The 57,671-nt window shown below is 44.1% G+C and carries 56 protein-coding genes and 2 tRNA genes (1 of these 58 running past the window's edge); 50 read left to right on the forward strand and 8 right to left on the reverse strand.

What is annotated here, in order from left to right:
• Positions 1-355: 355 nt before the first annotated feature.
• The 15 genes from LLF92_07245 (at position 356) to LLF92_07315 (ending at position 14,333) form a co-directional block, all read left to right on the forward strand.
• Complete coding sequence (locus LLF92_07245) at positions 356-1,759, forward strand: sigma-54 dependent transcriptional regulator (protein ID MCE5340907.1); 1,404 nt, start codon at positions 356-358, stop codon at positions 1,757-1,759.
• A gap of 182 nt (positions 1,760-1,941) precedes the next feature.
• Complete coding sequence (locus LLF92_07250; protein MCE5340908.1) at positions 1,942-4,527, forward strand: tetratricopeptide repeat protein; 2,586 nt, start codon at positions 1,942-1,944, stop codon at positions 4,525-4,527.
• On the forward strand, positions 4,518-5,309 hold the full coding sequence (locus LLF92_07255; protein MCE5340909.1) for a tetratricopeptide repeat protein: 792 nt from the start codon (positions 4,518-4,520) through the stop codon (positions 5,307-5,309). Before LLF92_07250 ends, LLF92_07255 begins: the two co-directional genes overlap by 10 nt.
• Before the next feature lie 5 nt (positions 5,310-5,314).
• Complete coding sequence (locus LLF92_07260; protein ID MCE5340910.1) at positions 5,315-6,703, forward strand: sigma-54 dependent transcriptional regulator; 1,389 nt, start codon at positions 5,315-5,317, stop codon at positions 6,701-6,703.
• A 25-nt stretch (positions 6,704-6,728) separates the two neighbouring features.
• Complete coding sequence (locus tag LLF92_07265; GenBank protein MCE5340911.1) at positions 6,729-7,418, forward strand: flagellar basal body-associated FliL family protein; 690 nt, start codon at positions 6,729-6,731, stop codon at positions 7,416-7,418.
• Complete coding sequence (locus LLF92_07270; protein ID MCE5340912.1) at positions 7,415-8,365, forward strand: FliM/FliN family flagellar motor C-terminal domain-containing protein; 951 nt, start codon at positions 7,415-7,417, stop codon at positions 8,363-8,365. The genes LLF92_07265 and LLF92_07270 overlap by 4 nt, the downstream gene beginning before the upstream one ends.
• Before the next feature lie 24 nt (positions 8,366-8,389).
• Positions 8,390-8,779, forward strand: a complete 390-nt coding sequence (locus LLF92_07275; protein ID MCE5340913.1) for a FliM/FliN family flagellar motor switch protein — start codon at positions 8,390-8,392, stop codon at positions 8,777-8,779.
• 20 nt (positions 8,780-8,799) lie between these two features.
• Complete coding sequence (gene flhA / locus LLF92_07280; protein ID MCE5340914.1) at positions 8,800-10,938, forward strand: flagellar biosynthesis protein FlhA; 2,139 nt, start codon at positions 8,800-8,802, stop codon at positions 10,936-10,938.
• A 129-nt stretch (positions 10,939-11,067) separates the two neighbouring features.
• A complete protein-coding gene (locus LLF92_07285; protein MCE5340915.1) occupies positions 11,068-11,304 on the forward strand; it encodes a hypothetical protein in 237 nt (78 codons plus the stop codon).
• On the forward strand, positions 11,301-12,101 hold the full coding sequence (locus LLF92_07290) for a FliA/WhiG family RNA polymerase sigma factor (protein ID MCE5340916.1): 801 nt from the start codon (positions 11,301-11,303) through the stop codon (positions 12,099-12,101). Before LLF92_07285 ends, LLF92_07290 begins: the two co-directional genes overlap by 4 nt.
• Positions 12,094-12,309, forward strand: a complete 216-nt coding sequence (locus tag LLF92_07295) for a hypothetical protein (protein ID MCE5340917.1) — start codon at positions 12,094-12,096, stop codon at positions 12,307-12,309. The genes LLF92_07290 and LLF92_07295 overlap by 8 nt, the downstream gene beginning before the upstream one ends.
• 87 nt (positions 12,310-12,396) lie before the next feature.
• On the forward strand, positions 12,397-12,627 hold the full coding sequence (locus LLF92_07300) for a hypothetical protein (GenBank protein ID MCE5340918.1): 231 nt from the start codon (positions 12,397-12,399) through the stop codon (positions 12,625-12,627).
• 4 nt (positions 12,628-12,631) lie between these two features.
• Positions 12,632-13,210, forward strand: coding sequence for a hypothetical protein (locus LLF92_07305; protein ID MCE5340919.1), 579 nt, complete (start codon positions 12,632-12,634; stop codon positions 13,208-13,210).
• Positions 13,197-13,826 carry a hypothetical protein gene (locus tag LLF92_07310; GenBank protein MCE5340920.1) on the forward strand — a complete coding sequence of 210 codons (630 nt, stop codon included), beginning with the start codon at positions 13,197-13,199 and terminating at the stop codon, positions 13,824-13,826. The genes LLF92_07305 and LLF92_07310 overlap by 14 nt, the downstream gene beginning before the upstream one ends.
• A 240-nt stretch (positions 13,827-14,066) precedes the next feature.
• Positions 14,067-14,333, forward strand: a complete 267-nt coding sequence (locus LLF92_07315) for a hypothetical protein (GenBank protein MCE5340921.1) — start codon at positions 14,067-14,069, stop codon at positions 14,331-14,333.
• A gap of 31 nt (positions 14,334-14,364) precedes the next feature.
• Here LLF92_07315 and LLF92_07320 read toward each other — a convergent pair whose 3' ends face one another.
• Complete coding sequence (locus tag LLF92_07320) at positions 14,365-14,598, reverse strand: hypothetical protein (GenBank protein ID MCE5340922.1); 234 nt, start codon at positions 14,596-14,598, stop codon at positions 14,365-14,367.
• A gap of 214 nt (positions 14,599-14,812) precedes the next feature.
• Complete coding sequence (locus LLF92_07325) at positions 14,813-15,079, reverse strand: hypothetical protein (protein MCE5340923.1); 267 nt, start codon at positions 15,077-15,079, stop codon at positions 14,813-14,815.
• A 248-nt stretch (positions 15,080-15,327) separates the two neighbouring features.
• Here LLF92_07325 and LLF92_07330 point away from each other — a divergent pair, with 248 nt between their 5' ends.
• Complete coding sequence (locus LLF92_07330; GenBank protein MCE5340924.1) at positions 15,328-15,528, forward strand: hypothetical protein; 201 nt, start codon at positions 15,328-15,330, stop codon at positions 15,526-15,528.
• A 3-nt stretch (positions 15,529-15,531) separates the two neighbouring features.
• Here LLF92_07330 and LLF92_07335 read toward each other — a convergent pair whose 3' ends face one another.
• Positions 15,532-16,368 (reverse strand): YkgJ family cysteine cluster protein, encoded by an 837-nt coding sequence (locus LLF92_07335; GenBank protein ID MCE5340925.1) that lies wholly within the window; start codon positions 16,366-16,368, stop codon positions 15,532-15,534.
• Between the two features lie 10 nt (positions 16,369-16,378).
• Positions 16,379-16,789: a hypothetical protein gene (locus LLF92_07340; protein MCE5340926.1), complete on the reverse strand. Its 411-nt coding sequence runs from the start codon at positions 16,787-16,789 to the stop codon at positions 16,379-16,381.
• Between the two features lie 725 nt (positions 16,790-17,514).
• On the opposite strand from LLF92_07340, the gene LLF92_07345 reads away from it, so the two are divergent.
• From LLF92_07345 to LLF92_07445, 21 genes are all read left to right on the forward strand, one after another.
• A complete protein-coding gene (locus tag LLF92_07345) occupies positions 17,515-18,732 on the forward strand; it encodes an NTP transferase domain-containing protein (protein MCE5340927.1) in 1,218 nt (405 codons plus the stop codon).
• 15 nt (positions 18,733-18,747) lie between these two features.
• Positions 18,748-19,692 carry a ribose-phosphate pyrophosphokinase gene (locus tag LLF92_07350; protein ID MCE5340928.1) on the forward strand — a complete coding sequence of 315 codons (945 nt, stop codon included), beginning with the start codon at positions 18,748-18,750 and terminating at the stop codon, positions 19,690-19,692.
• 45 nt (positions 19,693-19,737) lie between these two features.
• A complete protein-coding gene (locus LLF92_07355; GenBank protein ID MCE5340929.1) occupies positions 19,738-20,406 on the forward strand; it encodes a 50S ribosomal protein L25 in 669 nt (222 codons plus the stop codon).
• 24 nt (positions 20,407-20,430) lie between these two features.
• Positions 20,431-21,012 (forward strand): aminoacyl-tRNA hydrolase, encoded by a 582-nt coding sequence (gene pth / locus LLF92_07360; protein ID MCE5340930.1) that lies wholly within the window; start codon positions 20,431-20,433, stop codon positions 21,010-21,012.
• Between the two features lie 17 nt (positions 21,013-21,029).
• Positions 21,030-21,476 carry a 30S ribosomal protein S6 gene (gene rpsF, locus LLF92_07365; GenBank protein ID MCE5340931.1) on the forward strand — a complete coding sequence of 149 codons (447 nt, stop codon included), beginning with the start codon at positions 21,030-21,032 and terminating at the stop codon, positions 21,474-21,476.
• A 42-nt stretch (positions 21,477-21,518) separates the two neighbouring features.
• Positions 21,519-21,959: a single-stranded DNA-binding protein gene (ssb, locus tag LLF92_07370; protein ID MCE5340932.1), complete on the forward strand. Its 441-nt coding sequence runs from the start codon at positions 21,519-21,521 to the stop codon at positions 21,957-21,959.
• An 85-nt stretch (positions 21,960-22,044) separates the two neighbouring features.
• A complete protein-coding gene (gene rpsR / locus LLF92_07375; protein ID MCE5340933.1) occupies positions 22,045-22,278 on the forward strand; it encodes a 30S ribosomal protein S18 in 234 nt (77 codons plus the stop codon).
• Positions 22,279-22,340: 62 nt separating this feature from the next.
• A complete protein-coding gene (gene rplI, locus LLF92_07380) occupies positions 22,341-22,838 on the forward strand; it encodes a 50S ribosomal protein L9 (GenBank protein ID MCE5340934.1) in 498 nt (165 codons plus the stop codon).
• Positions 22,804-24,210 (forward strand): replicative DNA helicase, encoded by a 1,407-nt coding sequence (gene dnaB, locus LLF92_07385; GenBank protein ID MCE5340935.1) that lies wholly within the window; start codon positions 22,804-22,806, stop codon positions 24,208-24,210. The genes rplI and dnaB overlap by 35 nt, the downstream gene beginning before the upstream one ends.
• A 144-nt stretch (positions 24,211-24,354) precedes the next feature.
• Positions 24,355-26,754, forward strand: a complete 2,400-nt coding sequence (locus tag LLF92_07390) for a BamA/TamA family outer membrane protein (GenBank protein ID MCE5340936.1) — start codon at positions 24,355-24,357, stop codon at positions 26,752-26,754.
• A 40-nt stretch (positions 26,755-26,794) separates the two neighbouring features.
• A complete protein-coding gene (locus tag LLF92_07395) occupies positions 26,795-27,421 on the forward strand; it encodes an OmpH family outer membrane protein (protein ID MCE5340937.1) in 627 nt (208 codons plus the stop codon).
• A 2-nt stretch (positions 27,422-27,423) separates the two neighbouring features.
• Entirely contained in the window at positions 27,424-28,461 is a 1,038-nt protein-coding gene (lpxD, locus tag LLF92_07400; protein ID MCE5340938.1) for a UDP-3-O-(3-hydroxymyristoyl)glucosamine N-acyltransferase, read from the forward strand.
• Complete coding sequence (gene lpxC, locus LLF92_07405) at positions 28,424-29,743, forward strand: UDP-3-O-acyl-N-acetylglucosamine deacetylase (GenBank protein MCE5340939.1); 1,320 nt, start codon at positions 28,424-28,426, stop codon at positions 29,741-29,743. Before lpxD ends, lpxC begins: the two co-directional genes overlap by 38 nt.
• 24 nt (positions 29,744-29,767) lie before the next feature.
• Entirely contained in the window at positions 29,768-30,580 is an 813-nt protein-coding gene (lpxA, locus tag LLF92_07410; GenBank protein ID MCE5340940.1) for an acyl-ACP--UDP-N-acetylglucosamine O-acyltransferase, read from the forward strand.
• A 131-nt stretch (positions 30,581-30,711) separates the two neighbouring features.
• Positions 30,712-31,716 (forward strand): Gfo/Idh/MocA family oxidoreductase, encoded by a 1,005-nt coding sequence (locus LLF92_07415; GenBank protein MCE5340941.1) that lies wholly within the window; start codon positions 30,712-30,714, stop codon positions 31,714-31,716.
• Between the two features lie 603 nt (positions 31,717-32,319).
• Entirely contained in the window at positions 32,320-35,172 is a 2,853-nt protein-coding gene (uvrA, locus tag LLF92_07420; protein ID MCE5340942.1) for an excinuclease ABC subunit UvrA, read from the forward strand.
• Positions 35,169-36,215 (forward strand): S-methyl-5-thioribose-1-phosphate isomerase, encoded by a 1,047-nt coding sequence (gene mtnA / locus LLF92_07425; protein MCE5340943.1) that lies wholly within the window; start codon positions 35,169-35,171, stop codon positions 36,213-36,215. The genes uvrA and mtnA overlap by 4 nt, the downstream gene beginning before the upstream one ends.
• Positions 36,173-37,945: a hypothetical protein gene (locus tag LLF92_07430; protein ID MCE5340944.1), complete on the forward strand. Its 1,773-nt coding sequence runs from the start codon at positions 36,173-36,175 to the stop codon at positions 37,943-37,945. The genes mtnA and LLF92_07430 overlap by 43 nt, the downstream gene beginning before the upstream one ends.
• A gap of 191 nt (positions 37,946-38,136) precedes the next feature.
• A complete protein-coding gene (locus LLF92_07435) occupies positions 38,137-39,390 on the forward strand; it encodes an OFA family MFS transporter (protein MCE5340945.1) in 1,254 nt (417 codons plus the stop codon).
• Between the two features lie 12 nt (positions 39,391-39,402).
• Positions 39,403-40,713, forward strand: a complete 1,311-nt coding sequence (locus tag LLF92_07440) for a radical SAM protein (GenBank protein MCE5340946.1) — start codon at positions 39,403-39,405, stop codon at positions 40,711-40,713.
• A complete protein-coding gene (locus LLF92_07445) occupies positions 40,710-41,849 on the forward strand; it encodes an aldo/keto reductase (GenBank protein ID MCE5340947.1) in 1,140 nt (379 codons plus the stop codon). The genes LLF92_07440 and LLF92_07445 overlap by 4 nt, the downstream gene beginning before the upstream one ends.
• A gap of 25 nt (positions 41,850-41,874) precedes the next feature.
• On the opposite strand, the gene LLF92_07450 is transcribed toward LLF92_07445, so the two are convergent.
• Together LLF92_07450 and LLF92_07455 are read right to left on the reverse strand one after the other, a co-directional pair.
• Positions 41,875-42,498, reverse strand: a complete 624-nt coding sequence (locus LLF92_07450) for a hypothetical protein (GenBank protein MCE5340948.1) — start codon at positions 42,496-42,498, stop codon at positions 41,875-41,877.
• A 19-nt stretch (positions 42,499-42,517) separates the two neighbouring features.
• A complete protein-coding gene (locus tag LLF92_07455; GenBank protein ID MCE5340949.1) occupies positions 42,518-43,534 on the reverse strand; it encodes a Gfo/Idh/MocA family oxidoreductase in 1,017 nt (338 codons plus the stop codon).
• Between the two features lie 248 nt (positions 43,535-43,782).
• Between LLF92_07455 and LLF92_07460 the strand changes: the two genes are divergently transcribed.
• The 8 genes from LLF92_07460 to LLF92_07495 all read left to right on the forward strand — a co-directional run bounded on the left by LLF92_07460 (position 43,783) and on the right by LLF92_07495 (position 52,527).
• On the forward strand, positions 43,783-44,433 hold the full coding sequence (locus LLF92_07460; protein ID MCE5340950.1) for a redox-sensing transcriptional repressor Rex: 651 nt from the start codon (positions 43,783-43,785) through the stop codon (positions 44,431-44,433).
• Position 44,434: 1 nt separating this feature from the next.
• Positions 44,435-44,935: an NAD(P)H-dependent oxidoreductase subunit E gene (locus LLF92_07465; GenBank protein ID MCE5340951.1), complete on the forward strand. Its 501-nt coding sequence runs from the start codon at positions 44,435-44,437 to the stop codon at positions 44,933-44,935.
• The gene (locus LLF92_07470) at positions 44,932-46,776 is read left to right on the forward strand and encodes a 4Fe-4S binding protein (GenBank protein ID MCE5340952.1); all 1,845 of its coding nucleotides are present in this window, start codon (positions 44,932-44,934) and stop codon (positions 46,774-46,776) included. Before LLF92_07465 ends, LLF92_07470 begins: the two co-directional genes overlap by 4 nt.
• A 4-nt stretch (positions 46,777-46,780) precedes the next feature.
• Complete coding sequence (locus tag LLF92_07475; protein ID MCE5340953.1) at positions 46,781-48,790, forward strand: [FeFe] hydrogenase, group A; 2,010 nt, start codon at positions 46,781-46,783, stop codon at positions 48,788-48,790.
• Between the two features lie 3 nt (positions 48,791-48,793).
• Positions 48,794-50,518 carry a 4Fe-4S binding protein gene (locus LLF92_07480; protein MCE5340954.1) on the forward strand — a complete coding sequence of 575 codons (1,725 nt, stop codon included), beginning with the start codon at positions 48,794-48,796 and terminating at the stop codon, positions 50,516-50,518.
• Positions 50,519-51,664: a serine/threonine-protein phosphatase gene (locus tag LLF92_07485; protein MCE5340955.1), complete on the forward strand. Its 1,146-nt coding sequence runs from the start codon at positions 50,519-50,521 to the stop codon at positions 51,662-51,664.
• Between the two features lie 253 nt (positions 51,665-51,917).
• Complete coding sequence (locus tag LLF92_07490; GenBank protein ID MCE5340956.1) at positions 51,918-52,295, forward strand: RNA-binding protein; 378 nt, start codon at positions 51,918-51,920, stop codon at positions 52,293-52,295.
• 159 nt (positions 52,296-52,454) lie between these two features.
• Positions 52,455-52,527, forward strand: a tRNA-Asn gene (locus LLF92_07495).
• 306 nt (positions 52,528-52,833) lie between these two features.
• Here the strand turns inward: LLF92_07495 and LLF92_07500 are convergent.
• The gene (locus tag LLF92_07500; GenBank protein ID MCE5340957.1) at positions 52,834-53,049 is read right to left on the reverse strand and encodes a hypothetical protein; all 216 of its coding nucleotides are present in this window, start codon (positions 53,047-53,049) and stop codon (positions 52,834-52,836) included.
• Between the two features lie 131 nt (positions 53,050-53,180).
• On the opposite strand from LLF92_07500, the gene queA reads away from it, so the two are divergent.
• Complete coding sequence (gene queA, locus LLF92_07505) at positions 53,181-54,236, forward strand: tRNA preQ1(34) S-adenosylmethionine ribosyltransferase-isomerase QueA (GenBank protein MCE5340958.1); 1,056 nt, start codon at positions 53,181-53,183, stop codon at positions 54,234-54,236.
• Between the two features lie 85 nt (positions 54,237-54,321).
• Complete coding sequence (locus tag LLF92_07510; GenBank protein MCE5340959.1) at positions 54,322-54,780, forward strand: PTS sugar transporter subunit IIA; 459 nt, start codon at positions 54,322-54,324, stop codon at positions 54,778-54,780.
• 73 nt (positions 54,781-54,853) lie between these two features.
• Here the strand turns inward: LLF92_07510 and LLF92_07515 are convergent, their stop codons facing one another.
• A complete protein-coding gene (locus LLF92_07515) occupies positions 54,854-55,147 on the reverse strand; it encodes a flagellar biosynthesis anti-sigma factor FlgM (GenBank protein ID MCE5340960.1) in 294 nt (97 codons plus the stop codon).
• A gap of 570 nt (positions 55,148-55,717) precedes the next feature.
• Between LLF92_07515 and LLF92_07520 the strand changes: the two genes are divergently transcribed.
• The 3 genes from LLF92_07520 to LLF92_07530 all read left to right on the forward strand — a co-directional run.
• A tRNA-Asp gene (locus tag LLF92_07520) sits at positions 55,718-55,791 on the forward strand.
• A 405-nt stretch (positions 55,792-56,196) separates the two neighbouring features.
• Positions 56,197-56,892 carry a PEP-CTERM sorting domain-containing protein gene (locus tag LLF92_07525; protein ID MCE5340961.1) on the forward strand — a complete coding sequence of 232 codons (696 nt, stop codon included), beginning with the start codon at positions 56,197-56,199 and terminating at the stop codon, positions 56,890-56,892.
• Between the two features lie 415 nt (positions 56,893-57,307).
• Positions 57,308-57,671, forward strand: the 5' portion of a protein-coding gene (locus LLF92_07530; protein ID MCE5340962.1) for a PEP-CTERM sorting domain-containing protein. The gene runs 275 nt beyond the window's last position; only the first 364 of its 639 coding nucleotides appear in the window; the start codon lies at positions 57,308-57,310; its stop codon lies off the right edge, out of view.

A 57,671-nucleotide genomic window follows, 5' to 3' on the forward strand; every position in this document is an offset into this window, starting at 1 on the left:
TCGCCGTTTTTAGCTTGCAAACGCAGTTACGCAGTTATGTTCAAAAGCGATTTCAAATCGATTCCATTAAATTGTCTTTATAACATACTTTATTAAAGACACTTATAACTTTTTTTATATCTGTCAATGGGACAGTAGTGATTTTAAATATTAAATTCTAAATCTTATAATGCGTCCGATAACTCTCTTGTTCATATAAAATCGATTATTTTTAAAAATTTTTAAGGATATTATTGGCTCGTCCGATAATTTTATTAAAGTACGAGCTAAGTGTTTACCGATTAATGACATATTATCATTTTGGTGAAATTTTTTTTGGTGGGATGTAAAATTAAAAAAAACTGGATATACATCAATGATGTTAAATAATGTCATCACAGTCGGCAAAGATTCACAACTACTGCAGTTGGCTGGTCAATTTGGCCGTGAGGTTTTTTCCGCAGAAGACATTAACGAAGCACTGGACATTGTAAAAAGGGCGAATCCTGAATTAATCATTTTTAGTAGCCAGTTTGACGTTGTCGATGTGAGAAAAATTATCGGCGTTCTGAATAAGAAATCGAATTCCTGTATTGTTTACGTTGGCAATGATGTGTCCGGCAATTCTTCGCAGGCGTTTCTTGACGCTGGCGCAAATTATTATTTGCAGGGCGAAAAGGAATATCACAAGCTCAACGAGATAGTGAACAAGATTAATGGCGCATCTGTCGGCGATGTGGATGTTTTTTTTGCTGATGAACTTGCCGCATCGGTTGCGATGGTCGGCAAAAGCAAAGCGGCGCTGCATTCGCTAAAGATGATTAAGCTTGTCGCCGCAAGTCAGTGCAATCCGGTTTTGATTATTGGTCAGACCGGCACAGGCAAAGAAGTTGCCGCTCGTGCAGTGCATAATCTTCGCTGTTCGGGTCAGCCGTTCGTCGCTGTTAACTGTGCCGCTATGACGGCCAATTTGCTCGAAAGCGAGCTGTTCGGCCACGTCAAAGGTTCGTTCACAAGTGCGGACCGTGAAAAGACAGGTCTGATTGAATTAGCTGCCGGCGGTTCGATATTTCTCGATGAAATCAGCGAAATGCCTCTCGATTTACAGGCTAAACTCCTGCGGGTTATTCAGGAGAAGACTTTCCGTAAAGTCGGCGGCACAGAAGAGATACAGTGCAAAGCCACGATAATGGCATCGAGCAATCGCAACCTTTCCCTTGAAGTGCAGGCCAAACGATTTAGGGCAGACCTTTACTATCGATTGGATGTTTGCCCCATTACCCTTGCGCCGCTGTGTTCACCAAGCCGCAGAGAAGATATTGGGCTTTTGGCCGAGTATTTCCTTAAAACTTCGCAGATTTGCCTCCAAAAGGCCGGAAAAATCAAATCTATTACCAAAATTGCTATTGAATCGTTACAACAACACGATTGGGCGGGAAATATTCGTCAGCTAAAGAACGTTATTGAAAGGGCGATTTTGCTCGAAAACACCGACAAAATCGGCCTTGACAGTATAGTGCTGGACACTTCAAGATTTGAGGAGTGTTCAGACACTCTGCAGGCCGAAACCATCAGGGATTTCTCATTGGACAAAGCTGAAAAGCAATTGATTGCAAGAGCTTTGCAGGAAACGCGTTGGCAAAAGACCAAAGCCGCAGATTTGCTTGGCATAAGCAGGGCAACTTTATACGCCAAGGTCCGGCAGCACAGTATTGAAGTTGTCGGTGATGACAATGATAATGTTTCCAATCAGTTGCCGGCAGAATGTATGAAATCCTAACAGCCGTTCAATTTTCAACTCTTTTTCTTTACCAAAATCTGATTTTTAGTCAAAAAAACCGCTTTTTCCCTTTAAAAAGTCTTAATTTCCGCTTTGGCACAATTCTTGCAAGAACGTTGGATATGTGTTCTGCCAATGCGCATTGAAGCAGGACACATTGGAACTTTTTAAAAGTTATACGTATGACAGAATTAAATCAAAAAACCGACATAGGAGAATTGGGCCAGCATTGGCACGAAAGGCTCAAAGAACTCCGTCTTGCCAGGACGAATAAGGCTCAAAGACAGCCGCGTCAGGCTCCACAGGCGGATAACAGTGTCCATATCCCAGCGGACGAAGAGCTTTTTGCCGGTACTGTACACGAGGAATTGACATCGAAGGACATTTTTGCCGGCGATGATTCGACGTATGAAGAACTTGAAGCTGCGGTTCATGTTATACCTGCTGTTTCAGCGTCTGTTAAGTCATCCGCAAAGGCTAAGTCATCACGGCCGGTACCCATATCACTTACATACAGTAGTTTTTCCCCACTGGAAATATCGCTTGCTGCCGGTGTTTTAATTATCGTGGCAGTGTTGATTTTTGAGTTTTTCAGTCCTTTCGCTATTCGCAGTCCCTGGCACAAAGCGCAGCAGTCTCAAGCAGTTCAACCAACTGCCGAGACAGTCGAACCGGTTGTCGAACAAGTCGAACCACAGGTCGAAGAAGTCATTGCAGTTGAGCCGTCCCAGCCCGCAACTTTGCAATCGGCACAGCAATTATACCTGAAAGAAGAATATCCACAGGCACTGGAAGTTTATACGAAATTATATGAAAATCCTTCTGTCAGCAAAGACGACCTGATGAAAGATTTTCTGCAGTTGCAAATGGCTTTATGTGCCGAGCGAATCGGCCAATACAATCAGGCCGCCATAGATTTCAGAAGGTTATTATACAGTCGTTCGCCGGTTGTTAGAGTTATGGCAGGTTATCATTGCGGTTTGCTTGAGATGCACAGAAATGATTATCTTAGTGCCAGAACAAAGGCGTATCAGGCGATTGCCTTGATTGACGCCGTCGATTTCGACAAGGACTGGGCTTATTCATTTAGAAGGAATTGTTATTTTCTTGCCGCCCAGGCGATGACAAAAGAGGTTGTGAGACTTTGTGATACTTACGGTCAGCAGCCCGCAGAGTTATGGCCTGCTTATAGTGCCGCCGATGAAATTTTCCTTAATCTTGACGAAAGCAAAATTTATGATTTGTTGAATTCCGGCACTAACAAGCTTTTGCCTGCCGCTCTCGGCCCGCAAGTTCAGAAATTCGATAATCAGGGCGGCTTTGACTTATATAATATTGTTTGCGACGGCGCTTCGATAGAAGAGCTGGTTGGCAAATTTTCATTTTCTACACAAATCAATTCGAAATGGGATTTGAATTTAGACGATTCGGGTATTCGCAGGCAGCTTGTTTATTTATATCTGCGTTCGGCACAGACTCGTCAGTTTGCGACCGTTGCCGCAGGTTGTGCCGGTTTGCTTGCTGATACGAGTGACAACGGATTGATTAACATTTATAATCCGTCATCGTATTCGCTGCTGTCGGAGCATCTGACAAGATTGAGCAGTCAGGCGGTTTCGCAATGGCGTGAGTTCGTTTTGATGTTCCCCGAAGACGAACGTCAGGCAAGTGTGCATTTTGCATTGGGTCTGCTGTACGTACCTGCGAATCTTTATACTGAATCGATATCAGAGTATAAACTGGTAGCAAATCGTTTCGCACGTTCACCGCTGGCTCCGTACGCTCTGGTCAATCTGGCAAATATCAGATGTAATTTGAAGGATTATCATGGCGCGTATGAGGATTTACGGCAGTTGACCGAGCAGTTCCCGGATTCTCAAGTTTCTGTTGATGCGTCTTTATACTATGCCGACACGGCGTTTAAAGCCGACTTGAAAGAAGAGTCTGCCAGGATTTACAAGAAGGTTTATAATTCGGCTCTGACTCCTGATGTTCAGGTTTCCGCCGCGTTTGGTGCCGGCAAAAGTTCGTATATGGTACAGGATTATGAAGATGCCGAAAAGTGGCTGACTAAATACCTCGCCGCTGTGCCGAACACGCCGAGCAGGGATTTGTATCAGGCTTATCTTTACCTGGCCAGAACTTATTTGGCTCTCGATAAAATAGATTTTGCCTGTGAGGCGATGAATTACGCTATGCAGGGTGCGTCGCAGTATTTACAGAAAGAAGAATACATCGATGTTATTCCCTCGCTGGTTGACGCCTATATGAAGAATGGCAGTTATGTGCAGGCGCTGAATCTGCTGGGCAGTATCGATATGACTTCGCTGACGCAGGACGAATCTGTTCAGGTATTAATATTGAAAAGCAAAATGCTTCGCGCTATGGGGCTTATCGACAGGGCGCTTACGATTTTCGGCGACAGGGTCGAATATACTTATGACAAGCAGTTGAGATCGCAGATTTATTTTGAGTTGAGTCAGTCTTACCGGCAGAAGGGCGATTTAAACACCGCCGGCAAACTGTTAAGCGAAGTCGTTGTGCTGGCAAAAGCAGGGCCGCTGCTATACGACGCCTCGATTAGTCTTGCGAATATTTGTCTTGAGCTTGGCAATGGTTCACAGGCCATATCTGTTTGCCGTCAGCTTCTGGAGTTGGAGCCTGAAGCGGGAGTAAAACAAAAGGCGCTTGAGATTTTAGCCGCCGCGTATAAACAAAATAAAAATTATGACAGCGCTGCTTTGGCGCTTTTGGGACAATGGAAATAAAAAATATAAAATTTGAAATTTCGGGTTGCATAGGCATTTTGACAATATGTCTGGCATTTTTTGTTTCGGTTTCTGCCGCCGAGGAGTTTGAGCCTTTAGACGTTTTGGACGCGAACTTCCAGACCGTTGTTGATATGAATATGGTTCCGCTTGATTTTCTTAGTATAGCGCAGGCAAATCTTCTTACGAAGATGGATGGTTCTTCGGATTTGCGGAGTCAGCTCAAACAAGTAATTGACCGGATTAATTCTGTTCAATTCAAATCTAAAGAGCAGGCCGATCGCGATGCGGCCGTATCGTCCGACATAGCCGTCGCTGAAAATGCCGCCAAACAGGACAAAGAGGCCAAAGACTTTCCAAAGACAATTATTCCCGATGCTTCAGTCTCGCAGGATAGTCAAAAAAACATGAACATCACAGAGCAGACTTCGCGAATGATTGAACAGAGTATTCAGCAGCCGCAGAGCGTGAAAAATCCGCTTGAACTTGCAGACATTTTATACAATTGCGGCCGGCTCAAAGACGCCGCGGTGTTTTATCAGCAGGCACTCGAAGATTCAAACGAAATTAACGACGTTATGTACAAAGACAAGGCATGGATTTTGTTCCAGGCCGGAAACTGTCTTCAGAAAATAGAACCTCAAACAGCCGTGAAGATGTATAAACGTCTGATAGCCGAGTATTCTGATTCTACCTGGGCACAGGCCGCCGGTGCAAAAAGCAATCTTATCGAATGGTACCTTCAGCAGAAGCCGGACGCACTGTTAAAGAAGGCTAAATGAGACTTATGAACAAGAACGTATTAGTTGTTGACAGCGACAAGGACTCAACGCGGGTTGTGCTGGAGATTTTAGCTCGCAGAGGAATTCGCGCAACCGTTGCCGGCTGTGGCAAAGCAGTTGCCGATTTTCTTGTCCGCGACAGTTACGATCTTGTGTTCAATGTTGTTCGTGTTAGTCATCCGCAGGATGATTTCCGTATCATTCGAGATATTAGAACGACCTGGCCGCAAATGCCGCTGATTACGATTTGTGATTCGCAAAATCAGCCGCAAAATAACCAGCAGTTGCTCGACATAGTTGCCGCCGTAACAAACGCAGGCTGCTGTGATTGTCTGATTAAGCCTTTGGATAAATCACGCATTGAAAATCTGCTCGACAGTGTACTGCCGAACAATAAAGTCGCCATCGCAGATTATGACGACAGGGACAATCTTTCGACGATAATCGGCAGGAGTGAAAAGCTGCTGAACATTGTTAATTTGTCCAGAAAAGTTGCGCCGACATCCGCACCGGTTTTGATTGGCGGAGAGAGCGGCACAGGCAAGGAACTGATTTCGTTTCTCATTCATCGTTTCAGCAAACGGGCTGCCGGGCCTTATATTAGGGTAAATTGTGCCGCGCTGAACGATTCGCTTCTTGAAAGCGAACTTTTCGGTCATGAAAAAGGCGCGTTTACCGGGGCTTATGCGCAGCGCAAAGGCAGATTTGAAATGGCGCACGGCGGAACTTTACTGCTCGATGAAATTACCGAAACGCCGATAAATTTTCAGGCCAAACTGCTTCGCGTTCTCGAACAGCAGGATTTTGAACGTGTCGGCGGAAACGACAGCGTTAAAGTTGATGTTCGCGTTATCAGCACTTCCAACAGGGATTTGCTTTCGGAAATTGCCAACGGCAGATTTCGGCAGGATCTTTATTATCGTCTTTGCGGCGTGAAATTAGTTATTCCGCCTCTGCGGGATCGTGCTGATGATTTGCCAGACCTGGTTTGGCACTTTGTAAATCTTCACGCTCCGCAGTCGCAGCGAAAAATAACGAGCCTTGATTCTTCGATGATGAATCTTTTCGCGAAATATCATTGGCCGGGGAATATTCGTCAGTTGCGAAATGTCGTGATGACTTCGCTGATTCTCGGCTCCGGCCCGAAATTATCGTTAGCAGATGTTTCGTGGCTCTTCGAAGAAATTCAGCCTCGACAGCAGGAAGTTGCGTCGCTGTCCGAATTGACAGGTATGCCTCTTGAGCAGGTTGAAAAGCAGGCGATTTTGGAAACGCTCGACAACACCGGCGGCAACCAGACAAAGGCCGCAAAAATTTTAGGCATTAGCGACAGAACATTAAGAAGCAAAATTCGCAGTTATAGTAAAAACGATGAGTTGCAATTGGTATCATAATTTTTTTTGATTAAGGGTATTAGTAATGGCAGAAGCTGACAAAAAACCGGCTCCTAATGCAGAACAGAAGGACGCTCCAAAAGCCGAGGCTCCTAAAACTGAAAATAAGGATGTAAAAGAAGCACAGCCCAAGACTGCGGCTAAAACAGGTATGCTTACTTATGTGATTATGGTGGTTGTCGTGCTTGTGCTTGCCGGCAGCGGTTTTTTCCTCGGCCGCATATTCGCAGGCGGTGCAGACCCGAATGCCGTACAGGAAGAAGTAAATAAACCTGAAGTAAAAAAAGAAGAAAAGAAAGAAGTAAAGAAGGAAGAGAAAAAAGGCGGTCATGGCGGCCATGGTGCAAAGGAAGAAGAAAAGCCCGCAGCCCCGGTACTCTCGCCGACCGATACGTGGTATTTCAGCGGACTGGAATCTGTAGTTGTCAATCCCGATGAGCCTGGCGCCACGCGATATGTCCGCGTAGGTCTGAATCTCGAATTCGGAGGTGATTTTGCTTCCGAAGAAGCTGAAGAGCTTATTAACGCAAAAAAACCGCTGCTGATTAACTGGCTCAATCTTTATTTTAAGAGTCTTACTCTAAACCAGATGCAGAACGACAGGGATATGAAGAGGATGCTGGTGCAGATTTGCGATGCGTTCAATGAAATTCTCTTTCCAGATGAAAAACCTAAAATCAAAAAAATTCTTATCAGGGAATTTAACATACAATGATTTCCGCCGCGGATAACAATCTGACAAAAGAAAAAATTCAGCAGCTTCTTGCTGCTGTCGGCAAAAGAGCGTCCGATCCTGCCGACCTGAATCCTGACGCCAAAGATCACAACTGGCGTGCGTCGAAATATTTCAGTAATGAGCAGGTAAAAAATGTTGAGGCGTTTGCCGCAAAGGCCGCGGGCAATATTGCCGCCAGTTTTCAGAAAATTTTCTTTTACAAATTCGATGTCGCGGTTACTTCCGTCAGTCAGCACACTGCCGGCGATTTTATGCAGCCAGGCGGTAGTGTAAAATATTATCTTTCTTTCGCCGCCAAAGACCAGCCTGCCGGCCTATTCGTTATGCCTTCGCAGACCGCCAATCTTTGGGCTTCGCAGCTTCTGGGTGAAAGCAAAGCAGAACCTGCCGCAGAAAAAGAATTGTCGCAGTTGGAATTGTCGCTGTTGTTTGATGTTGCGTCCTCATCGATTAAGGCCGTTTCAGATGCGTATGCTGATACTGAAATGACGGCTGTCGGCGAAGTTTCACCAAAAATTCCTCTTGAGGTGGATAACATTCGGGACGTATGCAAAGTTGGACTGAACATAAGAAAAGTCGATGCCGAGCAGCCGGTCGAGGCGTTTTTCCTGTTTTTATCAGACAAGCTGACCGCGATTGCCGGCCAGTCGAAAGCTGAAAATATTTCTCCGCAGAATGTCACAAAAGCGTTGATAACGCATCTTCATAATATTCCCGTGTCGATGACGATTCGTTTCGCCGGCGCGAAGGTAAATCTGCAGCAGTTGATGGCTCTTGAGCCTGACGACACGATTTTGCTGGATAAAAAACTCACAGAACCGGTCGAGGTGCTTTACGATAACAAAGTTATCTTCCGCGCAAGGCCGGCAAGAGCTGATGATAATTACGCGGTAGTAATTACGGAATTATATAATAATAAAAAATAGTTTGAACATTGTAAGGATAAAAAAATGGCAGAAGCAGCCGTAGCAGAGAATGTTGAGCAGCAAAACCAGACACCGCAGGACGATTCCAAAACACAGGTACAATCTGTTGACTTTCCGCAGGCGGTCGAAGGCAAAGTTGCAGGCCCGGGTTCGAGCATTGATATTTTGCTGGATATGGAAGTGCCGGTTTCTGTCGTTCTTGGAAAAGTCGAAGTTCCGATACAGAGATTTCTTCAGCTTGGCACAGGTTCGGTTTTGAAACTCAACAAATCGATAGAAGAGCCTGCCGAGTTGTATTTGAAGGATACGAAATTCGCAATCGGCAATATTGTTGTCGTCGATGACCAGTTCGCGATTAGAATAAAGGAAGTTATCGGCACTGTCGCCGCACCGCAGCCTGCCGTTAAGAAATAAGCTCTGGAGAATAAGTTTAAATGGCTAAGATGAATAAATCTGTTTCGACACCTCTTCCGCTGGAAGACGCTTCTTCGCATTCTCGGAGCAATATTATTCTGTCCCTTGGCATTGTTGCGATTCTTGCGACTTTGCTTGTGCGGATGCCCACGCCTTTGCTGGATATGCTGCTTGCGTGCAGTTTATCGCTTTCAGTTGCCATTTTAATTATCACGATGTTTTCAAGGGAAGCGCTCGACTTATCGACGTTCCCGTCATTACTGCTTTTTGTTACGCTGTTCAGACTTTCGTTGAGTGTCGCGTCCACCAGACTGATTTTGCTGCAGGGCGATGCCGGCAGAATTATTGAAACTTTCGGTCAGTTCGTCGCCGGCGGCAGTTTTGTTGTCGGTATGGTAATTTTCCTGATTATGTTCATCATTCAGTTTGTCGTGGTTACAAAAGGTGCCGAGCGTATCAGTGAAGTGTCCGCCAGATTTACGTTGGATGCTATGCCCGGCAAGCAGATGGCCATTGACGCCGATTTGAATGCCGGCGCGATTACCGAATCGCAGGCAAATGAGCGAAGGGCCAAGATTATAAAGGAGAGCGAATTTTACGGAGCGATGGACGGTGCCAGCAAATTCATCCGCGGCGATGCCATCGCGACGATTATCATTACGGTTATTAATATCATCGGCGGTATCGCGATTGGTTATTCGCGAGGTATGCAGGTCGGAGCCGCCGTGAAAGCATATTGCATCCTGTCGATTGGTGACGGTCTTGTCTGTCAGATTCCTTCGATGATTATTTCGATTAGTTCAGGCTTTCTGGTTACGAAAATTTCATCCAGTAAAAGTGTCGGCCAGGATTTATCAAAGCAGCTTTTCAGAACTTCGCAGCCTTTAACGATAGCGGCTTTTGTTATTGCCGCGATTGGTTTTGTGCCCGGTCTGCCTGCTCTGCCGTTTTTGATTTTGGCGGCAGGTTCGGGAATTATGGGGCGAGTTATTGCAAAAAGGGAAAAAGGCGAAGGCAAAAAAGCAGAAGAGCAGCCGCAAAAAAACAAATCCGCCAAACAGCAGCAGCCGATTGAGGAAATGCTCGATGTCGACAGAATTTCAGTACAGGTCGGCGTAAGACTTATCAGTCTTGTTGACCCGCGTAAAGACAGCGCGATATTTGACCGCATCGGTGCTCTTCGCAGAAAATTTGCGCAGCAGCTCGGCATTGTAATACCGCTTGTCCGTCTTCGCGACAATATCAACATAGACTCCAACGCGTATGAAATCAGGCTTTTGGATCATACTATTGCGTCAGGCCGGCTTGAGCCGAATATGTTTTTGGCGATGGATTCCGGCGCCGCGAAAATGAAGATTGATGGCATACCGACCACAGAACCCGTGTATGGTTTGCCCGCTATATGGATTAACGAGGCTACGAAAGAAAGGGCCGAGCTTAACGGCTATACAGTTATAGACCCTGAATCGGTCTTTATAACGCATTTATCTGAAACGCTCAAAAAGCATGCTGACGAGTTATTGACTCGTGAGGATGTTCAGCAGCTTGTTGACAGATTGCGAAAGACGCAGCCTTCACTTGTCGGCGATATCGTTGGTGAGCTTATGCCGATTGGAACTCTTCAGCGTGTGCTGAAAAATCTTTTAAGAAATGGAATTCCGATTCGCGAACTGCCGCTGATACTTGAAGCGCTCGGCGAATGTGCCGCCAAAACCAAAAATCCTGAAATTCTTACGGAAATCATTCGCAAGCATTTATCACGTACGATTACCGAGCAGCATAAAGACAGGAATGGCAAGATTCAGGCCATAACTCTTGACCCTGCACTTGAGCATCAGATGGCATCGAGTTTACGTCAGGAAAACGACGCTCTTACGCTTGGCCTGCCCAGTGAAACGACGATGGCGATAAATAGTTCTGTCGCCAATGCGTGGAAGACCGTTATGGACAAGGGCGTTGAGAAGGCAATTTTGCTTTGCGATTCGAGACTGCGTATGCCGTTGGCCGCGATGTTTGCGCGTTCGCTGCCGCAGTTGCCGGTTATCGCGTATAATGAAATCGCGATTGGTACCGATATAGAACCTTTACAGACAATAACGCTTCTGCAGACCATGAAAACGAATAATACAAAACAGGAACTTGTAGGAGCGTCAGCGTAATATGATTTTATTGAATCTTTACATGTTGTTATTGCCAGAAGTCTCATTGAGCGTAAGCGAATTGGGACGACGAAGCAATCTCAAGTGTTCACTTAGATATGACATCGTTGATTTGAAAGGATTGAATTTATGCTGTTAAATGACAGGCCGATTGCCATAGGTTTTTCTGTTCTTGGTTTTTTTGGTATTGCGATTGTTGGATGGTTTAGCGGCCTTTCACAGTTGACTTGTTGTAAAAGAGCCATTGTTGCTGCTTTTTTTGTGTACGTTGCCGTATCAATTGCTATGAAGGTGGTAAATATTATTTTGACAGAGGCATTGATAGACAGCCAGATGAAACAGCAGCCTAAGGAACAGGTTAAATGACAGTAGAAACTGAAAATATCTGTACAGATCTGCCCGTTGAAGAAACGAACGAGCACCTGAAAAAGCGTGCGCGGCGGGCATACAATGGCCATAAGAAGGATGCCATTGGCAGTGATTTGATAGTTCAGTTTCTGCCGATGGTTCACAAGATTGTCCAGCGGGTAGTTACCTACATTAAGCCGCCGTTGTCGTATGACGACCTTGTCTCAGCCGGAGCCGTCGGCCTGATTAAGGCTGCGCGAGATTACGATTCTTCATTGCAGGCTGAATTTAAAACGTATGCGTATATCAGGATTAGAGGCGCGGTTCTTGACGAGTTGCGGAATTTTTCACTGCTTTCGCCGAACGCTGAAAAGCAGATAAAGGAAACCGCGCAAATGACCCTTGAGATGACCAACCAGACCGGCAAAGCGCCCTCGGATGAAGAGCTTGCCGATAAATTGAATATTACCGTGGATAAACTTTACCAGACTTACGAGAATGCACGTACCAGGAATTTTGTTTCGATAGATTCCGTTTCGGATAATTTTGCTTCGCTGGGTTCTTCTTTGATTGCTTCCGGCGAGATGTCGCCTTCTGATCAGCTTGAGCAGAGTGAGCTTGTCGAAAAATTAACCGAAGCTATCCAGCAGCTTAGTGAAAGACAACGACAGATTATCATACTTTACTACAACAAGGATTTGACAATGAAGCAGATAGCGGAGGTTTTTAATATTACAGAACCGCGTGTCAGCCAACTGCACGCAAGCGCTTTATTTAATTTGTCAATTAAGATGAGGAAATTGAGAGATGGTTGATGATAGTTTAATTAAGCCGATTGATGGTCAGAATGTTATGAGTATTAAATCTGCCAAAGACAAAGACATCAATGACAAGCGAAAACGCCAAAACAACGGCCAAACGCAGCAGCACACAGAACCGAAGATTTCTGACGATTTGGATGATTCGGAAGTTGAAAAAAGCAATCATAACAAAGGTGAGCATTGGATTGATTATTGTGCCTGATTCTGATTTGAAAAAAACAGGCGTGTTTGCTGTGTAGGGGTAGACCCAGTATCTGCCCGGCTAACGATGATTTATACAGGATTAAAGATGGAAAATTCCGCTCGAATTATAAAGGGCAATAACGTAAAATTGGAAGGTACTTTTAGTCTTGACAGTGGGATGTCCAGGCCGGGCGCAGCGCACGGCGGGACGGCACTGCCGGCCGCGGTACAGGCCAGAATTTTGGAAAATAATCCTCAATACGCAGTGATTGAGGTTATATGCAGTTGCGGCACGAAAACGCAAATCAGATGTGAATACGAATCCGCAAAAGGATAGAACAATGGAGAATATAAAAATGAAAAACGGCAAAATCATAAAAGTCTTAATTATATCTTTTGCGATGTTTCTATTTGCAGGCTGCCAGCGTAGTGAGCGGATTGCAGAAGAAGCAAAACTTAAAGCTGCCGAGCGAAACGAATCGGTATCAAAAAGATTCCAGCCTGCCTCGTCTTCTGAAGGCGGCACAACGATTGACTCGGCATTAAGGCTTGCGCAGGAGCACGCCAAACTGTCCGAAAAGTACTCCGCCTCACAGCAGCAGAATCTCGAATTAACAGAGCAGAACGGCAGGCTCAAAGAACGGCTTGCAATTCTGGAACCGGAACTAAAACAGACAAAGAAGGAATTGGAAGAGGCGAATAAACTTGTTGTTGATATGAGGATTGAGCTGAACAACTGGAAGGCAGACACGATTGGTTTTCGTGATGAAATGCGAGAGGCCGACAAAGTGCAGTTGGAAACCCTGCTAAAAATACTCGAAACACTTGGCGGCGAAGTCAACTCTCCTCCTGTGTCTTCGCAGGGTCTAAATGCCGATGCTGAAAACAATATGCAGGGTGGTTCAAATGAAAAAGAGTAAATTTCTTGTTTTATTAGTGCCGTTTTTTTTAGCCGGCTGTATCGGTTCAAAAAAGTACAATCCCGATACCGCGTATTATTTTTTGTCTCCGAATAAGGATTTGAGGGACCTCGGCAGGATTGTGCTGCTGGAGTTGGCTAATGAATCGGCGTATCCGAAAGTCTCTTCAGATGTTACTGATGCGCTTTACGGCGCGATGCAGAAGATACAGGTTTTTGGAATTACATCGATTCGGCACAGCGACCAGCGATGGCAGAATTTACAGTTGGGAAGATTTGATGATTACACGCTTGAGCAGTTGTCGGCGATGCACAAATCTTTGAAGGCTGACGCTGTGTTAAGAGGTACGGTTACAAGATATGAGCCGTTTCCGCATTTGGTTATAGGGCTTCGTCTGGAGCTTATTGATTTATCAGACGGTCAGTTGTTATGGGCACTGGAACAGATTTGGGACGCCGCCGATAAGAGTACGCAGAGCAGAGTTAGGGATTATTATAAAACTTCGCTTTTGCCCGGAACGGATTCGCTTGAAGTTGGATTGGGCACGGTAAGTTCGTTAAGATTTATCGAATTTGTAACTTACGAAGTTTCAAAAACAGTTAAGCCTAACAGGTAATAATACGATTTTAAAATTTCTTGTGCTTTCCTCTGCGGTTAAAGCGAAGCGGGCAGCGAAGTTGCAAATCTTACAACGTGCGAGTAATAATACCAGTTGGTATTTTGGGACGTCTGGTTATCGGCCTGTGATAATATTTACTTTAAAAAATTTGTTATTTTTTTAAAAAATGGTATAAAGTTTTGAAGGAATTTTGCGAAAATATGAATAACTAAAGTATTACGCAAAAGGTTTACAAAAATGATTGAAAAAATAGACAATAGTCAGGTCCCGGATGTCATGAAAGACATTTTAAAACAAAGCGGACCTTCTGCCCCAAAGGCCAATAATCTGGAAGATGCTTCACTGCAAATTACACATCAGGAAATTATCGAGCAGGCTGGTCAGCTTCCCTCGCAGGACACAAATGCTGTCGAGGAAGCCCGCAAACTGATTATGTCCGGTCAGCTTGATACGCCCGAAAACATTCGCGCAGCAGCACAAAATATTGCAAAGTTTGGTGTGTAGTGTTTAGCCGTCGCCGGTGCGGCGATGGAGTTTAAGCCAGATAATTGATGATTTGGCCTGTTGGTATCGTGTTTAGATTTTCCGCACAAATTCCAAAAGCATTACTGTTTGATACTCTGTGGGTTTGTCTGTTCCAGAAGTCCGCGGCGTGTAATTCATCGTTCCCATAAACATATTCACGGGCTTGACCTATCGACTGAATCGCCGTCTCTTGCGAGTCGATTGGCACTGAACTGATTATTTTGCATGGAATTCTTTTTTTCATTTACGCATATTAACAGATTTGAGTAAAAATTTCAATTGACTCGTGCGTATTTGTTTGTTAGTCCGGCTCTACGTGTTCTGCGAAGTGTTTTTATAGGAACTTGGCCTAAAATTTTTCTTGTTCCGGGAAAGTGATTTATGCCGAAGCGAAAATAAAAAAATATCCGCCATAAGCGGATTCCACTACTACTTTCTACTGAATACTGACTATTTAGTTATTCTTCTTCTTTTTTCTTTTCGAGCAGATTTCTCAAGTGTTTATTTTCACGTCTGGTCGCTTCGAGGTCGAAAAGTTGATATTTTATGCAGAGTCGCAGATAATCGAGGGATTCTTGGAGGCTGTCCATACTTTTGCGGAGTTTTTTGCAGTTATCGCTTGCTTGCCTTGCCAGGCTGGCAAGTTTTTGTTCTTCTGGCCCGGCGACTGCGTCGAATTCTTTCAGCAGTTCATTTAATTTGTCTTCAATTTTTGGCTCTTCCATTTCCTGTTTCCTTTTTACAGCCCCGATTAAGATGTTCTTATAATAACCAATTTTGGCGTTAAAATCAAGCAAAATTGCCCTTTTTCCCTATTTTAACGCGGTTTTGAGTGGGCAGAACCCATTTTTTAATCAAAAAACAGGCATTTTCCGCTTGTCCTTGTGATTTAAAGGTTTAAAATTAATGGATTAGATTTGTAATTTTTTGTAACACTTTAGCCGATTGCAGAAAAATAGGGATTTGATTTTCGATGCAAATTATTGCTAAATGCCCGAAATGTAAAACAGGTTGGCTCTTGGATTCGGTTGCCGCCGACAGGAGGACTACTTGCAGCAAGTGCGGTCTGCTTTTTAAGGTTCCAAAACTCGAGGAAATCTCAAAAGCCGTCAAAGTAATAGAAACCGCGGCTGGCGTGGTCTATGTGGACCAGGACGGTAAAATTTTCGGCTGATAATTATTTTTGCAGAATGTCTTGCAGGGAGCTTTTCTCTGATTTTTCCTGCAAAATTTCCGCGAAGCGTCTTACCATTTTTTCTGCAGGCCATTTGTGTTCCGCCCGCGCAAGGTTATCCTGTGCCCACGCAAGAGAGAACGGCAGCATTACCGCTTCGACTTCTGTGCCTTCAAGTTCGCTTGCCAACTGTCCCAGCGATTCGAGTACGCTGACGTCCATTGCCTCGACATTTGGTCTGCACATATTTTTTTTCTGACACGAATCTGACGCCCCGATTACGATATGCTCACGGCAGGCAAGCGGTCTTTCCGCATATATTTTACACAATCCGCTCTTCGATAAAAACGGGCATACCAGCCCGAGTTCTCCGTACCATTTATTTATTTGGCTTACTCCATGTCTGCCTTCTTCTGCGAAAGTGTTAAGACATTCTTTATTTTCTGTTTTTTTGAGTATTTTTTCTGCCGAGTAAATACAGTCGCGCAGAAGTTTATTGCATTTTTGCCCAGGCATTTCGAGGAATTCTTCTCTCATTCGAAATACTTCCGGCACAGACATCGGTATAAGTGAGCTGCAGCACGCGCAGCAGCCTTTTTTGCATGGTATGATTTGTCCTTTTCTCGCAATCATTTCGCGATGTGCTATTGCGATTTTGCTCGACATTTTTCTTGCCGGCATCACGATATCCGCAAGCGTTGCTTCTTCATTCATTATGTTTATAGCGAAGGACATTTTTTGTTCGGCCGCTTCGAAGCTGAAGTCGATAACCCTTCCCGGAAGATTGTCCAATACTTCAGGACTACTTTCCATTACTGCTAAATTTTCATTGTCAGCCATTATTTGTCTTTCAATTTGATGGTATTGCAGTGTTGTTCGAATCGCTGTTTGTATCGTTGGCCTCGTTGACTGTTTTAGTCAGTTGCTCATCCTGTTTTATACCCAGAGTTTTTTCTATGTTCTCAAGTTTAGCGGTTATTACCGTGAGTTTGTTATCTATTTCAGAAAGTTTTTTATATATCGCGTTGGCATCGGAGTTGAATTTGGTTCCGCTTGATGTTGCGTAAAGAAGTTTGTCAACCATACGTTCATAAGCGTCAATCATTTTGTCGAGGTTGCTTTTGTATTCCGGCAGGGAGATTTCGTTTTCGATTTCATACCGGCTGTCGTGCCTTTCGTGCGTAGAGTTAGTAACGGCAATGACCGTCGCGCAGACCGCCGCTGCGATTCCAAGAGAGAACAGAATTTTGTTTTTTGTCATTTAAGACCTCGCATATCTTTTAATAGAAAACACCAATATACTGCTACTCTCTTATCGTATTATCTGACCTGCGATATAATTACGGAAAGTACCTGATTTTTCGGGAAGTACCTGATTGATGTTTTTTGCTGTAAGTTTTTTTGTATTAAAGATTTGCGTGGTAAATTATGGTGTTTTATGTAATTTTTTTTTAAAAATTAGAAATGATACTTTCCCTTGCTATGCGATTTTCGGGGGTTAGCACTGCCATCATTACAATCCCCCGGACACCTTTAACTAAAAAGGCGTTTTCAATACTGAAAAAGGCATTTTTATTGCAGGAATTTTACTTGCATTGCCGATGAACCCATTGTATATTGCTCGCAAGCTTTCGTATAAAGGGGCGCAGTATGGGCCGCAGCATCACGGCATGGCAGGCTCAAGCCTTGGACGATAAGCCCAACCAGTCCGATAACCTTTATTGGACACCGTGAAAGCTATAACGATTGAAAATTGTCGATTGAATATTGAAGATTCATTTTGTCTGTTTGCGTTTTTTTAATTTTTCAATCTTAAATCTTAAATATTCAATATTAATTACCCGGTGGTGTAATCGGTAACACAGAGGTTTTTGATACCTCCATTCATGGTTCGAGTCCATGCCGGGTAGTATAGTCTCAAACTGATTGTCAGTTTGAGAGTTTTTAGTTTTGAGTTTTTAGTTAAAACTTAAAAATTGAGGTAAAATGTCTGAAAAAGTAGCGATAATATTGGCTGCAGGTATGAGCAGCAGGATGAACACAAAGCTTCCGAAGGTTCTGCACGAAGTTTGCGGCAGGCCGATGCTGGCTTATGTGATTGATGCCTGTCGAGAAGCCGGTGTTAAAAAACTCTATATTATTGTCGGCTATGGCAAAGAGCAGGTCATAAATTACTTCCACGATGATAAAAATATCGTCTGGGTCGAGCAAAAAGAACAAAAAGGTACCGGACACGCGGTGCTTTGCTGCAAAGAGCATCTTGCCGATTTTGATGGCGATACGCTGATTCTTTGCGGCGATATGCCATTGATTCGGCCTGAAATAGTCAAAACGCTGGTCGAAAAACACGACCACGAAGCGGCCGCGGCGACGCTGGCGACGGCGATACTCGAAGATACGAGAAGTTACGGCAGAATCATTCGCGATGGTTACGGCAATATTCAGGGTATTGTTGAAGAAGCCGACTGCAATCATCAGCAAAAACTGATAAAAGAAGTCAACCCAAGCTATTACTGCTTTAAGAATAAAATTTTGTTCGAAGCGTTGAGCAAGATTACACCCAACAACAAAAAGAATGAATACTATCTGACAGACGCACTTCATCTGGTTATTAAGGCCGGTCATAGAGTTGTAGCTGTTACGGCGGTTTCGCCGGAAGACGCAATCGGCGTCAACAGCAGGCAGCAGCTTAGCGAAGTCGGCAGAATTATGCAGCTTAGAATTCAGGACAAATTCGTCAAGAGCGGCGTTACAATTGTTGACCCGCCGAATACCTGGATTGACGCCCGCGCACAAATCGGACTGGATACGGTTATTGAACCGTTTACATATATTCACGGAAAAGTCAAAATCGGGAATAATTGCAGGGTAGGGCCTTTCGCTTATGTTCGCGAAGGTACGGTACTCGGCAGCGATGTGATTCTCGGCGTTTTCACGGAAGTGAAAAATTCGACGCTTTCCGACGGCGTTCGGGCAAGACATCACAGTTATATCGGTGACGCGGTGCTGGGCAAAAATGTCGATATCGGAGCGGGCGCGATTACGGCGAATTTTGACGGTCAGAAAATTCAGAAAACTGAAATCGGCGATAATGTTTTTGTCGGCTGCGGTTCAGTTATTGTAGCACCGGTTAATATTCCGGCTAATATTCAGATTGCACCGGCTTCAGCAGTTACTTCGGATAGTTTACAAGAGAAAAAGTAAGGGATTTACATAGAAATGAAAAATAAAATAAAAGTATTCAGCGGTTCGAGTAATCCGGAACTTACAAAGAAGATTTGCGAGTATCTTGGAATACCGGTCGGTTGTGCTCATATAGAAAAATTTCCGGATGGCGAAAAAATTATCAAATGTGAAGACGATGTTCGCGGCAAAGACTGCTTTGTCGTTCAATCTGGCTGCGAACCCGTTGATGAAAATATTATTGAGCTTTTGATTTTTCTCGATTGTCTCAAGCGTGCAAGCGCAATGCGGGTTACTGCGGTTATTCCGTATTTCGGTTACGCACGTCAGGACAGAAAAGACGAAGGCAGAACGCCTATTACGGCAAAACTTATTTCGAATTTGATTACGACGGCAGGTGCTGACAGAGTATTGGCGATGGATTTACACGCCGCCCAGCTTCAGGGATTTTTTGATATTCCTATGGATCATCTGTTCGCAGAGCCTGTGCTGACAAAATATTTCAATACGAAAAAATTTAAAGATTTGACAGTTGTTTCACCTGATGTAGGCAATATAAAACGCGCGGCAAGATACGTCGAGCATTTGAACGGCGAGCTTGCGATTATTCACAAACGCAGATTAAGCAGCAAGGAAGTACAGTGCGGAGCAATCATCGGAACGGTAAAAGGCAGAGATGTTCTGATGTGCGATGATATGATTTCTACGGCGGGCACGGTGTGCAGCGCAGCAAAACTTGTCAAGGAACAGGGCGCCAATAAAATTTATGTTGGTGCAACGCACGGCGTTTTTTCTGATAGTGCCGTTGAAAAAATTAAAAAAGCTCCAATCGATGAAATCATCGTTACCGACACTATACCGCTCAAGGCTGAAGCGGCGGCGCTGCCGAATATTAAGGTCCTAACGGTGTCTAACATCCTCGGAGAAGCGATAAAACGTATATACAGTAATGAATCAATTAGTGCAATGTTTAGATTATAGAAAAAAACAATATAAGATTATATAATTAATTTGAGGTAAAAAAGTATGTCGAAGCAAGAGCTGGTTTTAAAGGCACAAACAAGAAAAGAACGTGGCAAAAAAAGCAATGCCAAATTGCGCGAGCAGGGCAGTATCCCTGCGATTATTTACGGCCACAAACAGGACCCGCAGTCGGTAACTCTTAGTGAGCACGATTTTGTCGAGGTTCTTCACAAGGGAAAAAGACTTATGGACGTCGAAGTTGACGGTAAGCCTGAAAAATTCCTGCTCAAGGAAATTCAGTACGACCACCTGGGCAAAAGAATGATTCACGTTGATTTCGTCCGCGTTGATTTGAGCGAAAAGGTAACGGTCGAAGTTCCGCTTGTCCTGAAAGGCACCGCAGTTGGCACAACAGAGGGCGGCGTTCTTGAAGAACATCTGGATAAGATTGAAGTCGAATGTCTGGTAACAGCAATTCCGGAATCAATCGACGTATCGATTAAGGCATTGAAGATTGGCGACTTTATGTTTGTCAAAGATATTGTTGTACCGGCAGGTATGAAACTCGTTACGGATCCTGAACTGCTGCTTGTCGCATGCAAGGAACCTGTTGAAATCGCTGAACCGTCAGCCGAAGACGCTACTCTTGAGCCTGCAGTTCCTGAAGTTATTACTGAACGTAAGCCTAAGGAAGGCGAAGAAGGCGAAGAGGCCGCTGGTGCCAAGAAATAGTGTTGACGAGCCGGAAAGTTTCCAATGGACGAAATTCGATTAATAGCAGGACTTGGAAATCCCGGTAAGGAATACGAAGGAACTCGTCATAACATAGGATTTGAAATAATAGACAGACTGGCGGATAAACTGGGAGCTGATGTACGACAGGATAAATTCGGCGCCGCGTTCGGCCAGACGGCTCTTGAAGATAAAAAGTTAATATTGTTAAAGCCGCTCAAGTATATGAATAACAGCGGGCAGGCAGTCGCGACCGCGACCGGTTTTTACAAATTGCAGCCATTGCAGATTCTTGTAATCACCGACGATATGGCGCTCGAGCCGGGATTGATACGGTTAAGAGCCTCCGGTTCGGCCGGCGGACATAACGGCCTTGCTGATATTATTGAAAAGTTGAGCACAGTTGATTTCGCACGGCTTCGAGTCGGTATCGGCGACAAAGGGCCGACAATCGGAAGAGATTATGTTCTTTCGCGGCCCGGCAAAGAAGAGCAGGAACTGATAAATCAGGCTGCTTCGCAGGCTGTTGAAGCTGCGATTTTCTGGGCGCACAAAGGTATTGATGCGGCAATGACTAAGTTTAATAAGAAAAATAATATTGTTTAATTTTTAAGGAGTTTACATTGGAAACCGTAACCAAAAGATTGTACGAGACACTGTTTCTCGTTGATGCCGGCGAAGCTGCGTCGGACTGGCAGGGCATAAATGATCACATAAAGAAAATTCTCGATCGCAGCGAGGCCGAGATTATTAGTATGCGTAAATGGGACGACAGGCCGCTTGCCTATCCGATTTTGGGCAAGAAAAGAGGCGTTTATATTCTCGTTTACTTCAACGCCAACAGCAACAAACTCGCTGATATGGAACACGACATCAGACTTTCAGAAAGAATTATGCGTTCGATGACTCTTCGCGGCGACCATATTACACAGGCTGATATGGATAAGGATACACCGGCAACGCTTGCTGAAAAAGGCATAGCAAAACCAGTATCTCCGGTTGCAGAGGCAATAGCAGCAGCAGTTGTTGAAAGTGATGAAGACGCTCCGAGTGTTGACGTTAAGGAATAACCGGCTTATCACGTTGCGTGATAAATTTCGAAAGGATGTTTTATGGCGAATTTCAATAAGGTTATTCTGCTGGGCAATCTGACACGCGACCCGCAGTTGTCTTATCTGCCAAATCAGACGGCGGTCGTTGATTTCGGCCTGGCTATAAATAGAACCTGGACAGGCCAGGACGGGCAAAAAAAAGAAGAAGTTTGCTTTGTAGATTGCAGAACGTTCGGCAAACCCGCTGAAACGATAAACAAGTACTGCAAAAAAGGCAAACCGCTTATGGTTGAAGGCCGATTGACTTTCGATAGCTGGACTGGCAAGGACGGACAAAAACACAGCAGGCACCGTGTTACAGTAGAAAGTTTCCAGTTCATATCTTCTGCACCGGGTGGTCAGGGCGGCCAGGGCGTTGTCGGCGGCGAGTCCCAGATTCCCGCAAACGATGCGCCAATGGACCAGACCCCGAGCGGCGGCGGAGATGATATACCGTTTTGATTTAAAATATAAAATTTAAATATAAAATATTATTTTTAGGAGTCCTTAAGTGAAAGGCCAAAATTTTAAAAAGAAGCCGGATAAAATGAAAAAAAGAAAACGGCGAGAAAATGTTACACAGCAGAATCAGTGCAGATTTTGCCGTGCGAAAACAGAGTATGTCGATTATAAAGATACGGATGTTTTAGGCAAACTGCTTACGCATCGCGGCAAGATTTTCTCACGCAAACGCAGCGGTAACTGCGCAAGCTGCCAGAGGAAAGTAAAACTTGCGATTAAACGCTCAAGATTTATGGGTTTGCTTCCGTTCACAAGTTAATTTAGAAATCGAATACTGCCGCGAACATTTTGGTGAGCGGTAAACATTATCGGAGATATTATATGAATGTTTTGTTAGTTGAAGATGTTGAAAATCTCGGCTGGTACGGCGATGTCGTTAAGGTTAAAGAAGGCTACGCCAGAAATTATCTTCTGCCGCAGAGACTTGCAGTAGTTCCGAGTGAAGCAAAGATCAAGGCGATGGCTGAAGAAAAAGCCAAAAGAGCGACTGTAAGGCAGGTTGTTATTGAGAACTTCAAGAAAGCCGCCCAAGCCGTCAATGGCGCAGAAGTCGTACTGGCAGCAAAGGCCAACGAGCAGGGTCATCTGTTCGGTTCGATTACAGAAAAGGAAATTGCCGTCAATCTTCGCGGTCAGGGATTTGCGATTGAGGATAAATTTGTTCATCTTGACAGCCATATCAAGGAAGTCGGTGAACGTATCGTTAAATTGAAATTCACAACGGATGTTACAGCTTCGGTAAAAGTCATAGTAGTGCCGGAAGTTGCAAGTACGGAAACGACCGATGCCTCCAAAGAAGGACAGACAGAGCAGCAATAAGGCCGGTTTGCGGCAGGCGGATGCCTCCGCGGCTCTGACCTCAAGGACGATGCCTGAATCGCTCGAAGCCGAGGCGGCAGTGCTGGGTTCGATGATACTCGACCCGCAGTGCATCGGTTTGGTGGTTCAAAAGCTTACGTCCTCTGCATTTTATCGCATCGAACATCAGATGATTTTCGAGGCGGTAATTTCGCTTTGGGACAGGAAAAGCGATACGTTTGACCTTCTGCTCCTGAGGGACGAACTGAAAAACCGCAAGCAGCTTGAAGAAGTCGGCGGGCCTGAATATCTTGTGAAAGTCGCCGAGGCGGTGCCTTCTGCGGCGAACGTCGAGCATTATGTGCAAATCGTAAAAGATAAGCAGATGATGCGCGAACTTATCAGCGCCGCGGGCGAAGTGCTTACAGAAGCTCTCGAAGATTCCGGCAGCGTGGCGGAAAAATTGGACAGGGCAGAGCAGAAGATTTTTACCGTTACGCAGAAAAAAGTCAGCGGTAACGCCGCTTCGATGAAGGAAATTCTGACTGAAACCTTCGAGGCGATTGACAGACGGCAGGGGCATCATATTACCGGATTGCCCACAGGTTTTGCCGAACTGGATGATTTGACCTGCGGTTTGCAGAACGGCGAAATGGTTATTATCGCCGGCAGACCAAGTATGGGAAAGACCAGCTTTGCGATGAATATGGCCGAGCATATCGGGGCGGATAATAATATTCCTGTCGCTATTTTCTCGTTGGAAATGGGCAGACAGCAGCTTGCCGAGCGTATGCTCTGCAGCAGAGGTATGATTGATTCACAGCTTGTCCGCAAGGGAATGGTCAACGATTCTCAATATCAGGAGCTTGTTCACGCGGCAAGCGAATTGAGTGAAAAACCGATTTATGTTGACGATACGCCGGGCATTACACCGCTGGAACTTCGCGGCAAAGCAAGGCGTCTTCGCAGCAGATATGGTATTAAAGCTATCTTTATAGATTATTTACAGCTTATGAGTATGGGCGGTTCGGTCGAGTCGCGTCAGCAGGAAGTCAGTGAAATCAGCAGATATTTAAAGGCGCTTGCAAGGGAGCTTGAAGTGCCTGTTGTTGTTTTAAGTCAGCTTAATCGCGCGTCTGAAGGCAGAGAAGGACATCGGCCGAGAATGAGCGATCTGCGTGAAAGCGGCAGTATCGAACAGGATGCCGATGTGATTATGCTTCTGCATCGTGAAGATTACTATCACAAAGGCGAAGCGGATTATGAAGAAACGGCTTTGGCCGAGGCAATTATAGCAAAACAGCGTAATGGTCCGACAGACACTGTCGAGCTTAGCTTTAATGGTATTTATACTCGTTTCGGCAACAAGGCGAGAGTAAAAGAACCGTTTTAGCAAAACCTGAAGAATACCACAGGTATTTTTTAATTGCGCGTTGAACGGTTTATAAGTTATTGCACCGGCTTCGCTAAGCCGCGATGTGTAAACGCGATTTTTTAATGCCGTTGGTATAAGGATAGATTTGTAGAAAGGGATTTTATGAATAATTCCAGCAGCCCTGCGATATACAGACCGATGAAGGTTTTGCTTGTTATTTTTATAATATCATTCATTAGTAATCCCACCTTATGCGATTCTATGGGACAAGCTCCGAACACAATTGCAAAATCCAATGCCAATATAACGCAGCCCGCGGTTGCACAGTCTTCGGCGATGGACAACAGAATAATCGACAGCATTTCGGTTATGGGCAATGTTTATATCACCAAGGGCAAAATAATGGCTGCCGCAAGAAGCAGGGCAGGCCAGACATTTACAACTTCGCAGGTACTGGAAGACTGCAAAAGAATAGCGAATCTTCTCGGCGTTGAGTTCGCGTATTACAACGTCGAACCTGCCGGTGATAAAGTCAGGCTTACATTCGTAATCAAAGAAAAAATCGTTATCCGAAAACTTGTTTTCAAGGGTGATAAAAAAACCAAACAAAGCAAACTCACCGAAAAAATCGGATTCCAGAGGGGCGATTATCTTGATAAACTCACGGCATCCGATGGCGCAGAAAAACTAACCGACTATTATAAATCGACCGGTTTCCCATTTGTGAAGATTACCTGCGATGATTCGAGAATCAGTGAAGGAACACTGGAATATACCATCGATACCGGCCCAAAAGTAAAAATCAAAAAGACAAAATACGACGGGAATGGGCATATCAAAAAGGGCGAGCTTAATAAAGTTATTAAAAGCAAGCCGAAAAATATGCTTATTTTCCAGAATTACTATAAACAGGCCGTTCAGGATAACGACCTTATCGAAATTCAGAAGGCTTACGACAAAAGAGGTTATCTCGATACGAAAGTTACCTCTAAACTGAACTTCATTAAAAACCGGAAAGGTGTTGAAATTACGTTTGTCATCGAAGAAGGCAAACAGTACGACCTCGAAAAGATTATTTTTTCAGGCAATGAATTTTTGAGCGACGCCAACCTGATGAGTACCTTCAGATTGAAAAAAGGTCAGTTTTACAGTAATGAAAAAGCTGACTATGACAAAGATGAGATTCTCCGCGATTATCGCGAAAGAGGTTTTATCGATGTTAGAGCGCTGTCGTTAAGGCAGTTTGTCGGCGAAGATAAAATTAACGCGGTATTCGATATTAACGAAGGCGGCAGATACCGCATCGACAACATTAACATCGCCGGCAATAAAAAAGTACAGGATAAGGTAATCAGGCGTATTCTTGATGAAAGAGAATTCAAGCCGGGCGAATGGTACAACGCACACATCGCGCAGGGCAACGGCGAAGGTCAGCTTGAGAAAGATGTAAAAGGAAGCGTTTATTCCGAGACGGCAGTTATTACGCCTGTCGGCGATAAGCCCGGCAGGAAAGACGCTGAAGTCAGAATCAAGGAAGGCAAAACCGGCTCGGTTATGTTCGGTGCCGGCGTAAGCAGCAACGATGGTCTGATTGGTCAGGTTATTTATGAGCAGAGAAATTTCGATATTAAAAAATGGCCGAAAGGCTGGCGAAAATTTTTCTCTGAAGACGCGTTCAAGGGCGCAGGACAGACTTTCAGAATCACTCTCGAACCCGGTACCGAAGTCAGCAGATATTCGGTTAGCTGGACGGATCCATATTGGAGAGATAAACCAATCTCGCTTACTGTATCAGGTTCAAGCTGGGAAAGAAGCAGAGAAAGTTATGACGAGTCAAGAATAAGAGCCGGTGTTGGCTTTACGCATCGTCTTAAAAACGGATGGTATAGAACTTTAGATTTCAGGGCCGAAAGCATTAATATCAGTTCTCTTGATTCTGATGTTCCGAAAGAAATACGGGATGTAAAAGGCAATAGTATGCTGGGCGGTGTTAAAACTGGTTTCGGAAGAAACACAACCGACAGCAAATATCTGCCGACAAAAGGCAAAAATTACGAATTGTCTTACGAACAGGTTGCCGGCGATTTTACGTTCGGCGTTGTCGAAGGTACATACCGCTGGTACAAAACTCTGCGTGAGGATATTGCCAGACGCAAAACAGTTCTTGAAACTAAATTATATGCCGGTTCAATTGTCGGCGACGCTCCGGTATTCGAAAAATTCTATGCCGGCGGCACAGGCAGTCTTAGAGGTTTCAAATATCGCGGAGTCAGCCCTCGCAAAGGTCCTGACGACGACCCAATTGGAAGCCAGTGGATAGTAACCGCCAGCAGCGAACTTCAGGTTCCGATGTATTCGGATAACCTGGCGGGTCTTCTGTTTGTTGATACAGGTATGATTGAAACCGGCGGAATCAGGGCATCGGTCGGTATCGGTGTTCAGATTATGATACCGCAATGGTTCGGACCAGTACCAATGAGATTTGAACTGGCCGCGCCGTTTATGAAGGACGGCGACGACGATACGCAGATTTTCAGTTTCTCTGCCGGTGCATTGTTCTAATAGTTATTTTTCAGGGGAAAATTTTGAAAGGATTAATAAAATGAAGAAACAGAATATTATTCTCGTCGCTTTATTGGCAGTTTTACTGGTCGCAATTTTGTGCATTGAAAATTCATGCGCAGCCAAAGATAAAATGCTGCCGTCGCCGCGAATCGCTGTTGTCAGTGTTCGTGAATTATTCGATAACAGCACGTATAAAACACAGACTGAAAAAGAACTTTCAGACGAAGGCGAAAAAAGATTCGCTGATATCAAAAAAATGGAGCAGGACATAGAGGCTGACAAAAATGCCATCAGCAAATTAAAGGACGACAGCCCGGAATATATGGCTACTCTCAAGGCACTGATGATCAAACAGTCACAGTACGAAGCAGAGAAGGAATTTTATCAGCAGGATTTGACTCTTAAGGAAATGCACAGCAAAGAAAATATCTATCGCAAAATTCTTGAAGCCATCGCGGAAGTCGCCAAAGACAAGGGCTTCAATATGATTCTCAACAGGGATGATAACTATCTCAATCAGCCTGAAAGCTCTCCGCCGGCTCAAAATCCGACAGATATGATTCTGACTACCAAGACGCACAAACTTCTTTATTATGATAAATCTTATGACATTACACAGGATGTTTTGATTACTCTTAATAACAAAGCTCCCAAGACAAAATAACTATGAAAATGACAATAAATGAAATAGCTCAAATTTTAAAAGCGCAGCTTGTCGGCAGCGGTTCTGCCGAAGTTACAGGCGTTTGTACTTTTGAAACCGCTGTGCCGGATAAAATAACTTTTGCCTCCGATGCCAAACTGCTTGAGCAAATCGCGACTTGCAAAGCGGCCGCGGTGATTGTGAAAGACAAAGTCGAATCGCCAATACCGCTGCTTGTTGTCGGTAATGTCGAAAAGGCGCTCATCGAAACGATGAAATTATTTATGCCGAAACTTGAAAAACCGGCCGCGGGAATACATAAAACCGCCGTTGTAGAAGATGGAGCCGATATTGCCCCGACAGCATCGATTGGGGCTATGGCATTAATAAGGAAAGACGCTAAAATCGGTGCCGGGACGGTAATTGGCGCCGGCTGTAAGATTGGACAAAACGTTACAATCGGCAAAGACTGCAAACTTGACGATAATGTGGTTGTTTATCACAACTGCACGATTGGTAATTATTGTTTTATTAGCGCAAACGCGACAATAGGAGCTACCGGCTTTGGTTATTATTTTATCGACGGCCGACATCAGTTGATTCCGCACACCGGTGGTGTTATTATAGAAGACTGCGTGGAAATTGGCGCAAACACCTGTGTTGACAGGGCGAAATTTGGCAATACAATTATTGGTGCCGGTACGAAGATAGACAACCTTGTCCAGGTGGCGCATAATGTTGTTATCGGCAAGTGCTGTCTTATAGTTTCGCAGGTTGGTATTGCCGGCAGTTGTAAAATTGGCAACGGTGTCGTTCTTGCCGGTCAGGTTGGTATGAAAGACCATATAACCATCGGCGATATGACACGAGTCGGCGCGCAAGCCGGTGTTATAAATGATATTGGTCCGAATTTAACAGTCGTTGGTTCGCCGGCGATTGATGCTAAGGAAAAATTTCGGCAAGTGCTTTCGACCCAGAAACTGCCGGAAATGAATAAGCAATTAAAACAGTTGTTGAAGAAAGTTGAGCAGCTTGAAGCCGCAAAAGACAATAGCAAGTGAATTTAGACTTTCCGGCAAAGGAATGTTCGGCGGTCAGGACGCGAAAGTCCTTTTCCGACCCGCGGATGTTGACACGGGTATTGTGTTTGTACGTCTCGATATGCCCGAACCGGTGCGCATCGAAGCAAATGTCAAAAACATTGGCCAGCGGAGCAGAAGAACTGCGCTGATAAAGGGCGATGCGAGCATCGAAACGGTCGAGCATTGTCTGTCGGCTGTAAGCGGGCTGGAAATAGATAATATCATTATCGAAGTTGATGGTCCGGAACTTCCGTGTATGGACGGCGGGCCGCTTGAGTTTTTCAAGGCGCTGAAAAAGGCAGGCTGTGTCGAACAGTCCAAACCTCAAAAAGAATTTACGATTACCGAGCCTGTTACGATTGTGGAAGGCGATGCGTCGATATATGCTCTTCCATGTGCTTCTGATGAATTGCAGATTACGTATGATATGGATTACACCAAGCATACCGGCATCGGCAGGCAGATGTTGAGTTGTACGCTGACACCTGAATATTATGAGCAGAATCTTGCACCGGCAAGAACGTTTCTGCTTGAAGCCGAGGCAATGCAGTTTCAATCACACGGAATTGGTACGCATTTAACCCCGAAAGATATTCTTGTTATCAATTCTGACGGGCCGATTAAAAACAGTTTCAGATTTCCAGACGAATGTGTCCGTCATAAAATTGTCGATTTAATCGGCGACATCGCGCTTGTCGGCAGAAGAATCAAAGGCCGAATCGTCGCGTACAAGAGCGGTCATAATCTAAATCAGTCGCTGGCCAAAAAACTTGTTCAGCAGGCCGAGCAGCAGGACAGAGTTACAAAAGCCGGTACGGACGCGCTGCTCGATATTCGCAGGATTCAAAAAATATTGCCGCATCGCTATCCGTTTTTGCTGGTTGATAAAATCATCGAAATTGACGGCGATAGGTTAATCAAAGGCGTTAAGAACGTAACTTTTAATGAAATGTTTTTTCAGGGGCATTTTCCCGGAACGCCGATAATGCCGGGCGTTTTAATTCTTGAAGCGCTCGCACAGGTATCCGGTTTGCTTTTTGCGCAGAAGCTGGAGCATACCGGTAAACTGGCACTTTTGCTTGGGATGGATGCGGTGAGGTTACGAAAAACCGTTGTGCCAGGCGACCAGTTGATTCTGATTTCTGAAACGACAAGAATCAGAAGCAGAACGGCTGTATGTAAATGTCAGGCTTTGGTCGGAGACGCCAAGGCCGCTGAAGCGGAAATAATGTTTATGCTCGTCGATGACGAGACTGTATAATGTTTTTTTTCAGGAAGATATAGAATGACTAAAATTCATCCAACTGCAGTTATTGAACCAAGTGCGCAAATTGGAAATGATGTCGTAATTGGCCCTAACTGCTACATCGATTCAGGGGCAAAATTAGGCAATGGCTGTATTCTCGACGCTAATGTCGTAATCGGCAGGAACGTAATTATTGGGGAAAAAAATGTTTTTTATCCCAGTACGGTAATTGGCAGAAATCCTCAAATGCTTGGCGCTACGCCGGACTCTCCCTGCGGCACGCTCGAAATCGGCAATAATAATATGATTCGTGAATTTGTTACAATTCATCCGAGCATTTATACCGACAGTAAAACAAGCGTAGGCAGCGATAATTTGATTATGGTTGGGGCGCATATCGGTCACGACTGCATTGTCGAAGACAAAATAGTCTTAAGCAATATGACACAAATAAGCGGTCACTGCAAGGTTGAAACTGGCGCCTGGCTTAGCGGCTCTGTATTGATTCATCAGTTTACGACAGTCGGCAAATGGAGTTATGCTACCGCATTGGCAGGCCTCAATCACGATGTTCCTCCCTTTGTTACTGTAAGCGGCCATTATCCGCCTGAAGTAAGATTAATTAACGAAAGAGGAATGATAAGAGCAGGTCTCAATGATAATCAGCAGCGAGCGGTTTTAGATGCTTTTAAATTTTTATTCAAGAATGATAAACCGCTTCTTGAAAACGCCAAAACCCTGGTGGCACAGGGCGGCCTCGATGAAAACGTTCAGTATCTCGTGGATTTTATTTTAAGAAGCAGCCAGCATCGTTTCGGCAGGTATCTCGAATCATTGAGAAGAAAACATTAGTAAATCTCTGTGGCCTCTGCTGGAGCGAAGCGAAAGTCCTCGAATCTTTGGGATTTTTGCACCTCGAAAGCAAAAATCAGAGAGGATGTTCTCTGTGGCTAAAAAAGAAAAATATCTCTGTGGCAAATAATATGGAAAAAATAAGAACAGCAGTCGTTGGTGCCGGCAAAATGGGGCACATTCATTCAAAGGTTTTAAGCAAACTTCCGCAGAGTAACCTTGTCGCGATAGTCGATGTTCAGGAAGAAAAAGCAAAAAAACTGGCGAAAGAATTTAAGTGTGAATATTTCACAGACCCCAAAGAACTTATCGGCAAAGTTGACGCTGTTACAATTTCCGCTCCGACAAAAAGCCATCTTGCGATTGCGGAGGTTTTGATAAAAAATAAAATCGCGGTGCTTATTGAAAAGCCGCTTGCCGCAAGTTCAGAAGAAGGCGAAAAAATCGTCGCACTGGCAAAGCAGTACGATGTTGTCGTCGGCGTGGGGCATTCAGAAAGATGCAATCCTGTTGTGCAGGCGATGAAGCGTTTGAAAATCGAACCCAAGTACATCCAGGCCGAGCGAATCAGTCCGTATTCTTTCCGTTCGACTGATATCGGCGTTGTGCTGGATGTTATGATTCACGATATCGATATTATTCTTGCTCTTGCGCAGAGTCCTGTGAAAAAAGTTGATGGTTTTGGCGTAAATGTCATTGCCGATACCGAGGATGTTTGCAACGCGAGAATATTTTTTGAAAACGGCTGTGTTGCCAACGTTACCGCCTCAAGACTTGCGTTGAAAACGCTTAGAAAAATCCGTGTATTCAGCAGGCAGGCATATTTGAGTCTGGACTTTTTCAAAAAAGAAGGAATTGTAATAAAGACCGATGGCAATGTTGACGTTGTCAAATGGGTCAAGGAAAAACAGGCTCTCGGCAATTTCGATTTTACTGGAATCAACTGGCCGGAGTTACTTCATATCGAGCAGTTGAGTATTGACGACAGAGAGCCGCTGCGTGTCGAGCAGGAATCTTTTCTTGCCGCCGTTGCCGACAGAACAAAGCGTCCTGAAGTTACAGCCGAGGAAGGTTTGGCCGCGCTCAAGTGCGCTGAAGAAATTCTCAAGTCCGTCAAAGAACACAAGTGGGAATAGACGAATTTAAGATTTGATTTAAAATTTAAGGCTGTCTCTATTGAATTTAATTAGGGACAGCCACCTATTAAATTTCGGCCGTAGGCGGCTTCATAATTTTGATTTTTGCTATTTGATTTTTTACCTATTTTATGGTATAATACCCGTGTAAAATTGATGGATGGGGTTTTTACTATACCCTGTCCCCTATACCCTAAACCCTTTACTCTAAAACTTGCACATATTTTCTGGCTATCAGACATCTTTAATTTTTTAGACGATTTCACTTCATTTTACTACGTTTCCAAATGATTTTACTTCAATTTACTTTGATTTAGTTACGTTTTAGTGTCAAAAAATGTTGATTTTGGTCAAAACTGACTAAAAAAATGAGCAGTTAGCGGTGTTTTTGACGGTTTTTGGGGTGTTTTGATATGCTTTTTGAGGCTTTTTTAACGTTTTTGAACGTTTTTTTTATAAATTTCGCGCACGTTTTGATGTAAATTCTTGCACACTTTTGGTACAATAGCCAAATTGGTTTATTCTCTGATTTCTATAGTCAGATATATAGAGTATGTAGGGGCTGACCTGTGTGTCTGCCCTGTAAAAAATAACGGAAATTAAATGCAGAAATCCATAAAAATAATTGGCGCTAATCAGCACAACCTTAAAAATATAAGTGTCGAGATACCGCGCGATAAATTTGTTGTGATAACCGGTATCAGCGGTTCGGGCAAAAGTTCGCTTGCGTTCGATACGATTTACGCCGAAGGGCAGCGGAAATATGTCGAGTCGCTAAGCGCGTACGCACGTCAGTTTCTCGAACAAATGCAAAAGCCGGACGTTGAACATATTGAAGGTCTGCCGCCGACGATTGCCATAGAGCAGCGAAGCGCATCGAGCAATCCGCGTTCGACCGTCGCGACAACGACAGAGATTTACGATTACTGCCGAGTACTTTACGCAAGAGCGGGCACTCCGCACTGCTGGGTCTGCGGCAAGGAAATTTCCAGTCAGCACGCATCGCAGATTGTCGAAAATATTATGTTGCTGCCGCAGGATACGAAGGTGCAGATTTGCTCTCCGCTGATTCGCGGACAAAAAGGCGAACATCGTGAAATCTTTCAAAAGATTCAAAATGAAGGTTTCGTTCGTGTTCGTCTTGACGGTACAATTTACGACATCAAAAATGTTCCCAAGCTCGACAAAAATAAAAAACACGATATCGCGGCGGTTGTCGATAGATTAATAATAAAGGATACCATTCGTGTTCGTCTTGCTGATTCGATTGAAACCGCATTAAAACTTGGCGAAGGTCTTGTTGTTGTGATGGTTCAGGAGCCGGGCGGCGATAAGCAAAATGGCGGCAACGGCGGCTGGAAAGATTTGCTCTTCAGCGAAAAATTTGCCTGCGATGCGCATCCGCAATCGTCGCTTGAAGAGCTTTCGCCTCGCTTGTTCAGTTTCAACAGTCCTTATGGTGCGTGCCCCGGCTGCGACGGCCTGGGTCAGATTCTCGAATTTGACGAAGACCTGATTGTGTCGGATAAAAATCTTACGCTCGAAAACGGTGCCATTGAAGCCTGGCGAAAGGGCGGCAAGAGGATGAACATTTATTACAGTGTGATGATACAGAAATTCTGCGAAGATTTTGAAATCAGCCGGCAGATACCGTTTGCGAAAATTCAGCAGGAAGTAAGAAAAATCCTTATGTACGGCACCACGGAGCAGGATGAGAAAAAATATCGAACATCTTTCGAAGGTGTAATTCCAAACCTTAATCGTCGCTGGCAAAACACAAGCAGCGAATACGTAAAAGCACGCCTGCACAGTTATTTATCCGAACAGCCCTGCAGAACGTGCGGCGGAACAAGGCTGCGAAAAGAAGCGATTGCTGTTACAGTCGGCGGTAAAAACATAAGCGAAGTTTCTGGTATGAGTGTTGAGGATGCGCAGAAATTTTTCACAGGGTTGAATTTACATGGCGAAAAGGAGATTATCGCGGCCGGCCCGTTGAAAGAAATCAAAGCGAGATTGAAATTTCTCGTCGATGTCGGTTTAGGTTATATCACATTAAACCGCACAAGCGCAACATTAAGCGGCGGCGAAGCGCAGCGAATCCGTCTTGCAACGCAGGTCGGCAGTGGACTTGTTGGCTGCTGTTATGTGCTCGATGAGCCTACAATCGGTCTGCATTGCCGTGATAACGACAGACTGCTTGGCATTTTGAAAAGCCTTGTCGAAATTGGAAATACCGTTATTGTCGTCGAGCACGATGAGGATATTATTAAGGCTGCCGATTATGTTATCGATATCGGCCCCGGCGCAGGCGACCATGGCGGCGAGGTTATAGCGGCCGGTTCTTTGCAGGAAGCGTTAAATGCTCCGCGTTCGCTGACAGGCGATTATCTTTCCGGCCGAAAGAAAATTGAAGTGCCGACACGAAGACGTACAGTTCGAATGACGCACTGCATCGAAGTCAAAGGCGCAGCGGAGAATAATTTGAAAAGTATCGACGTCAAATTCCCGCTTGGTGTTTTCACATGTGTAACAGGCGTTTCAGGCTCCGGCAAAAGCACGCTCGTTACGGATATTCTGCTAAAAGGGCTTTGGCGCAAGCTGTATTATGCCGGCGCAAAACCCGGCAAACATAAAAATATCCTCGGCACAAGTCAGGTCGATAAAGTGATTGAAATCGACCAGTCGCCAATCGGTAAAACGCCGCGAAGCAATCCGGTTACATATACAGGCGTATTCGATTTGATTCGCCAGTTGTTCGCCAAAACACGTGAAGCGAGAATCCGCGGCTACAACTCCGGCAGATTCAGTTTCAACATCAAAGGCGGCCGATGCGAACACTGTCAGGGGCAGGGCACGAAAAAAATAGAAATGCACTTTTTGCCGGATGTTTACGTCATCTGTCAGGAATGTAAGGGCAAAAAATACAATCCGCAGACCCTTGAAATTACGTACAAAGGCAAGAATATCGCCGATGTTCTCGATATGCGGATTGAAGAATCGTTGAAATTTTTCACAAATTTTCCGCACATCGTTCGTCTGTTGAAGACTCTCAATGATGTCGGACTTGGATATATGCAGCTCGGCCAATCTTCTACAACGTTGTCCGGCGGTGAAGCGCAGCGTGTCAAACTTGCAGCAGAATTGGGCAAAACATCCACAGGGCATACGCTTTATATTCTTGACGAGCCGACAACTGGTCTGCATTTTGCCGATATTCATAATTTGCTGAATGTACTGCAAAGATTGTGTGATTTGGGAAATACGGTGATAGTTATCGAGCATAATCTTGATGTTATAAAACTGGCCGATTATATTATAGACTTGGGTCCGGAAGGCGGACAGGCCGGCGGTCAGGTTATTGCCACTGGTTCGCCGGAGGAAATTTTAAACGTGAAAGCAAGTTATACCGCGAAATATCTTAAACAGCATTTGAACGGCGGCGCGAAAAACCAATGAAAAATTTTAAAACTCTACAATGGGTTGGCGATATAAACGGCAGTCTGGAATTGACAGACCAGCGGAGACTGCCTGTCGAATTTGTTACCATTCGGTGCAGAACTGTCGAGCAGTTATACAATTTAATAAAGACTCTCGCCGTAAGAGGTGCACCGGCAATCGGCGTTGCCGCTGCGTTTGGCGTTTGTCTTGCCGCGCAGGAAACAGAAAATTTAAAACTTCCAGAAGCCGTAAAACACATCGAAGAGAAAATTAATTATTTGGCTTCATCAAGACCGACTGCCGTCAATTTGTTTTGGGCATTGGAGAGGATGAAGAAAAAGTTAAACGAAATTACTGAAGTTGATAATCTGCAAAAATGTTTATTAGACGAAGCGCAGAAAATTTTCGATGAAGACGTTGAAATGTGCCTTAAAATCGGAATCAACGGGGAAAGATTTATTGCAGACGGCAGTTCGATTCTGACGCACTGCAACGCCGGTGCTCTTGCGACAGCCGGCACAGGTACTGCGCTTGCCCCGATGTTCGAGGCGCAGAAAAATGGCAAAAAATTTAAAATTTATGTCGACGAAACCCGCCCGCTTTTGCAGGGTGCGCGTCTTACCGCGTGGGAGCTTACGCAGGCAGGCATTGATGTTACGCTGATTTGCGATAATATGGCCGGGACGCTTATGAAGGATGGAAAAATAACTGCTGTAATAGTCGGTGCAGACAGAATCGCCGCTAATGGCGATACCGCGAATAAAATCGGAACTTATTCGGTGAGCGTTCTGGCGAAAGCGCACAATATTCCATTTTATATCGCTGCGCCGTCGAGCACTTTTGATTTTAAGATTCAAACCGGCGATGAAATTCCAATTGAACAGCGAAACGCTGATGAAGTTTCTAATTTTATGAATTTAAGGACTGCACCGAATGGAATTAAGGTGTATAATCCCGCTTTCGACGTTACGCCGGCGGAAAACATAACAGCAATAATAACTGAAAAAGGTGTTATCGAATGTCCGACAAGAGAAAAAGTCAAAAATCTGATGAACTCGTAACGCTTCCTGATTCGGCGAAAGAAAAAAGAGCAGACATTTTTGTTTTGTTTCTGCTTTTGGCTTTCGGGCTTTATCATTCGATTAATTATTGGGGGCATCAGCCTGTTCCGCATTTTGATTTTCACTGTTTTCATACCTCGAGTCGTCCGCTTTTATCATTTCAACCGCCGACAGATTATAAACGCACTCCGCTTGTCGGACTTTTGCACATCTGGCTTGGCAAAATCACCGGCGGAGCGTATCCGGAGTTGCAGGGCGGCTGGCTTTTAAATTCGATTTCACACACGCTGACGGTTGTTTTTCTGTGGCTGGCTGGTCGGCATATCATCGGCAAACACGCGATATGGTTTGCAATCATTGCCATCATTAATCCTTTTGGACTGCAACTGCTGACGGAAGCTATTGCCGAAACACCGATGCTGTTTTTTATCTGGCTAACGTTTTATTTGATTTTCATTCGTTCCAGATGGGCGTATCTTGCCGCCTCGCTGGCGACGATGGTGCGTTACGAATGTGCCGCGCTGATTTTCGGTATGTTCGTAATGGATATGATAGAAGGCAATAAAAAGCAGCGCATTATGGCTTTTGTGTATTCTGCGGCTGCGTCAATTCCGCTGGGACTATGGCTGCTGGGCACATTTCTCGAAGGCAACACCGGCGGCACTCACTATTTGAATATTTTCTCAAAAGATTACATCACGCAATTCACCGGCGGCGCAGACAAAAGCACCGGCTTTTTAAAAAATGCAAAAGTTTTGTGGGAGGCCGGTTTTCTTTCGCTGATTCAGCCGGTTCCTTCTATGTCAGAATCATTTTCCAAAACAATAATGATTTTCAGCCAGGTATTTGTCGCGGTCGCGTTTTTCTTCGGCTCAATTTACGGCCTGATTAAAAAGCAATGGAAGATTTTGATTATGCTGATTTTCTTTGTGCCGTATTTTGTAGTGCACGCCAAATATCCTTATCCGATTCAGAGATATTACGCGACGGTATTTGGAATTGTGATGCTGATAGGCATTTACGGCGTTGTTGGTTTCTGGTCTCTTGTAAAAAGATTTTTACCCAGGCCGGCAATTATTTGCGCACAGACTCTTTTTCTGATAACCTGTCTTATATGGACGCTGACACTTTGGGGCTATTTGCCGCGTATTGCGACTATGAGCATGGCGAGTGTCCGGCTTCCGTATGTCAGTATATTAGTTATGGCGATTGCGTTTGCTGCCGGATTATATATCTGCCGTAAAAATATTTTCACTCGCATTGTCGTTCTTTTATTAATGTTGCTGATGATTGTTTCAAATCAGTTTAGCGTGGCTGCTGTTGTCGGCAACGGCGATCGTGATATAGAGTTTAAATATTTGACAGACTGGTATTGCCAGAACGCAAAGCCGAACGAAAAACTTGTTACTACTGTGCCGATTATACTCACGATTATGGCTCCACAGTATAAGGACAATTTCATTCACACGAATACGTTTGATGCGAACTCTCCGGAGGAGTTTGTCCGCCAGTGTTACGAAAGGGGTATCACCTATGTTGCGTGGGATTCGCGAATGGGTATGACGCCGGGCAATGTATATTATAAATCGTGGAAGATGGAGAACATAGCGCCTTTAGCCGTTGGCAGAGATATTGGCCCGTATCAGTTTATCACGCAGATTAGAGTCAATCAGCGGAGATATATAAACCTGTACCGTTTGCGTCCTGTCTCGCAGTTGCTGCAAAAATAAATTTTTGGCAGTGGAATGTGCCTTTTGACTTCCTGTGGAGGCGCAAGCGTTGCAATGGTATTTTTCAAGATTGTCATAATACAAAACTGCCGATTTGCATAACAATCCTGTTATTTGGGGGTGTTTGTTATTCTGTCTATTGACCTGCTATAAGTAAATTTAGTATTCTTGCATAGTATATGGCAAACTATGTGAAGAATAGATGGCTGATTGCTTTAAGCGCGGTTGGTATTCATATTTCCATCGGCTCGGTTTACGCGTGGAGCGTAGCGGCTAAGCCGATTATGAATCTCTTCGGCTGTTCACTTTCTAAAATTACATTTACATTTTCAATCGCAATTTTTTTTCTCGGATTGAGCGCAGCATTTCTGGGGCAGTTCGTCGAAAACAAAGGGCCTCGAAAAGCTGGAATGCTCGCTGCATGTTTTTTCGGTGTCGGCGTTGCCGCGTCAGGACTGGCAATCAGACTGCAATCGATTTGGCTTTTATACTTATGTTATGGAATGCTCGGCGGAATCGGTATCGGCATCGGATACATCACACCTGTCTCAACTTTGATAAAATGGTTTCCAGACAGAAGGGGACTTGCGACGGGCATCGCGATTATGGGATTTGGTTTTGCGGCTTTTGTCAGCAGTTTTGTAATGAAAAAATTAATGTCCATTCCTTCGGTAGGTCTTGAAGGAATGTTTTATATTCTTGGCTCCGCATATTTTATTTTAATATTTACCGCATCGCAATATATTGCGCCGCCTCCGAAAGGGTGGATGCCTGCGGGCACGAAATTAAGTAACGGGGCGATGAAAATCAAAACCGACCTTGCACAATTGACCGCAGGCCAGGCGGTTAAGACGGTTCGGTTTTATTTTCTCTGGCTGATGTTCTTTATCAATATCTGCTGTGGTATATCGGTGATTTCGGTTGCTTCGCCGATGGGGCAGGAACTGGCCGGGTTATCAGTTGCTGCGGCGACAGGAATGGTCGCGATACTCGGCATATTCAATGGTCTGGGCAGAATCGGCTGGTCGAGTGTTTCAGACCATATCGGCAGACCCGTAACATGGACGTCTTTTTTTGTAATTCAGATTGTTTTATTTTTACTGCTGCCGAAAGTTTCACAGCCGATGGTTTTTCAGATTTTTATATTTTTGATAATCACCTGCTACGGCGGAGGATTCGCCTCGATGCCGGCGTATATCAGCGACTTGTTCGGCACAAAACAGGTTTCGGCGATTCTCGGCTATATTTTGACGGCGTGGTCGGCGGCGGGCATCGTCGGGCCAATGCTGCTTGCATACGTGAGAGATAAAACACAAAGTTATTCATCGACGTTGTACATTTTCAGCGGTTTATTTATAGCGGCATTGCTCATCTCAATTCTATTAACTATCAATATCTGCGAGATACGAGCTAAAAATCTTGAACCGGCGGTTTCTTTAGCGTAAACTGTTTACGCGATGAAAGACAAATTATCAATACTGCTGGTAAATCCGCCGATTTATGATTTCGCGGCTTACGACTTCTGGCTCAAGCCTTTGGGGATGCTAACGGCTGCGGGCAAAATCGCAAACGCAGACTTTCAGCTATTCGATTTTTTAGACCGTGTGCATTCTTTTTATTCAGGCAAACCGAAATTTAAAAATGACAAATGGGGACGCGGGAGTTTTTATTCAGAAATAATCACCAAGCCCGATGTTTTTAAAAATGTCCCTCGAAAATTTTGCCGATTCGGACTGCCGAAAGATTTTTTTATCGAATTTCTGAAAGAAAATGACCATTGCGATTATGTTTTCGTTCAAACCGTAATGACTTACTGGTATTTAGGCTATAAAGAAGTTATCGAAACTGTAAAAACTTATTGGCCTAAAGCGAAAATAGTTTTAGGTGGGCCTTATACAAAAATTTGTCCGGAACACGCAAAAAGTATTGGTGCGGATTTTATTGATGGAGAGGAAAACAACCCCGTCATGGTCCCCGCAAGAGGGATTGAAATGATGACGAGACTAAACGGGGTGTCATTGTGGAATCTTTATAAAAATCCGGAAACGGCAGCGATGAAGATAACGCAGGGGTGTCCTTTCAAATGTACTTACTGCACTGTACCTATTTTTAATAAAGGATTTACGGCCAGGCCTTACGAAGAAATAATCGAGGAATTCAATTTTATAATTTCGCTCGGCGTTAAAAATATCGCATTCTATGACGATGCGCTTTTATATAAAGCTGATGAAGTTATAAAACCTTTTCTACGGTATGCCATTAATAACAAAATTAAAATTAATTTTCACACACCGAATGCGCTTAACGCAAGATTCATAGATGCAGAACTTGCGGATTTACTTGTGAGGGCAGGCTTCAAGAGTTTTTATCTTGGTTTTGAGAGCAGTGCAGATGAATTTCAAAAGCAGACCGGCTCGAAAATTTTAGACAGGGAATTTTCAGAGGCTGTGAAAAATCTTGTTACGGCCGGTGCTGAAAAAAATAGTATTACCGCATATTTAATCCTGGGACATCCGAAATTTGAGATTCAAAATGTTGAAGACTCTATGAAATATGTTAACAGCCTGGGTGTTCGGTCGATGTTGGCGGATTTTTCACCTATTCCTATTGTGGCGGACAGCAAACTATGTGAGAAATATGTTGATATAAGCGAGCCTTTGATGCACAATAAGACCGTCTTTCCGATTATTGTATATGGGGCTGATAAAGTGAATCGAATAAAAGATATATGCCGAAGTTTAAATCATAAAGTCGAAGGTGCCGAATGAAACAAAGCAGAGAAATAAGTTTTGGAAAAAGAAGCGGATTGAAGGTTCATCCAGTGAGTATGGGAGGGATGCGTTTTCCGAAAGATGTCGATGAGGCTATTTTGCTTATCAGGCAGGCTATTGATTCAGGCATGATTTATATTGATACGAGCAGAGGTTATAGCGACAGCGAAACAAAACTTGCCAGGGCACTTAAAAACGGTTACAGAGAAAAAGTAATTCTTTCAACAAAGTGGTGTCCGTGGAATCTTAAAGTCGAAGACAATGATGATACTTCCGCGGAGTGCACTTACAAGAGACTCCGTGAATCGATGAAAAGGCTCGATGCCGAGTATCTGGATTTTTATCAGATATGGAGTATTAATAACAGGGAACAATGGGAGCAGGTAACGTGCAAAGGCGGAATGCTCGACGGAATTTTACGCGCTAAAAAAGAAGGGCTTGTAAAGCACATCGGTTTTACAACTCACGATACACCTGAAAATATCGAAAAATATATCGATGAGGCGGATTGGTGTGAAGCGATTCTGTTTACGTATAATATGCTGAACAGGACGTATGAGGATTCAATCGCCAAGGCGCACGAAAAAGGCATTGCGACAATAGTAATGAATCCAATCAGCGGCGGAGTTTTAGTGCAGGATTCGCCGCCGTTGAATGTTGCGGTTAAAAACGCGATTGGTTCGGATGATTTGGTTGAAACCGCGCATCGATGGCTTAAGACGAATAAAAACATAGATACGATTATCTGCGGCATTGCCAAGCCGTCTGATATAACTTCAACACTTGCAAATTATGAGAAGCCTGATTTTACGCCGGAGCAGATAAAACGACTTAATACGGAATTTGAAAAAATATCAATCAAAAACACCGGTTTTTGTGTCGATTGCAAATATTGTCTGCCATGTCCGAAAAATATTTATATTCCCGGCTTTATGAATATCGCGTATTTCAGTGAATATTTAAAAGTTGAAGACAAGCCGCGCGACAGCTATAACTGGATGGTCAATCCGATTAATGCGAGCAGTTCTGCCGACCCGTCGGAATGTATCGAATGCGGCAGATGTGAACAGAAATGTACGCAGAGAATTAAAATTATCGATATGCTTAAAAGGCTAAAACGAAAATTTGGATAATATTTTTGTAAAGATATAATTGTAGTTATTTTGTTTTCCAATCGTATTCTGCGTTGCCGTGGCTTTCGGGGTCGTCATTGGACATCAGGAAAATTTTGCCTCTCGCGGATTTGTCTTTGTCAATCCATCCGACAACGTAAACAGGCGCTTCTGTCGGCCATTGTTTTTTGTCAGCATCAGTTTTGACCTGAAGATATTTTCCTTTGGTAATGAAATACAATAGCTTCTTATTGTAGCCGTTCGGGTCGCAATATGTTTTTGTCGGGTCGATGTTGCCGCGGAAGTCAGCGGTTATTGTATAACTCGATTTGTCTTCAGGGTACTCATAACTGCATTGCCAATGACCTTTGGCCAGGCCGTTTGGTTCGATTGCGATTTCAATATTGCCTCTGTTTGTGTCTTTTCTTGTAACAGGTGAGGTTAGGATCGTTTCGCAGAGTATCAGCGTTTTGCCGCCTTTACCCGTTTGTTTAACAGGCAGCGGCATAAGCCGTTTTTCTTCGAACCACGGTCTTTCATCATAAGCGGCCTTTTTGTCAACCGGTCCGAAGATTGCGGATAAGTCAATCATATACAGCAGGGCGCCGATTAATAACACTACAAGCAAACCAAGAAGAGCGGCTGAGCCATTATTTTTTAAGTTTTGCATTTTTGTTTTCCTGAATATTTTATTTTAAAGAAATTGTTCTACCGGTTTGGGCGGATTTCTTTTCAGCTAAAACAATTTTGACAGAATTGAGCGAATCCTGCGGTGTTGTAATTGCCGGGATTTTTTTGCCGTTGATTGCTTTTATAAAGTGCAGCAGTTCGCCCATATAACCATTGTTCTTCGGTAGTTTTGGCGTAATTAATTTTCCTTTGTCGGTCGCGACTTTAAATACCGGCGTTCTTGTGCAGTCATACGATATTGTCGCTCTCTCAAGCATTACATTAAAACTCATTTCGAAGCCGAACCCTTTTTTCATTGTCCAGCCGCCCTCTGCGGTAATGACTTTATTGTCGTCATATATGAAATTAGTAACGATGTAATCGGTGCCTTTGCTTGGGCCTTTAATGCCGCGTGAAAAAACTTTTTTCGGCGTTCCGAAAAGATACTGAACGTAATCGCTGTCGTGGATGTGCAGATCGAGAATCGCTCCGCCGGATTTGTTCTTGTCCATAAACCAGTTGTTCCATGACCATATTGGAGCATAACTTAATCGCTGAAAAGTTGCGCCTAATACTCTTCCGTATTTTCCGGAATTGACAATGTTGCGAAGGTATATGTATTCCGGCCAAAATCTGATGCAATGGCCAATCTGCAAAATCTTTTTATATTTCTTCGCGGCGTCAATCATCTTTTTACAATCTTTGGTATTCAGTGCCATCGGTTTTTCACATAAAGTATGCAAACCGGCCTTGATTGCTTTAATTGTGTAAATGTAGTGCAGATATGTGGGGAGCGTTATCGAAACAGCGTCGAGGTTTTGCTCTTTAACCATTTTGTCGAAATCAGAGTAGAGCGGGATTCCTTTTAAATCGAGCACCTTTTTTGAGCCGCGAATATTACCGACGGTTCCGGTTGCAGATAATCTGCACATCTCCACATCGCACACAGCGGCGATTTTGACATTTTTTATTTGCTGATAGCACTGGAAGTGCATCTTGCCCATAAAGCCGAAGCCAACTATTCCAATCCTAATCATTTCTGCAATCCTTTATTTTCAAAATGGTGATTTTATTAAAATAATATAAATATTTTATCCTGGCAAGATGAATTGTCACTAATATTTTATTCGTAAATCCTTGTTTTTTAGGACTTTAAAGAAAATATTGTCGTATCGAGAAAAAAATCTTTACTTCTGTTTGCATTAATGTCGGTAGGTTGTTATTATATAGAGAAATATTTATCGATAAAAGAATCTCTATTAAAACCCTCTACGAAAGGGAATTTATGACAGAAAATATGAAAGTAGTGCCGGTTCCGACGCTGAAGCGACTGCCTTCTTATCTGTACCTGCTTAAAAATTTTAAAAGGCAGGGCAGGGATGTTATTTCGTGTACGCACATCGCGGCAGAGTTGAAGTTTGACCCTACACAGGTACGCAAGGATTTGGAATGGACTGGCATAATAGGCAAGCCCAAAATCGGTTATGTAACAGATTTGCTGATTGACGCGATTGAAGAATTTCTCGGCTGGAAAAACACAACAGACGCTTTTCTTATCGGGGCTGGAAATCTTGGCGCGGCGATTCTTGGTTATGAGCAATTTAAAACTCATGGCATGAATATCATTGCTGTATTCGATAATGACCCTGCGAAAATAGGCACTGTCATTCACGGCACAGAAGTACTGAACATTGAAAAACTTTCCGACCTTGTTCGGCGAATGCACATTCACATCGGCATAATTACAGTTCCGGCTGCCGTGGCGCAGAACATCGCGGATACTTTAATCGAGGCAGGCATTTTGGCGATTTGGAATTTCGCTCCTGTTATGCTCAAGCATCCCGACAACATCATCGTCGAGAATGTTCATCTTTCAATGAGTCTGGCTGTATTGACAAACGGCCTTAGCAGAAAAATGAAAGGAAATACGGATTAATATGTCAAAGGTTAAGAACACTGAAATACCAAAATTCAAAAAGGTCTGCGAGATACTCGCACGCTACAACAATGATTCGTCTAAGCTGATTCCGATTTTACAGGCTGTGCAGGATGAGTACAGGTATCTTCCGGAAGAGATTATGACTTTTATCGCGACGTCCGTGAAAATTCCGCCTGCTTCAGTTTACGGCGTGGCGACTTTTTACGCACACTTTTCACTTGAGCCGAAAGGCAAATACATTGTGAAGCTTTGCGATGGAACGGCCTGTCATGTGAAAAATTCGATTCCGATTCTTGAAGCGATAAGGGAAAATCTCAATCTAAACGAGAAAACGAAAACTACGCCGGATATGCTCTTTACGGTTGAAACAGTTTCGTGTCTCGGCGCCTGCGGACTTGCGCCGGTGGTTGTAATAAACGACGATGTGCATGGACAAATGACTCCTGAAAAAGCATTAGCGCTTTTGGAAGATATTAAGCGAAAAGAGAGTGTACAATGAATAACGCAGAAAGAAGAATAATAATTTGTGCCGGCACGGGATGCGTCGCCAACGGTTCTTTGAAAGTTTATGAAGAATTCAAAAGAATACTGGGCGAAAAAAATATTCCTGTAACGCTGGAGTTCAAAAAAGAAGAACATAATCACGACGGCATTCGCATTTCCAAAAGCGGCTGTCAGGGTTTCTGTCAGATGGGGCCGTTAGTTACGATTATGCCGCAGGAAATTCTTTATACAAAAGTAAAACCTGAAGATGTAAACGAAATTATCGATACAACAATTATCGGTGCGGGCATTGTGGATAGATTGCTGTACGTCGAGCCGGCAACGAAAAAGCACTGCACCGGGCCGAACGATATACCATTCTATCAGAGGCAGAGCAGAACCGTATTGAAAGAATGCGGATTTATCGACCCTGAAAGCATCGACGAATATATGAGTCACGGCGGATACGAACAGGCCAACCGTGCGTTCACGAAACTTTCCGCAAAAGATATCTGCGATGAAATTTCATTCTCCGGTCTTAGGGGCAGAGGCGGCGGCGGTTTTCCGACAGGTAAAAAATGGGAGCTGACGCGAGTTCAGCCGGGGCCGAAAAAATATGTTATATGCAACGGCGATGAAGGCGACCCAGGCGCGTTTATGGACCGCAGCGTTATGGAAGGAAATCCGCACAGCGTTATCGAAGGTGTTATCATCGCGTGCAAGGCAATCGGCGCAGACCAGTCGTATATTTATGTACGTGCTGAATATCCTCTTGCTGTACAGCGTATGCGAAAGGCAGTTCAGGACGCTTACGAACGCGGCATTTTGGGCAAAGGTGTTTTCGGCACAGTAAATAAAATTGACTGCGAAGTGATGGAAGGCGCGGGCGCATTCGTATGCGGCGAAGAAACGGCATTAATCGCATCGATAACAGGCAAACGCGGAATGCCATCGCCGAAGCCGCCATTTCCGGCACAAAAAGGACTTTGGGATAAACCCACAGTTATAAATAACGTTGAGACACTGGCGACTGTTCCGCTGATTATGAAAAACGGAGCGGCAGCGTTCAAAAAAATCGGCACAGAAAAATCGCCTGGCACGAAAACTTTTGCTCTCACCGGACACGTATCGAATACCGGTTTAATCGAAGTACCATTCGGCGCGACGCTGCGTGAAGTTGTTCACAATATCGGCGGCGGCGTAACCGATGACAAAGGAAATATCACTCCGGAAGGTTTTAAGGCTGTTCAGATTGGGGGGCCTTCCGGAGGCTGTTTAACGAAAGAGCATTTGGATTTGTCGCTCGATTTCGATTCGCTTCGAAGCGTCGGCGCGATGGTCGGTTCCGGCGGTCTTGTCGTGATGAATCATCAGACCTGTATGGTGCAAATCGCAAGGTTCTTTATGCAGTTTACGCAAAACGAATCGTGCGGCAAATGCGTTCTTTGTCGTGAAGGTACGCAGCAGATGCTCGCGTTGCTTGACGATATTATCGAAGGCAGAGCAACTGGCGAAACGCTGAAACTTCTTGAGACGCTTGCATGGGCAGTGCAAAAAGGTTCACTTTGCGGACTGGGCAAAACGGCGCCGAATCCGATTTTGTCAACGATGAAAAATTTCAGGGCGGAATACGAAGCGCACGTTTTTCAGAAACGCTGTCCGACACGCAGATGCAAAGCATTGTGTCTGCCGGTGATTGACGCGGCAAAGTGCAAAGGCTGTACGGCCTGCGTGAAGCAGTGTCCGGTCGGCGCGATTACAGGTGAAAGAAAAATGCCGCACGTAATCGATGCTTCAAAGTGCATCAAATGCGGCGCGTGCATAAAAGTATGTAAATTCAATGCGATTGGGATTTAAATAAATGGAAAATAAAACATTATTTATAGATGGTCGTGAAGTAACTTTTGACAACGAACGCAATCTGCTCGAGGTAATCCGAAAGGCGAATATCGAGCTGCCGACATTCTGTTATCATTCAGAATTGAGCGTGTACGGCGCGTGCCGTCTTTGTATGGTTGATATCGAAGGGCGAGGTCTTGTCGCGTCCTGCTCTACTCCTCCGGAAGCGGGACTCAAAGTCAAGACCAGCAGTCAGGAACTGCGGGAATTGAGACGTATTTCAATTGAACTGCTTTTGGCAAGTCATGATTATTCCTGTCCCACCTGCCAAAAAAATACGAATTGCAAATTGCAGGACCTCGCCCGTAAATTAGGCGTCACGAAAGTAAGATTCAAACCTGTGAAGAAATCGCTGCCGCTGGACGATTCTTCGCCATCGCTTGTTCGCGACCCGAACAAGTGCATTCTCTGCGGCGACTGTGTGAGAATGTGCGCCGAAGTGCAGGGCATAGGCGCTATCGATTTTGCTCATCGCGGTCATAATGTTTGTGTTTTGCCGGCGTTCGGGAAAGACCTGAATTCTGTTGAGTGCGTTTACTGCGGCCAATGTGCAAATGTATGTCCGACCGGCGCTATTACACCAAAATATGAAATTGACGATGTTTGGAAGGCGATTGAAAATCCTGCGAAAAAAGTTGTCGTTCAAATCGCACCGGCCGTAAGAGTCGCGCTCGGTGAAGCGTTTAATCTGCCCGCGGGCACTATTTCCATAGGTCAGATTGTTTCAGCGCTTCGGATTATGGGATTCCATAAAGTTTATGATACTTCTTTCGCGGCTGATTTGACGGTTATCGAAGAAGCGACAGAATTTCTTAAAAGAAAACAAACCGGCGAAAAACTTCCGCAGTTTACGTCCTGCTGTCCGGGCTGGGTAAAGTTCGCTGAACAATATTATCCGGAACTTCTGCCGAACCTGTCTTCGTGCAGGTCTCCGCAGCAAATGTTCGGTTCGCTCGCAAAGAGTATGCTGCCAGGCATTTTGGGAGTTGATGTAAAAGATTTGGTTGTAGTTTCGATTATGCCTTGTACCGCGAAAAAGTTTGAAGCCAAACGCAGTGAGTTTGCGGTCGGTGATATACGCGATGTCGATTATGTATTGACAACGCAAGAGTTGGCCAGAATGATTGAGGAACGCGGACTTGAGTTCAATAAGTTGAGTCCAGATTCGCTCGATATGCCGCTTGGATTCAAAACCGGCGCGGGCGTAATATTCGGCAGCTCCGGCGGTGTAAGCGAAGCGGTATTGAGATACGCTTATGAAAAAATCAGCGGCAAGAAACTGGATTCTTGTGATTTTGTAGAAACTCGCGGCAAAGAAGGTATCAGGGAAATCGGCGTAAATATTGACGGAACGCATTTAAAAATCGCGATTGTGCACAGTCTTGGCAACGCACGCAAAGTAGCGGATGAAGTAAAGGCCGGCAAATGCGATTATGATTTCATTGAAGTGATGGCTTGTCCGGGCGGATGTATCGCCGGTGCCGGTCAGCCTGTTTCGCTCGACCGGAACGTGGTCGCGCATCGAAGCAAAGGATTGTATGAAGCCGACAAGATGCTCCAGCTTCATAAATCACAGGACAACCCATATATCGCAGATGTTTACAAAAATGTACTTAAATCGCCGAATTCTGAAAAGGCGCACAAACTGCTGCATACGAGCTATTACAACCGCAGAAGAATTGAAAGCGATACGCTTGATTTGGGCAGCAATCAGGGCGAAAAACTGGCGGTCAACGTTTGCGTCGGAACAAGCTGCTATATCCGCGGCTCACAAAAATTGTTAAGTCAGTTGATAAATCATCTGCAAAGCTCTAATATAGCGGACAAGGTCGATATTAAGGCGACATTCTGCTTTGAGAATTGCAGTAAAGGCCCGACAATAAAAGTCGGCGATAAGGTAATTCATAAATGCACATTTGAAAAGGCTCGTGAACTGATTGAAGAAAAGATAACGCAAATTCAAACAGGCTAAAATATGAAAAATACGCAGGTCGTTTTTACCAACAAAGCGCGTTGCAGAGATTGTTACAGGTGTGTTCGAGTATGTCCTGTAAAGGCAATCCAGATGCGCGATAACCAGGCGTTTGTTGTTGAAGAAAAGTGCATTATGTGTGGAACCTGCGTTCGGCAGTGTCCGCAGCAGGCAAAAGTTTTCAGGAACGACCTCGAAGAAGCGAAAATCATTGTAAAAGAAAATCCTGTTGTCGCCGCGAGTATCGCGCCATCTTTTGCGGCAGTTTTCAGCAATTGGCAGGTAAATTCATTTGCCTCCGCTTTGCGCAAACTCGGTTTCAGCTATGTTGCCGAGACAGCGGTCGGCGCTTATTATATTTCCCAAAAATCCGGCGAAATCGTCGAAGCCAATCCGGATAAGAATCATTTTTCGACCGCTTGTCCTGTTTTTGTCAAATATGTTGAAATTTATCAGCCGCAGGCGATTGAAAATCTTGTGCCGGTGGTTTCGCCAATGATTGCGCACTCTAAAATCATAAAAGAAAAACTCGGTGGCAAGGCGAAAGTTATTTTCATTGGCCCTTGCATTGCCAAAAAAGGCGAAATTCAACGGCCGGAGTATAAGGGTATTGTTGATTGCGCTTTGACGTTCGCGGAATTGAAGCAATGGTTCGAGCAGGAAAAAATCGACCTGAATAATTGTGAGCAGAGCAGTTTTGATGATGTTGTGCCGGGCAAGGCGAGATATTTTCCTCTGGCCGGCGGTGAAATCAAAACGCGCGAAAAAAGTTCGGATATGCTTGAGCCGAAGATTGTCAGTATCAGCGGTTTTGATGATATTAACGAGGCGCTGAAAAATTGGACGTCCGACGGGCAGGGAATTTTTATTGAGCCTTTGTTTTGTTCAAACGGCTGTATCAACGGGCCGGCGACGGATTGTGCGGAAAATTTGTTCGAGCGAAGGAAGAGAATTATTTCCTACGCGGTGAACAAAAATGAAAAAGCTGATTCGTCTGTCACGCTTGAACTTTCAGCAGGATTTAATCCGCAGATTATCAAAGAAATCGAAGTAACCGAAGAACAAATCCGTGCGCAACTCGAAAAGACCGGCAAATTGAATCCGCAAGACCAGCTCAACTGCGGAGCCTGCGGGTATCCGTCGTGCAGGGAAAAAGCAATCGCGGTTATTCGCGGAATGGCAGAAGAGCAGATGTGCATTCCTTATATGCGGCGGCTGGCCGAGCAGCGAACAGACCGAATTATCGAAACAAGTCCGAACGGGATTGTCATACTCGACGACAAGCTGAATGTTATGAGTATGAACCCGGCGTTCAAGAAATTTTTCTTTTGCACCGATGCGCAGTACGGCAAACGAATTTCTTCACTGATGGATCCCGAACCGTTCGAGATACTGCTCAATTCGGATATGAAATTTAATGAGCAGACCGTTACTCATGAAAAATATAACATAATTTGTCATCAGATTATGTACTGTCTGCGGGAAGAAAATCAGGTTGTCGGTATTTTCGTGAATATCACGAACAGTCAGCTTACTAAAGAAAAACTTGACCAGTTGCGCGTGCAGACGATTTCGCAGGCTCGTGAGCTTTACGATAATCAGCTTGAAATGGCGCAGAAAATCGCGCAGTTCCTCGGCGAAAGCACCGCAAAGGGCGAACGGCTTGTCGCAAATCTGATGCAGCTTGCTGAAGATGAATCGCAGAGAAAACAAAAGAGACGTGAATAAATGTCAAATTTGTACATTGACATAAAATTAGTTCAAAGCTCTAAACTGCCACAGGGGCCTTGCGGCGATTTGGTTGTTTCCGACCGGAATTCTACTTCAACGACAATTATCTGCTGCGATGGAATTGGCTCTGGTATCAAGGCGAATATAGCCGCCAATCTTTGCGCGAGCAGATTGAGTGAGCTTCTCAAAAGTGGATTCACTTTGCGCGAGGCTTTCAATGCCGCGGTTAAAACAATGAATCAGTGGCGGAGTCCTGAAAAACCATTCACGGCATTTTGTATTTGCAGAATTTTAAACGATGGCACAGCGACGATTCTTGCTTATGAATTTCCGCCGGCGATATTGCTTGCATCTGGTTGCGCGACAGTTATCCCGCAGCAAATTCATTCGCAGGATATTTGCATCAGTACCGAATCGACGTGCATACTCGAGCCGGGTGATGCGATACTTTTGACCAGTGATGGCATTACGCAGGCCGGGATGGGTGGAACACTTGTAAATGGTTGGGAAACCGAAGGCGTGCAGAAGTTTGCGAATGCGGAAATACGCAAGGGCACTTCGCCAGACGATATTGCTGTGATGGTTCACAATCAGGCTCGCAATTTGTGGGCAAAATCTAAAGGCGACGATTGCACGGTGTTGGCTGCAAAATGTCGGCAGGGAAATTTTGTAAATTTAATGACCGGGCCGCCGAGTCATCAAGTCAATGACGCGAAAATTGTTCAGGAATTTGTAAATTCGCTTGGAACGCATATCGTTTGCGGCGCGACGACAGCTTCCATCACGGCTAAATATCTTGGTAAAAAGGTTTCCGTCTCGCAGGACGCGAGCTTAATCGCTCCGCCGAAATATTCGATTGACGGAATCGACCTTGTAACTGAAGGCGCGGTGACGCTCAATCAGGTTTATAATATCTGGGATGAAGAGGCTGACAGCTTCGAAGAGGAAAGTGGCGTTACTGAATTATGGCATCATCTTAAAAAAGCTGACTGTATTCGCATATTTATGGGGTGTGCTTTTAACAATGCCAGCGATAATATCGCTTTCAAACAGACCGGCATTTTAACAAGAGCTAAAATCATTCCCTTGCTGGCAAACAAATTACGAAGCGAAGGAAAACTGGTGCTTGTCAGGTATGTTTAGGGTGTCAAACCAGCAGGCAGAGCGTTTAGATTAAAAAATTAAATTGATAACGGGGTTTTGGGCGATACAATACAGAAGCGATGTTTCTATGATACGCGTATATTGGATATTTGATGTCTGGACAAGTCTATCGAACATATCTAACCCATCATGTGTTATTTAACATCTTTCGTTGATATTATGGTAAATATGCTGCGTGTGCAGCTTTATCCGTCAAAAGACGGGATTTTTTATTTTTTTTGAGGAATCTCAAATGAACATTTATGTAGGAAATTTGTCGAACGATTTAACAGAAGACCAGTTGAAACAAGCCTTTGAGGCTTACGGCGAGGTTAAGTCGGCAGCTATTATTAAGGATAAAATCACCGGCGAGCCCAGAGGCTTTGGCTTTGTTGAGATGCCGTCTAAAGAACAGGCAGCAGCAGCTATGCAGGAACTTGACGGTAAAGACCTTGGCGGCAGAATGTTAAAGGTGAACGAAGCAAAAGAGAGAACAACTGGCGGCAGAGGTGGTTTCGGTGGCCCACGCAGAGGCGGTTTCGGCGGCGGTGGCGGCAGAGACAGCAGAGGCGGCGGCTTTAGAGGCAATAGAGACAGCGGTGGTAGCGGCGGCGGATATCGCTCACGCTAATTGCCCAGCTTACTTATATGATTATCGGTAGTCTATATCCTGAACGGTGTGGACTGCTGTGATTTTAGAGTGAAAACCCTGTTTTTTGATGTTTTTCAGGCGATTTTTGCGCTTGACAAAATAATTACGAAATGAGATAATCCATTTTCTGTAAGTTTTTCCCCGATAGCTCAATCGGTAGAGCGAGCGGCTGTTAACCGCTAGGTCCTAGGTTCAAATCCTAGTCGGGGAGATTGTCCGCTATTGAAAAAATTGGCGGACTTTTTTATGCGCTCATTTCTGGATTTTATAGCCTTCCTAACCATCGCTTTATCCGCTTGTTACAAAATATGTTACATGAAAAGTAGCTAAATTTTTTAAAGCAATAACCCCCTCCCCCGAACCTCTTGACCTGTTAACCCTAAACAGTCCAGTTTGGTAAACTCTCAGATTCTCTGTTCTACTGACTAATTGGTTGAATAATCCTGTCCCATTTGGGGGATATACAAACAATTTTCAATTTGTGTGATCAGACGACGGGAAAAAATGCTGGTTGGCATTAGGCTTTATCGATTGTTATTCTTCTTTTAAGTTTGGTTGATATGGCGGCCAGCAGGATATGTTTTAAGCGGTCGAGTGTCAGACTGGAAAGATACTCATCTGTAAAATCGAATTTAAATGTTCCTCTGAAATTTTTTATCTTGTGCTCGACTTCGTTTCTTCCAAGCGAAGCAATTGCTATTGCCAAACGTTCATACAATCTTTCACTATCCATTTACTCGCCCTGTATATATTGTTATTGTTATGCTTTTATCATCGGTTTTATTGACCAGGTGCTTTATCAGCATCAAAAAAACTTCCACGATTTTTTTTGTTATTTTCCGAAAGGTCTGATAATTTAATGTAATGAATACATTAGAATTTGACTATTATTTGCCGCAGGAGTTAATTGCGCAAAAGCCGGCCGATTCTCGCGATTCAAGCCGAATGCTGGTTTTAAACCGTTCCACAGGCTCTATAGCCGACAGCGGTTTTGGCGATATTATTAGACATTTGCAGAAGAACGATTGCCTTGTCATCAACAATACAAAGGTAATTCCGGCTAGATTCTATGCCCAAAAGAGCACCGGTGCCGCGATTGAAGGCCTGTTTTTGTCTCTTGAACAGAGCTTTTGGAAAGCGATGCTGAAGAACTCCTCAAAGCTGAAAGAAGGTCAAATAATAAGCCTTTTAGACAGAGAAAAAAACAACTTCTGTCCGGCAAAACTTGAGACAAAACTCGACGCCGGCCAATGGCTTATCAGTCCTCAAAGTCCGCTGGATACCGACCGGATTTTGGAGACAATCGGCTTTACTCCCTTGCCTCCGTATATAAAAAGGCCGGAGCCTGTTTTGCAGCATCAGGAGGATTGCCGACGGTACCAGACCGTTTACGCCCGCCACAACGGCGCAATTGCCGCCCCTACTGCGGGCCTGCATTTTACCCCTGAAATACTCGACAAAATCGTCGACCTCGGCGTTGCAGTTGCGCAAGTTACGCTGCACGTTGGCGCAGGAACTTTTCTGCCGGTAAAAACCGAAATACTCGAAGAGCACAAAATCCACAGTGAAGAATACTGCATCGATGCGCCTAACGCGGCCATTATAAACAATTCCATCAATTCAGGCGGTAGAATCATAGCCATCGGCACAACATCCGTCAGAACGCTCGAAACCGTCGCGATTGCGGCGGGGGGCAGGAAGGTCATTCCATCAAAAGGCTCTACGAATCTTTTTATCCTGCCCGGCTTTAAGTTCCAGATTACAGACGCGATGGTTACAAATTTTCACCTGCCGAAATCTACATTATTGGCACTTGTGGCGGCGTTTGCCGGCATGGAAACGACATTAAAGGCGTACAGACACGCTGTGGAGCAAAAATATCGCTTTTATTCTTACGGCGATTGTATGTTGATTATATAGATTAAATTGTTGCCTAAGGATAAAGTGCCGATATAATGACTGGCTTGTAATAAATTTTAGATTTAGTTATGTAGGGTTAGTAGAAATGATTTTGACACAAATTCTTGAACCGACTTGTGTAAAGGTTCCGCTTGAAGGCACAGATAAAGAATCTGTAATAAAGGAACTCGTTGACCTTCTTGGCGCAGCAAATTTATTAAATGACAAACAGCAGGTTTTCCAGTCTGTTATCACACGCGAAAGCACAAAGAGTACCGGCATTGGTTTCGGTATAGCTATTCCGCACGGCAAATGCAATGGCGTAAAAGAGCTTGTAATGGCGATAGGCATTTCACACAAAGGCCTTGATTTTCAGAGCATTGACAACAAACCTGTTTACATTATTGTTTTGCTGGCTTCACCGGTTGACAGAACTGGCCCGCACATCCAGGCATTGGCCAGAATCAGCAGATTAATGCTTGATGAGGAATTTAAAACAACGCTTCAAAACTCACAATCCGCCGAACAGTTGTATAAATTGATCAGCGAAAAAGAAGCTGAATAACTCCCTGTGCGGTTAGGATAGGGACCCAAAACACATAAGAAGTGCGTTTATGTTCAAGTGTAGCGGTATTCGCTTATTGCTCTACGATAAGTTCTTCGAGCAGTCTGTCGATAGTAGCATCGAGTTTTTCATCGATTTGATATTCACCCATACTGATTTGTCTGCGGACGGTCGTTATTTTCTCGTATCTTACTTCCGGCAGTTGGGCGATTTTATCCAAAAGCTGCGAAAGCGGTTTTTTGGCCGCCGACTGCAGCATTTCTTCTGTTCTTATATCATCTGTGGGATTTAACTCTTCGCACTCATTCAAATTGAGCCTGCGATTAGAAGCCATGGTGTTATGTAATTGTGTTTTAAATTGTTTCATTTCCGCTAAAACCTTTCTCGAATACAATTTAGCCCGAGAATAATCCGTTTTTTCAGCTAAATCCAAAGGCTCAAAGCATTTCGGCTTTTACGAGCCCCTATATGTTGTGTCCCGTTAATCCATTACGGCTTTAAATTTATTACTTACAATACTGATATCGTCTGTATGAAAATCAAAACTTTAAAAAAGTTTTAACTTTTTTATATATATTTAAATGTTGCGTTTTTGCATAAAAACTGTGTTTTTAGCCCTGTTACTGCATATTATCAAGGCTGTTTATTTTAATTTAAGCTACGATGTAATTGATAATTTGGCGAATTTGATGGGATACAACATATTGTGTGTCGAGGTCCTAAAACAAGCATAAATTGTTTCGTTGATGGAGAATTGGTTTACATAAAATGGAAAAAGTAAATTTTTAAATGTGGTTGTGCGGTTCGTAAACTTCTTCAACAGCTTTGCTTAACAGTTATGAACGAGATGAAAATTATTAAGAATCCGGATTAATATAGCTTGACAAACTAATTTTTGCGATTACTTTTATACATCTCAATTAGATGAGCAATTTACGGGGCCGTAGCTCAATTGGCTAGAGCATCGGACTGTCGATCCGAAGGTTGAGGGTTCGAACCCCTTCGGCCTCGTTAATGTAAAACCTTGCAGGTAAATAACTTGCAAGGTTTTTTTTGTTTCACTAAAAATATCAAAAAAAGCAAGTGCACCAAAATGCACTAAAAAGAATTGGATCAGGTCTGTGAAAATTAGAGCTGGAGAGGTGGTGAGAAGGTCTAAATTTGAGAATTGATCCAAAAGTGTTAAAATCTTATCTATTTAATAGATTGATAATTTTTCTTAAAACCCCGTATTTACCACAGTTGAAATGGGTAAGTAATTAGGTTATAATTGGCCGTCGATAGCTTGGGTTAGTCCTTTTGTTAAGGACGGGGCGGATTTGGAAGAAAGCGAGAAAACGAGCCATTTCTTTTTTCCTCTATTATTAGCTCCTTAAAGTGAATTTGTAATTATTTATTTTTTTGGAGGACGAGAAAATGAAGAAAACGGTCATAGTTTGCGCAATTGTTATGCTTGTGATTGGTCTGTCAGCCAATACAAATGCTGCGTATGTAGAAACATTCGACAGTAGTAACGCCGGTTGGTTGTGGATGAACCAGAGCTATGTTCAAACGGCTACCACCTATAACAGCACCGGAGGTAATACTGATGGGTACATAAGTTGCATTGCTACCACTTTGTCGCGTGTTGTTGGCATTAATCCTACTAATATTGTTGGTGGGGTTGGAACCGGACAAACGACTTGGACGGATCTAACTGACAGTACATTGACTGTGGATTTTAAAGTTAGCGGCACTGCTACGGCTCAGGATGGCGGTACCCCAATGGTAAGGTTCTACGTCGCCAGCGGCGGCACATACTATATCGCTAAGGAGGCCTACAGCTGGAATCCAAACAGCGACATAAGTTGGACAACACATCAGATAGCTTTGTTGGCGGAAAATTTTGTATGTGAGTTAGGAAGCAAATCCTTTGCAGATGTAATCGCTAATGCAGACGATATAGGCCTGCAGTGCGGCCCCAGTGATGGCGCAACTTATGTAGACGTTCCTGGAATCGGCTTTGCCGGCGATGCAACGCTTATGTTTGATAACTTCGGTACAATTCCAGAACCAGCAACAATAAGTATTCTTGCAATAGGTGCATTGGGTCTGATTCGCAGAAAAAAATAGAATCATCAAAAATTAATGAATTTAAAACGGCAGGATTATTCTTGCCGTTTTTTTTGTGAATAAAAAAGCAAGTGCACCAAAATACACCAAAAGGAAGAAGGTCAGGTCTGTGAAAATTAAGAAAAATTCGAGTGAGAGAAGGTCTAAAATTGAGTATTGATCTAACTTTCAAATCTACCTACTTAATAGATTGAGAAGATTTTTCTTGAAACCCGTATTTACCACAGTTGAAATGGGTAAGTAATTAGGCTATAATTAACTATCGTAGTTTGGGTTAGTCCTTTTGTTAGGGACGGAGCGGAAGATTTGGAAGAAGGCGAGAAAACGAGCCATTTCTTTTTTCCTATCTATTATTTAGCTCCTTAAAGTAAATTTGTAATTATTTATTATTTTATTTTTTGGAAGGAAAGAGAAAATGAAAAAGTTAGTAGCAATTTGTGCGGTATTAGTCACAGTCACCGCCAGTCTTATGGCTGCACCAGTTACCGGCACCTATGATTCCCGCACAGAGGGTTCAACGATTATTGCGAATGTTCCTTATGTGGAAGGTGCAACTGTTTCATCATTTTGGGAAGATGTCACAGGAGATGTCGGAATGTTCGATGCTTGGGGGTACTCTGGCGATACTCAGTGGTATATTGAAGCACATGACCCTGCTTGGGAAGACGGAATCTATTGTGGCTTTATTCAGCTCAACAGCTTCGGTAACGCCCCGTGGTTCGGAGACAATCCAACAGAGGTCGGCGGCTACGAAGGGCTGATTACAGAGTGGACACTGG

Source organism: Planctomycetaceae bacterium, from assembly GCA_021371795.1.
In the GTDB taxonomy this organism is placed as follows: Bacteria; Planctomycetota; Phycisphaerae; order Sedimentisphaerales; family UBA12454; genus UBA12454.

Coding starts and splice junctions, on each gene's coding strand:
- LLF92_07245 (MCE5340907.1), top strand. CDS start 356: ATGATGTTAAATAATGTCATCACAGTCGGCAAAGATTCACAACTACTG.
- LLF92_07250 (MCE5340908.1), top strand. CDS start 1,942: ATGACAGAATTAAATCAAAAAACCGACATAGGAGAATTGGGCCAGCAT.
- LLF92_07255 (MCE5340909.1), top strand. CDS start 4,518: ATGGAAATAAAAAATATAAAATTTGAAATTTCGGGTTGCATAGGCATT.
- LLF92_07260 (MCE5340910.1), top strand. CDS start 5,315: ATGAACAAGAACGTATTAGTTGTTGACAGCGACAAGGACTCAACGCGG.
- LLF92_07265 (MCE5340911.1), top strand. CDS start 6,729: ATGGCAGAAGCTGACAAAAAACCGGCTCCTAATGCAGAACAGAAGGAC.
- LLF92_07270 (MCE5340912.1), top strand. CDS start 7,415: ATGATTTCCGCCGCGGATAACAATCTGACAAAAGAAAAAATTCAGCAG.
- LLF92_07275 (MCE5340913.1), top strand. CDS start 8,390: ATGGCAGAAGCAGCCGTAGCAGAGAATGTTGAGCAGCAAAACCAGACA.
- flhA (MCE5340914.1), top strand. CDS start 8,800: ATGGCTAAGATGAATAAATCTGTTTCGACACCTCTTCCGCTGGAAGAC.
- LLF92_07285 (MCE5340915.1), top strand. CDS start 11,068: ATGCTGTTAAATGACAGGCCGATTGCCATAGGTTTTTCTGTTCTTGGT.
- LLF92_07290 (MCE5340916.1), top strand. CDS start 11,301: ATGACAGTAGAAACTGAAAATATCTGTACAGATCTGCCCGTTGAAGAA.
- LLF92_07295 (MCE5340917.1), top strand. CDS start 12,094: ATGGTTGATGATAGTTTAATTAAGCCGATTGATGGTCAGAATGTTATG.
- LLF92_07300 (MCE5340918.1), top strand. CDS start 12,397: ATGGAAAATTCCGCTCGAATTATAAAGGGCAATAACGTAAAATTGGAA.
- LLF92_07305 (MCE5340919.1), top strand. CDS start 12,632: ATGGAGAATATAAAAATGAAAAACGGCAAAATCATAAAAGTCTTAATT.
- LLF92_07310 (MCE5340920.1), top strand. CDS start 13,197: ATGAAAAAGAGTAAATTTCTTGTTTTATTAGTGCCGTTTTTTTTAGCC.
- LLF92_07315 (MCE5340921.1), top strand. CDS start 14,067: ATGATTGAAAAAATAGACAATAGTCAGGTCCCGGATGTCATGAAAGAC.
- LLF92_07320 (MCE5340922.1), bottom strand. CDS start 14,598: ATGAAAAAAAGAATTCCATGCAAAATAATCAGTTCAGTGCCAATCGAC.
- LLF92_07325 (MCE5340923.1), bottom strand. CDS start 15,079: ATGGAAGAGCCAAAAATTGAAGACAAATTAAATGAACTGCTGAAAGAA.
- LLF92_07330 (MCE5340924.1), top strand. CDS start 15,328: ATGCAAATTATTGCTAAATGCCCGAAATGTAAAACAGGTTGGCTCTTG.
- LLF92_07335 (MCE5340925.1), bottom strand. CDS start 16,368: ATGGCTGACAATGAAAATTTAGCAGTAATGGAAAGTAGTCCTGAAGTA.
- LLF92_07340 (MCE5340926.1), bottom strand. CDS start 16,789: ATGACAAAAAACAAAATTCTGTTCTCTCTTGGAATCGCAGCGGCGGTC.
- LLF92_07345 (MCE5340927.1), top strand. CDS start 17,515: ATGTCTGAAAAAGTAGCGATAATATTGGCTGCAGGTATGAGCAGCAGG.
- LLF92_07350 (MCE5340928.1), top strand. CDS start 18,748: ATGAAAAATAAAATAAAAGTATTCAGCGGTTCGAGTAATCCGGAACTT.
- LLF92_07355 (MCE5340929.1), top strand. CDS start 19,738: ATGTCGAAGCAAGAGCTGGTTTTAAAGGCACAAACAAGAAAAGAACGT.
- pth (MCE5340930.1), top strand. CDS start 20,431: ATGGACGAAATTCGATTAATAGCAGGACTTGGAAATCCCGGTAAGGAA.
- ssb (MCE5340932.1), top strand. CDS start 21,519: ATGGCGAATTTCAATAAGGTTATTCTGCTGGGCAATCTGACACGCGAC.
- rpsR (MCE5340933.1), top strand. CDS start 22,045: ATGAAAAAAAGAAAACGGCGAGAAAATGTTACACAGCAGAATCAGTGC.
- rplI (MCE5340934.1), top strand. CDS start 22,341: ATGAATGTTTTGTTAGTTGAAGATGTTGAAAATCTCGGCTGGTACGGC.
- dnaB (MCE5340935.1), top strand. CDS start 22,804: ATGCCTCCAAAGAAGGACAGACAGAGCAGCAATAAGGCCGGTTTGCGG.
- LLF92_07390 (MCE5340936.1), top strand. CDS start 24,355: ATGAATAATTCCAGCAGCCCTGCGATATACAGACCGATGAAGGTTTTG.
- LLF92_07395 (MCE5340937.1), top strand. CDS start 26,795: ATGAAGAAACAGAATATTATTCTCGTCGCTTTATTGGCAGTTTTACTG.
- lpxD (MCE5340938.1), top strand. CDS start 27,424: ATGAAAATGACAATAAATGAAATAGCTCAAATTTTAAAAGCGCAGCTT.
- lpxA (MCE5340940.1), top strand. CDS start 29,768: ATGACTAAAATTCATCCAACTGCAGTTATTGAACCAAGTGCGCAAATT.
- LLF92_07415 (MCE5340941.1), top strand. CDS start 30,712: ATGGAAAAAATAAGAACAGCAGTCGTTGGTGCCGGCAAAATGGGGCAC.
- uvrA (MCE5340942.1), top strand. CDS start 32,320: ATGCAGAAATCCATAAAAATAATTGGCGCTAATCAGCACAACCTTAAA.
- mtnA (MCE5340943.1), top strand. CDS start 35,169: ATGAAAAATTTTAAAACTCTACAATGGGTTGGCGATATAAACGGCAGT.
- LLF92_07430 (MCE5340944.1), top strand. CDS start 36,173: ATGTCCGACAAGAGAAAAAGTCAAAAATCTGATGAACTCGTAACGCTT.
- LLF92_07440 (MCE5340946.1), top strand. CDS start 39,403: ATGAAAGACAAATTATCAATACTGCTGGTAAATCCGCCGATTTATGAT.
- LLF92_07445 (MCE5340947.1), top strand. CDS start 40,710: ATGAAACAAAGCAGAGAAATAAGTTTTGGAAAAAGAAGCGGATTGAAG.
- LLF92_07450 (MCE5340948.1), bottom strand. CDS start 42,498: ATGCAAAACTTAAAAAATAATGGCTCAGCCGCTCTTCTTGGTTTGCTT.
- LLF92_07455 (MCE5340949.1), bottom strand. CDS start 43,534: ATGATTAGGATTGGAATAGTTGGCTTCGGCTTTATGGGCAAGATGCAC.
- LLF92_07460 (MCE5340950.1), top strand. CDS start 43,783: ATGACAGAAAATATGAAAGTAGTGCCGGTTCCGACGCTGAAGCGACTG.
- LLF92_07465 (MCE5340951.1), top strand. CDS start 44,435: ATGTCAAAGGTTAAGAACACTGAAATACCAAAATTCAAAAAGGTCTGC.
- LLF92_07470 (MCE5340952.1), top strand. CDS start 44,932: ATGAATAACGCAGAAAGAAGAATAATAATTTGTGCCGGCACGGGATGC.
- LLF92_07475 (MCE5340953.1), top strand. CDS start 46,781: ATGGAAAATAAAACATTATTTATAGATGGTCGTGAAGTAACTTTTGAC.
- LLF92_07480 (MCE5340954.1), top strand. CDS start 48,794: ATGAAAAATACGCAGGTCGTTTTTACCAACAAAGCGCGTTGCAGAGAT.
- LLF92_07485 (MCE5340955.1), top strand. CDS start 50,519: ATGTCAAATTTGTACATTGACATAAAATTAGTTCAAAGCTCTAAACTG.
- LLF92_07490 (MCE5340956.1), top strand. CDS start 51,918: ATGAACATTTATGTAGGAAATTTGTCGAACGATTTAACAGAAGACCAG.
- LLF92_07500 (MCE5340957.1), bottom strand. CDS start 53,049: ATGGATAGTGAAAGATTGTATGAACGTTTGGCAATAGCAATTGCTTCG.
- queA (MCE5340958.1), top strand. CDS start 53,181: ATGAATACATTAGAATTTGACTATTATTTGCCGCAGGAGTTAATTGCG.
- LLF92_07510 (MCE5340959.1), top strand. CDS start 54,322: ATGATTTTGACACAAATTCTTGAACCGACTTGTGTAAAGGTTCCGCTT.
- LLF92_07515 (MCE5340960.1), bottom strand. CDS start 55,147: ATGAAACAATTTAAAACACAATTACATAACACCATGGCTTCTAATCGC.
- LLF92_07525 (MCE5340961.1), top strand. CDS start 56,197: ATGAAGAAAACGGTCATAGTTTGCGCAATTGTTATGCTTGTGATTGGT.